General features: G+C 72.5%; 56 protein-coding genes, 2 tRNA genes and 1 pseudogene (1 of these 59 only partly in view). 28 read left to right on the plus strand and 31 right to left on the minus strand.

The window, feature by feature from the left end; translation table 11 throughout:
- Positions 1-517: 517 nt before the first annotated feature.
- Positions 518-1,345 carry an SURF1 family protein gene (locus WEB03_RS10875; protein WP_368071038.1) on the plus strand — a complete coding sequence of 276 codons (828 nt, stop codon included), beginning with the start codon at positions 518-520 and terminating at the stop codon, positions 1,343-1,345.
- Between the two features lie 26 nt (positions 1,346-1,371).
- Here the strand turns inward: WEB03_RS10875 and WEB03_RS10880 are convergent, their stop codons facing one another.
- Genes WEB03_RS10880 through WEB03_RS10895 form a run of 4 tightly spaced genes read right to left on the minus strand, consistent with a single transcriptional unit; the run spans position 1,372 to position 5,925 of the window.
- Positions 1,372-2,421 carry a cyclopropane-fatty-acyl-phospholipid synthase family protein gene (locus WEB03_RS10880; RefSeq protein ID WP_368071039.1) on the minus strand — a complete coding sequence of 350 codons (1,050 nt, stop codon included), beginning with the start codon at positions 2,419-2,421 and terminating at the stop codon, positions 1,372-1,374.
- Positions 2,422-2,426: 5 nt separating this feature from the next.
- Positions 2,427-3,764 carry a class I SAM-dependent methyltransferase gene (locus WEB03_RS10885; protein ID WP_368070973.1) on the minus strand — a complete coding sequence of 446 codons (1,338 nt, stop codon included), beginning with the start codon at positions 3,762-3,764 and terminating at the stop codon, positions 2,427-2,429.
- Positions 3,761-4,642, minus strand: a complete 882-nt coding sequence (locus tag WEB03_RS10890) for a DUF1365 domain-containing protein (RefSeq protein ID WP_368070974.1) — start codon at positions 4,640-4,642, stop codon at positions 3,761-3,763. Before WEB03_RS10890 ends, WEB03_RS10885 begins: the two co-directional genes overlap by 4 nt.
- Positions 4,639-5,925 carry an NAD(P)/FAD-dependent oxidoreductase gene (locus tag WEB03_RS10895; RefSeq protein ID WP_368070975.1) on the minus strand — a complete coding sequence of 429 codons (1,287 nt, stop codon included), beginning with the start codon at positions 5,923-5,925 and terminating at the stop codon, positions 4,639-4,641. Before WEB03_RS10895 ends, WEB03_RS10890 begins: the two co-directional genes overlap by 4 nt.
- Positions 5,926-6,319: 394 nt before the next feature.
- Between WEB03_RS10895 and WEB03_RS10900 the strand changes: the two genes are divergently transcribed.
- Positions 6,320-7,009: a response regulator gene (locus WEB03_RS10900; RefSeq protein ID WP_368070976.1), complete on the plus strand. Its 690-nt coding sequence runs from the start codon at positions 6,320-6,322 to the stop codon at positions 7,007-7,009.
- A gap of 51 nt (positions 7,010-7,060) precedes the next feature.
- Here the strand turns inward: WEB03_RS10900 and WEB03_RS10905 are convergent.
- The 3 genes and pseudogenes from WEB03_RS10905 to WEB03_RS10915 all read right to left on the minus strand — a co-directional run.
- Positions 7,061-7,855, minus strand: a pseudogene (locus WEB03_RS10905) (histidine kinase); the annotation flags it as partial.
- A gap of 845 nt (positions 7,856-8,700) precedes the next feature.
- Positions 8,701-9,924: an extracellular solute-binding protein gene (locus WEB03_RS10910; RefSeq protein ID WP_368070977.1), complete on the minus strand. Its 1,224-nt coding sequence runs from the start codon at positions 9,922-9,924 to the stop codon at positions 8,701-8,703.
- Between the two features lie 26 nt (positions 9,925-9,950).
- On the minus strand, positions 9,951-10,259 hold the full coding sequence (locus WEB03_RS10915; protein ID WP_368070978.1) for a hypothetical protein: 309 nt from the start codon (positions 10,257-10,259) through the stop codon (positions 9,951-9,953).
- 187 nt (positions 10,260-10,446) lie between these two features.
- Here WEB03_RS10915 and WEB03_RS10920 point away from each other — a divergent pair, with 187 nt between their 5' ends.
- Both WEB03_RS10920 and WEB03_RS10925 read left to right on the plus strand, forming a co-directional pair.
- Positions 10,447-11,238: a GNAT family N-acetyltransferase gene (locus WEB03_RS10920; RefSeq protein ID WP_368070979.1), complete on the plus strand. Its 792-nt coding sequence runs from the start codon at positions 10,447-10,449 to the stop codon at positions 11,236-11,238.
- The gene (locus WEB03_RS10925; protein WP_368070980.1) at positions 11,235-11,837 is read left to right on the plus strand and encodes a YitT family protein; all 603 of its coding nucleotides are present in this window, start codon (positions 11,235-11,237) and stop codon (positions 11,835-11,837) included. The genes WEB03_RS10920 and WEB03_RS10925 overlap by 4 nt, the downstream gene beginning before the upstream one ends.
- A 15-nt stretch (positions 11,838-11,852) precedes the next feature.
- Here WEB03_RS10925 and WEB03_RS10930 read toward each other — a convergent pair whose 3' ends face one another.
- The gene (locus WEB03_RS10930; RefSeq protein WP_368070981.1) at positions 11,853-13,166 is read right to left on the minus strand and encodes a murein hydrolase activator EnvC; all 1,314 of its coding nucleotides are present in this window, start codon (positions 13,164-13,166) and stop codon (positions 11,853-11,855) included.
- Positions 13,167-13,452: 286 nt separating this feature from the next.
- Positions 13,453-13,626, minus strand: a complete 174-nt coding sequence (locus tag WEB03_RS10935; protein WP_368070982.1) for an SDR family oxidoreductase — start codon at positions 13,624-13,626, stop codon at positions 13,453-13,455.
- Between the two features lie 209 nt (positions 13,627-13,835).
- On the opposite strand from WEB03_RS10935, the gene WEB03_RS10940 reads away from it, so the two are divergent.
- Entirely contained in the window at positions 13,836-15,614 is a 1,779-nt protein-coding gene (locus WEB03_RS10940) for an acyclic terpene utilization AtuA family protein (RefSeq protein ID WP_368070983.1), read from the plus strand.
- A gap of 352 nt (positions 15,615-15,966) precedes the next feature.
- Here the strand turns inward: WEB03_RS10940 and WEB03_RS10945 are convergent, their stop codons facing one another.
- A complete protein-coding gene (locus WEB03_RS10945) occupies positions 15,967-16,944 on the minus strand; it encodes a hypothetical protein (RefSeq protein WP_368070984.1) in 978 nt (325 codons plus the stop codon).
- Positions 16,941-20,015 (minus strand): DEAD/DEAH box helicase, encoded by a 3,075-nt coding sequence (locus WEB03_RS10950; protein ID WP_368070985.1) that lies wholly within the window; start codon positions 20,013-20,015, stop codon positions 16,941-16,943. Before WEB03_RS10950 ends, WEB03_RS10945 begins: the two co-directional genes overlap by 4 nt.
- A 225-nt stretch (positions 20,016-20,240) precedes the next feature.
- Between WEB03_RS10950 and WEB03_RS10955 the strand changes: the two genes are divergently transcribed.
- Genes WEB03_RS10955 through WEB03_RS10965 form a run of 3 tightly spaced genes read left to right on the plus strand, consistent with a single transcriptional unit; the run spans position 20,241 to position 21,893 of the window.
- Positions 20,241-20,501 carry a hypothetical protein gene (locus tag WEB03_RS10955; protein WP_368070986.1) on the plus strand — a complete coding sequence of 87 codons (261 nt, stop codon included), beginning with the start codon at positions 20,241-20,243 and terminating at the stop codon, positions 20,499-20,501.
- A gap of 52 nt (positions 20,502-20,553) precedes the next feature.
- The gene (locus tag WEB03_RS10960; RefSeq protein ID WP_368070987.1) at positions 20,554-21,714 is read left to right on the plus strand and encodes a MarP family serine protease; all 1,161 of its coding nucleotides are present in this window, start codon (positions 20,554-20,556) and stop codon (positions 21,712-21,714) included.
- 29 nt (positions 21,715-21,743) lie between these two features.
- Entirely contained in the window at positions 21,744-21,893 is a 150-nt protein-coding gene (locus WEB03_RS10965; protein WP_368071042.1) for a hypothetical protein, read from the plus strand.
- Here WEB03_RS10965 and WEB03_RS10970 read toward each other — a convergent pair.
- The 4 genes from WEB03_RS10970 to WEB03_RS10985 all read right to left on the minus strand — a co-directional run bounded on the left by WEB03_RS10970 (position 21,886) and on the right by WEB03_RS10985 (position 26,212).
- Entirely contained in the window at positions 21,886-22,608 is a 723-nt protein-coding gene (locus WEB03_RS10970) for a hemolysin III family protein (RefSeq protein WP_368070988.1), read from the minus strand. The two genes, WEB03_RS10965 and WEB03_RS10970, sit on opposite strands and share 8 nt — an antisense overlap.
- 24 nt (positions 22,609-22,632) lie before the next feature.
- Positions 22,633-24,168: an AMP-binding protein gene (locus tag WEB03_RS10975; RefSeq protein WP_368070989.1), complete on the minus strand. Its 1,536-nt coding sequence runs from the start codon at positions 24,166-24,168 to the stop codon at positions 22,633-22,635.
- 102 nt (positions 24,169-24,270) lie between these two features.
- A complete protein-coding gene (locus tag WEB03_RS10980; RefSeq protein ID WP_368070990.1) occupies positions 24,271-25,929 on the minus strand; it encodes a sodium:solute symporter family protein in 1,659 nt (552 codons plus the stop codon).
- A 1-nt stretch (position 25,930) separates the two neighbouring features.
- Positions 25,931-26,212, minus strand: a complete 282-nt coding sequence (locus WEB03_RS10985) for a DUF4212 domain-containing protein (RefSeq protein WP_368070991.1) — start codon at positions 26,210-26,212, stop codon at positions 25,931-25,933.
- 275 nt (positions 26,213-26,487) lie between these two features.
- On the opposite strand from WEB03_RS10985, the gene WEB03_RS10990 reads away from it, so the two are divergent.
- The 11 genes from WEB03_RS10990 (at position 26,488) to WEB03_RS11040 (ending at position 37,279) form a co-directional block, all read left to right on the plus strand.
- Positions 26,488-26,928 (plus strand): hypothetical protein, encoded by a 441-nt coding sequence (locus WEB03_RS10990; RefSeq protein WP_368070992.1) that lies wholly within the window; start codon positions 26,488-26,490, stop codon positions 26,926-26,928.
- Between the two features lie 31 nt (positions 26,929-26,959).
- On the plus strand, positions 26,960-27,322 hold the full coding sequence (locus WEB03_RS10995; protein WP_368070993.1) for a hypothetical protein: 363 nt from the start codon (positions 26,960-26,962) through the stop codon (positions 27,320-27,322).
- Positions 27,319-29,025: a cation acetate symporter gene (locus WEB03_RS11000; protein WP_368070994.1), complete on the plus strand. Its 1,707-nt coding sequence runs from the start codon at positions 27,319-27,321 to the stop codon at positions 29,023-29,025. The genes WEB03_RS10995 and WEB03_RS11000 overlap by 4 nt, the downstream gene beginning before the upstream one ends.
- Positions 29,022-30,272: a histidine kinase gene (locus WEB03_RS11005; protein ID WP_368070995.1), complete on the plus strand. Its 1,251-nt coding sequence runs from the start codon at positions 29,022-29,024 to the stop codon at positions 30,270-30,272. The genes WEB03_RS11000 and WEB03_RS11005 overlap by 4 nt, the downstream gene beginning before the upstream one ends.
- 40 nt (positions 30,273-30,312) lie before the next feature.
- Positions 30,313-31,152 (plus strand): LytR/AlgR family response regulator transcription factor, encoded by an 840-nt coding sequence (locus WEB03_RS11010; RefSeq protein ID WP_368070996.1) that lies wholly within the window; start codon positions 30,313-30,315, stop codon positions 31,150-31,152.
- 361 nt (positions 31,153-31,513) lie between these two features.
- Complete coding sequence (locus WEB03_RS11015; RefSeq protein ID WP_368070997.1) at positions 31,514-32,827, plus strand: MFS transporter; 1,314 nt, start codon at positions 31,514-31,516, stop codon at positions 32,825-32,827.
- Between the two features lie 85 nt (positions 32,828-32,912).
- Positions 32,913-33,626 carry a response regulator transcription factor gene (locus WEB03_RS11020; protein ID WP_368070998.1) on the plus strand — a complete coding sequence of 238 codons (714 nt, stop codon included), beginning with the start codon at positions 32,913-32,915 and terminating at the stop codon, positions 33,624-33,626.
- Entirely contained in the window at positions 33,623-34,660 is a 1,038-nt protein-coding gene (locus WEB03_RS11025; protein ID WP_368070999.1) for an ATP-binding protein, read from the plus strand. The genes WEB03_RS11020 and WEB03_RS11025 overlap by 4 nt, the downstream gene beginning before the upstream one ends.
- Positions 34,650-36,176: a DUF4153 domain-containing protein gene (locus tag WEB03_RS11030; RefSeq protein WP_368071000.1), complete on the plus strand. Its 1,527-nt coding sequence runs from the start codon at positions 34,650-34,652 to the stop codon at positions 36,174-36,176. The genes WEB03_RS11025 and WEB03_RS11030 overlap by 11 nt, the downstream gene beginning before the upstream one ends.
- A 441-nt stretch (positions 36,177-36,617) precedes the next feature.
- On the plus strand, positions 36,618-36,872 hold the full coding sequence (locus WEB03_RS11035; protein WP_368071001.1) for an AbrB/MazE/SpoVT family DNA-binding domain-containing protein: 255 nt from the start codon (positions 36,618-36,620) through the stop codon (positions 36,870-36,872).
- Positions 36,869-37,279, plus strand: a complete 411-nt coding sequence (locus WEB03_RS11040) for a PIN domain-containing protein (RefSeq protein ID WP_368071002.1) — start codon at positions 36,869-36,871, stop codon at positions 37,277-37,279. The genes WEB03_RS11035 and WEB03_RS11040 overlap by 4 nt, the downstream gene beginning before the upstream one ends.
- A gap of 242 nt (positions 37,280-37,521) precedes the next feature.
- Here the strand turns inward: WEB03_RS11040 and WEB03_RS11045 are convergent, their stop codons facing one another.
- The gene (locus tag WEB03_RS11045) at positions 37,522-38,484 is read right to left on the minus strand and encodes a TIGR03560 family F420-dependent LLM class oxidoreductase (RefSeq protein WP_368071003.1); all 963 of its coding nucleotides are present in this window, start codon (positions 38,482-38,484) and stop codon (positions 37,522-37,524) included.
- A 201-nt stretch (positions 38,485-38,685) separates the two neighbouring features.
- On the opposite strand from WEB03_RS11045, the gene typA reads away from it, so the two are divergent.
- Together typA and WEB03_RS11055 are read left to right on the plus strand one after the other, a co-directional pair.
- The gene (typA, locus tag WEB03_RS11050; protein WP_368071040.1) at positions 38,686-40,554 is read left to right on the plus strand and encodes a translational GTPase TypA; all 1,869 of its coding nucleotides are present in this window, start codon (positions 38,686-38,688) and stop codon (positions 40,552-40,554) included.
- Positions 40,555-40,603: 49 nt separating this feature from the next.
- Positions 40,604-41,089 carry an SRPBCC family protein gene (locus WEB03_RS11055; RefSeq protein WP_368071004.1) on the plus strand — a complete coding sequence of 162 codons (486 nt, stop codon included), beginning with the start codon at positions 40,604-40,606 and terminating at the stop codon, positions 41,087-41,089.
- 22 nt (positions 41,090-41,111) lie between these two features.
- Here WEB03_RS11055 and WEB03_RS11060 read toward each other — a convergent pair whose 3' ends face one another.
- The 9 genes from WEB03_RS11060 to WEB03_RS11100 all read right to left on the minus strand — a co-directional run bounded on the left by WEB03_RS11060 (position 41,112) and on the right by WEB03_RS11100 (position 47,709).
- Complete coding sequence (locus tag WEB03_RS11060) at positions 41,112-41,972, minus strand: molybdopterin-dependent oxidoreductase (RefSeq protein ID WP_368071005.1); 861 nt, start codon at positions 41,970-41,972, stop codon at positions 41,112-41,114.
- 25 nt (positions 41,973-41,997) lie between these two features.
- Positions 41,998-42,675, minus strand: a complete 678-nt coding sequence (locus WEB03_RS11065; protein WP_368071006.1) for an S-layer homology domain-containing protein — start codon at positions 42,673-42,675, stop codon at positions 41,998-42,000.
- A gap of 68 nt (positions 42,676-42,743) precedes the next feature.
- A complete protein-coding gene (locus tag WEB03_RS11070; RefSeq protein ID WP_368071007.1) occupies positions 42,744-44,411 on the minus strand; it encodes an LGFP repeat-containing protein in 1,668 nt (555 codons plus the stop codon).
- Positions 44,408-44,890 carry a hypothetical protein gene (locus WEB03_RS11075; RefSeq protein ID WP_368071008.1) on the minus strand — a complete coding sequence of 161 codons (483 nt, stop codon included), beginning with the start codon at positions 44,888-44,890 and terminating at the stop codon, positions 44,408-44,410. Before WEB03_RS11075 ends, WEB03_RS11070 begins: the two co-directional genes overlap by 4 nt.
- Positions 44,891-44,912: 22 nt before the next feature.
- Positions 44,913-45,524, minus strand: coding sequence for a hypothetical protein (locus WEB03_RS11080; protein ID WP_368071009.1), 612 nt, complete (start codon positions 45,522-45,524; stop codon positions 44,913-44,915).
- Positions 45,525-45,595: 71 nt separating this feature from the next.
- Positions 45,596-46,369: a hypothetical protein gene (locus tag WEB03_RS11085; RefSeq protein ID WP_368071010.1), complete on the minus strand. Its 774-nt coding sequence runs from the start codon at positions 46,367-46,369 to the stop codon at positions 45,596-45,598.
- Entirely contained in the window at positions 46,366-46,917 is a 552-nt protein-coding gene (locus WEB03_RS11090) for a MauE/DoxX family redox-associated membrane protein (protein WP_368071011.1), read from the minus strand. Before WEB03_RS11090 ends, WEB03_RS11085 begins: the two co-directional genes overlap by 4 nt.
- A 192-nt stretch (positions 46,918-47,109) precedes the next feature.
- A tRNA-Ile gene (locus tag WEB03_RS11095) sits at positions 47,110-47,183 on the minus strand.
- Positions 47,184-47,244: 61 nt separating this feature from the next.
- Entirely contained in the window at positions 47,245-47,709 is a 465-nt protein-coding gene (locus WEB03_RS11100) for a YkvA family protein (RefSeq protein ID WP_368071012.1), read from the minus strand.
- Between the two features lie 127 nt (positions 47,710-47,836).
- Between WEB03_RS11100 and WEB03_RS11105 the strand changes: the two genes are divergently transcribed.
- Complete coding sequence (locus tag WEB03_RS11105; protein ID WP_368071013.1) at positions 47,837-48,664, plus strand: EamA family transporter; 828 nt, start codon at positions 47,837-47,839, stop codon at positions 48,662-48,664.
- 32 nt (positions 48,665-48,696) lie between these two features.
- On the opposite strand, the gene WEB03_RS11110 is transcribed toward WEB03_RS11105, so the two are convergent.
- The 3 genes from WEB03_RS11110 to WEB03_RS11120 all read right to left on the minus strand — a co-directional run bounded on the left by WEB03_RS11110 (position 48,697) and on the right by WEB03_RS11120 (position 50,919).
- Positions 48,697-49,902 carry an acyl-CoA dehydrogenase family protein gene (locus WEB03_RS11110; RefSeq protein ID WP_368071041.1) on the minus strand — a complete coding sequence of 402 codons (1,206 nt, stop codon included), beginning with the start codon at positions 49,900-49,902 and terminating at the stop codon, positions 48,697-48,699.
- 103 nt (positions 49,903-50,005) lie between these two features.
- Positions 50,006-50,248 carry a hypothetical protein gene (locus WEB03_RS11115; protein WP_368071014.1) on the minus strand — a complete coding sequence of 81 codons (243 nt, stop codon included), beginning with the start codon at positions 50,246-50,248 and terminating at the stop codon, positions 50,006-50,008.
- A 101-nt stretch (positions 50,249-50,349) separates the two neighbouring features.
- The gene (locus tag WEB03_RS11120; protein ID WP_368071015.1) at positions 50,350-50,919 is read right to left on the minus strand and encodes a transglycosylase family protein; all 570 of its coding nucleotides are present in this window, start codon (positions 50,917-50,919) and stop codon (positions 50,350-50,352) included.
- 396 nt (positions 50,920-51,315) lie between these two features.
- On the opposite strand from WEB03_RS11120, the gene WEB03_RS11125 reads away from it, so the two are divergent.
- Positions 51,316-52,323 carry a DMT family transporter gene (locus WEB03_RS11125; RefSeq protein ID WP_368071016.1) on the plus strand — a complete coding sequence of 336 codons (1,008 nt, stop codon included), beginning with the start codon at positions 51,316-51,318 and terminating at the stop codon, positions 52,321-52,323.
- Here the strand turns inward: WEB03_RS11125 and WEB03_RS11130 are convergent.
- Positions 52,303-52,650: an MTH1187 family thiamine-binding protein gene (locus WEB03_RS11130; protein WP_368071017.1), complete on the minus strand. Its 348-nt coding sequence runs from the start codon at positions 52,648-52,650 to the stop codon at positions 52,303-52,305. The two genes, WEB03_RS11125 and WEB03_RS11130, sit on opposite strands and share 21 nt — an antisense overlap.
- Before the next feature lie 185 nt (positions 52,651-52,835).
- Between WEB03_RS11130 and WEB03_RS11135 the strand changes: the two genes are divergently transcribed.
- The 4 genes from WEB03_RS11135 (at position 52,836) to WEB03_RS11150 (ending at position 56,214) form a co-directional block, all read left to right on the plus strand.
- A complete protein-coding gene (locus tag WEB03_RS11135; protein ID WP_368071018.1) occupies positions 52,836-54,173 on the plus strand; it encodes a nodulation protein NfeD in 1,338 nt (445 codons plus the stop codon).
- Positions 54,174-54,182: 9 nt separating this feature from the next.
- Positions 54,183-55,022, plus strand: a complete 840-nt coding sequence (locus tag WEB03_RS11140; protein ID WP_368071019.1) for a slipin family protein — start codon at positions 54,183-54,185, stop codon at positions 55,020-55,022.
- 64 nt (positions 55,023-55,086) lie between these two features.
- Positions 55,087-55,497 carry a hypothetical protein gene (locus WEB03_RS11145; protein ID WP_368071020.1) on the plus strand — a complete coding sequence of 137 codons (411 nt, stop codon included), beginning with the start codon at positions 55,087-55,089 and terminating at the stop codon, positions 55,495-55,497.
- Positions 55,498-55,605: 108 nt separating this feature from the next.
- Positions 55,606-56,214, plus strand: coding sequence for a DsbA family protein (locus WEB03_RS11150; protein ID WP_368071021.1), 609 nt, complete (start codon positions 55,606-55,608; stop codon positions 56,212-56,214).
- A 24-nt stretch (positions 56,215-56,238) separates the two neighbouring features.
- Here WEB03_RS11150 and WEB03_RS11155 read toward each other — a convergent pair whose 3' ends face one another.
- Entirely contained in the window at positions 56,239-56,616 is a 378-nt protein-coding gene (locus tag WEB03_RS11155; protein ID WP_368071022.1) for an ACT domain-containing protein, read from the minus strand.
- A 128-nt stretch (positions 56,617-56,744) separates the two neighbouring features.
- Between WEB03_RS11155 and WEB03_RS11160 the strand changes: the two genes are divergently transcribed.
- Positions 56,745-56,817, plus strand: a tRNA-Asn gene (locus WEB03_RS11160).
- 1 nt (position 56,818) lies between these two features.
- On the opposite strand, the gene WEB03_RS11165 is transcribed toward WEB03_RS11160, so the two are convergent.
- Positions 56,819-57,465, minus strand: the 3' portion of a protein-coding gene (locus tag WEB03_RS11165) for a helix-turn-helix domain-containing protein (RefSeq protein WP_368071023.1). Its footprint extends 55 nt past the window's final position; the window shows 647 of its 702 coding nt (coding positions 56-702); its start codon lies off the right edge, out of view — the gene reads right to left on this strand; the stop codon is at positions 56,819-56,821.

Below are 57,465 nucleotides of genomic sequence, written 5' to 3' on the forward strand. Positions count from 1 at the left end.
GCCGCGGCTGGCACCAACAGCTCGACCCCCACGGGACCTACCGGCTCCGCCGCCGCGGCCGGACCTGGACCACCCAGCCCCGCCACGACCAGCAGCTCCCACCCCCGGGCGACCCCGCCACCGCCACCTCCGCCCGCGCTGGGCCCGCCGCTACACGCGCCGGACCGGGAGCGGCACGTGCAGGACCAGACCGCCCAGGCGCTGACCGGCCGGAAGGTCATCGAGCGCCACCGGGACGGATCAGCTCACCGGAACCCTCCCTCCCGTTCTGACCCCACCCGCCAGCCACCCCGTCCGGACCAACTCGTTGGGACCATCCGACCCGCCTCACCCGCCGATCACTCGGTCGCGCGGGCTCGAGGCGCGTGCCGAGCGAACGCCACCGTGCACACCGTTCTCGACCCTCACGTCGCTCGCCAGGCCGGCGCGAGCTCGGCAGCCGTTGGACGAGAGCCGTAGCCGCAGAGCCTCGAGGCCCGTCCGAGCATCCGAGGGCCACAGGTACCCTCCGGCGGTGATGCGCTCCCTCCTGCGTCCCGCTGCCCTCCTCTCCCACGTCCTCGTCCTGGCCGTGGTCGGTGTGCTCGTCACCCTCGGTCAGTGGCAGCTGCAGCGGCTCGAGGAACGTCGGGCGCAGAACGAGCTGCTCGAGGAGCGGCTGGCCGCGGCCCCGCTGGACGTCGCTGACCTGGCCGCCGACAGCTCGATCGACGACGTCGCGCTCGAGTACCGGCGTGTCTCGGTGACGGGGATCTACCTGCCGGACGAGGAGCTGCTCCTCGAGGGCCGCTCGTACCAGGGGCAGAGCGGCCGTGACTCGTTCGTCCCGCTCGAGCTCGACGACGGCACCCTCGTGCTGGTCCGGCGCGGTTGGGTCCCCCGCGAGCTCGGCCCGCCGCCGCTCGCGGACGCGGCGCCACCCTCGGGCCCGGTGACCGTCCGGGGCTACCTCGAACGCAGCGTCCCCGAGCCCGGGTTCGGACCGAAGAACCCGCCCGACGGTGAGCTGGCCGTCATCCAGGTCCCCGACATCGACCGCATCGCCGAGCAGCTGCCGGGCCCGACCTTCCCGATGATCGTGCGTCTGGTCGACCAGGATCCTCCTCCCGTCCGTGCGGAGGCGCTCGCTGAGCGCGGACTCGACGCCCTGCCGGCGGTGTACGAGCAGGTCCCGTTCGACGAGGGCAGCCACCTGTCCTACACCCTGCAGTGGCACAGCTTCGCTTTGCTCGCACTCATCGCGTACGTGGCGTACTGGGTGAAGCGGCTGCGCGAGGCCGACGGCGCGACCGCGGACGGGGTCGCGCCCCCGTCCGAGCCAGCACGCAGCCCGACCGGGGTCTGAACCCGCCACCGCTGGTCGGTGTCGCGTCACGCCGCTCGTGTGAACCGGTGGTGGCTCACGTGCCACTCGTCGCCGCCGTCGAACGCGAACAGCTCCTCGCAGGCGACGTCGAACACCCGCCACCGGTGGAACCAGGCGGTCGCCGCGTCCGTCCCGTAGGTGTCCGCCAGTATCCGTACGGCCCGGTCCCGGTCGGCGTCGAGCCGGTCGAGCCACGCCCGCAGCGTGCGCGCGTAGTGCGTGCCCGACACCACCCAGTGGTCGTCGACGTCGAGTCCGCGGACCGAGTGCAGCAGCAGGTCGTCCGAAGGCATCAGCCCGCCGGTGAAGAAGTGGCGCGCCATCCAGTCCCCGTTGCCTCCCTGGTCGAAGGGGTAGGGGTCGGAGCGGTGCGCGAAGACGTGGACGAAGAGCTTGCCACCGGGACGCAGCCACGTCGCGATCCGCTCGGTGAGCCGGTGGTGGTTGCGCACGTGCTCGAACATCTCGACCGACACGACGCGGTCGAACGCCTCGCTCGGTAGCTCGAGGAGGTTCACGTCCTCCGTCAGGACCCGCACGTTGTCGAGGCCGCGGAGCGCCGCCTGCCTCTCGATGTGTTCGCGCTGGGTGTCGGAGTTCGAGACCGCGGTGATCCGGGAGGCCGGGTGGTTGGCTGCCATCCACAGGGTCAGTGACCCCCACCCGCACCCGAGCTCGAGCACGTCCTGACCGTCGACGAGCTGCGCACGATCGCAGGTGAGCCGCAGCATCGCCTCCTCGGCGCCAGCGAGGTCCTGCACCCCGGGGCCCCACCACCCGCTCGAGTACTTCAGGTGCGGTCCGAGCATCAGCTCGAACAGCTCGGTGGGGACCTCGTAGTGCTGCTCGTTGGCCTCGTCGGTCGCGATCGCCACCGGGGAACGCGACAGCTCGTCGAGCAGCGCGCGCTTACGTTCGGAGCGTGCCTCGGCTCCGCCGCGGGTGATCTCGGCGCGCCGCCGACGGAGCATGCGCCGGATGGCGGCGCGCAGCAGCGGATCGGGGAGGACGCCGCGGTCGATGACGGTGTCGATGACCCGCGCGCCGATCGGCATCCGGCTCACGCCACGCCCTCGTCGGACGCGACGCCCCGGAGCCTGCGTGGCGGCAGGTCGGCTTCGCGCACCGGCACCAGCTGTCGCCCGTAGGGACCGACGCCGAGCGTGCCGTTCATCGGACGGGTGAGCACGAGCTGCAGGTCGTTGATGTACCGCGCGAGGAAGGCTCCCTCGCAGTACGCGAGGTAGAACTCCCACATCCGCACGAACCGGTCGTCGAACCCGAGCGCGTGGACCTCGTCGACGTTGGCCAGGAACCGCTCGCGCCAGCGGCGCAGCGTCTCGGCGTAGTGGTGGCCGATGTTCTCGACGTGCTCGACGTAGAGCTCACCGTTGTCGCCCATCGAGCCGGCCATGGCCTCGAGGGAGGGCAGGTGTCCGCCGGGGAAGATGTAGCGCTGGATGAAGTCGGGGCGCCGCCGGTAGTTGTCGTACCGCTGCTCGGGGATGGTGATGACCTGGATCGCGGCCAGACCGTCGGGCGCGAGCAGCCGATCGATGGTCTCGAAGTAGGTGCCGAGGTAGCGGTGGCCGACCGCCTCCAGCATCTCGATCGACACGATCCGGTCGAACTGGCCACGGACCTCGCGGTAGTCGACGATCCGGATGTCGACGAGGTGATCGAGCCCCTCACGCATCATCCGGTCGCGGGCGTACGCGGCCTGTTCCTCGGACAGCGTGATCCCGGTGACCCGACAGCCGTAGGTACGTGCGACGTGGGAGGCGAACCCGCCCCAGCCGCAGCCGATCTCGAGCACGTGCGAGTCGGCGTCGATCCGCACCTTCTGCGCGAGCCGGGCGTACTTGGCCTCCTGCGCCTCCTCGAGGGTCACGGTGGGGTCGGGGAAGTACGCCGCCGAGTAGGTCATCGTGTCGTCGAGGAACAGCGCGTACAGCTCGTTCGACAGGTCGTAGTGGGCTTCGACGTTCCGCTTGCTCTGCCCGAGCCGGTTGGCACGGACGCCGTGGATGAGCTTGTCACCGGCGATGTTGATGACCGCGGCCGGCGTGATGCGCCGGAGGGCGCGCCGGTTGGCGATCACGATCCGGATGAGGGACACCAGGTCCGATGAGCTCCACGAGCCGTCCATGTACGACTCGCCGACGCCGACCGACGCGCCACGGATCAACGAAATGAAGAAGCGCCAGTCGTGGACCTCGATCGTCGACCGCAGCTCGCTCGCGGTGTCGCCGAAGGTCCGCGTCCGCCCGTCGGGCAGCGTGAGCTCGAGCGCGCCGACCTGGAGCTGGGTCAACATGCCGGACACGGTGGCGAGCGCGCGGCGTTCCGATGCGGCCGGCGGCCGGGCGGTGGCGGTCACGAGGGTCGGTGCGGTCACGAGGCCAGCTCCTTCGAGGTCCGCTCCGGTTCGGTGACGGGAGCCGTCGGGATGGCCGGGGAGACGGCCGTCCGATCGTGCACGAGCGGTAGCGAGGCGTCCACCGGTGGTTCGGGCTTGCGGAAGAACGGCGTCCGGAGCCGCCACAGGGTGACCGCCTGCCGGTGGATCAGGAACACGGTGCGCAGCGTCACCAGCGGGTAGCGCAGGAGCGTGCGGGCCAGGTTCGCGCCGGTCAGCTCGACCCGGTCACCCGTCTGGGTGGCGTCGAGGATCCGGCCGGACGCATCCGTCACGTCGATGTGCGCGAGGACCCGGTCCCCCGGAGGGGCGAAGACGAAGTCGTAGGTGTGACCGTCGACCGGCAGGAACGGGGAGACGTGGAAGACCTTCGGTGCGCTCGCGCGGAGCGTCCCGTCGCCGCGGTGCTCGACGTGTTCGAGCAGGTAGCGGTGGGACTCGTCGAAGGTGTTGCGGACCTCGGCGACCACCAGCACCACGCGACCGTCCGCGTCGGAACAGAACCACCAGCTCACCGGGTTGAACACGTGGCCGAGCACGCGCAGGCTGGTCAGGACCTGGACGCGTCCGGCTGGCAACGTGACACCACGGTCGGCGAGCCAGCGCGCGAGCTTGGCCCGGACCGGGACGTCGGCCGGACCGAGGTGATCGGTGTCGCGGAAGCTGGTCACCGCGCGCCGGCCGTACCCGAACCCGCGGACCTCACGGTCGAGGGCGGCCAGCTCGTCGACGTCGATGAGCGTCCAGTAGGAGCCGTAGCGGAAGGCGTTGCCTCGCGGCCGGTGTCGACGGTGACGCACGTCGCCCACGTACAGCGCGGAGCGCCGCTCGCTGGCTCCGCCGGTCCGCCGCGTCACGCCGGCCACCTGACGCCGAGGTGGCTGACGGCTCGCACCGCCGACCACAACCCGTCCTCGTGGAAGCCGTACCGCTGGTAGGCGCCCACGTGGAAGGTCCGGCCGCGCCCGTTGAGCTCGTCCAAGCGGTCCTGGGTAGCCACCGCATCGGGGGAGAACGTGGGGTGGGTGTAGTCGAGGCGCCGCAGCACCGACCCCTCCCGCGGGGCGGTCGAGGGGTTCAGGGTCACGACGTACTCGCGCGGCTCGTCGAGGGTCTGCAGCCGGTTCATGTGGTAGCTCAGCGACACGCGCTGGGACGGGGTGCGACAGTCGTCGAGCAGGTAGTTCCACGAGGCCCACGCCGCCCGCGACCGCGGCAGCAGGTCGGTGTCGGTGTGGAGGTAGGTGGCGTTGTCGCTGTAGCCCCAGGGGCCGAGCAGCTCCTTCTCGAGGCGGCTCGGGTCGGCCAGCATCCCGAGGGCCTCGTCGGCGTGGGTGGCGAGGACCACCGCATCGAACCGGGCCGTGGTGCCCGAGGCCGTACGGATCGTGACCCCGTCGGTGTCGCGCGCCACCGTCGCCACCCCATCACCGGTGTGGAGTCGGTCCGCGAAGGGCGCGGTCAGCGGGGCGATGTAGGAGGAGGTCCCGGCGACGACGGTCCGCCACGGGTGGTGGGTCCGCACGCCGAGGAGGCCGTGGTTGGTGAAGAAGCGCAGCAGGGTGCCGAGCGGGAAGGTCTCGATGTCCTGCGTTCCGGACGACCAGATGGCTGCGGCCATGGGCTGGAGGTAGTGGTGGCGGAAGCCGTGACCGAAGCCCGCGGTCCTGAGGAAGTGCCCGAGGGAGACCGAGGCGGCTCGGGGATCGTCCACGAGCCGCGACCCGAGTCGGTTGAACCGCGCGATGTCGGCGAGCATCCGCAGGTAGGAGGGCGAGGCGAGGTTGCGCGGCTGCGCCACGATCCCCCGGGCGCTGCCGGCGTACTCGAGGTCGCAGCGCTCGCACCGCAGCGACCACGACATGTCCGATGGTTGCGTCGCGACCCCGAGCTCGTCGAACAGGGCCACGAGGAGCGGGTAGGTCGTCTCGTTGTAGACGATGAAGCCGGTGTCGACCGGTAGTTCACCCTCGGTCCGTGAACGCGGGTCGGCAGGCGCGCCGGAGCGCGGCACCCGGACGGTGTGGGTGTGACCGCCGAGCCGCGGCTCACGTTCGAAGACGTGGACCTCGTGGTGGCGCGACAGCAGGTAGGCGCTGGCGAGCCCGGAGATCCCGGTCCCGATGACGGCGATCCGCACGACGACGAACTCCCGGTGCGCGAGCCTCGGGCTCTCCGGGGCGTCCGGGCGGTTCGGGGCACGGGGGCTGGCCGGTTGGGCCACGCATCGGACGCGTGCGCACAGGAGCGAGTTCGGGAACGCGGCCGGGAACGCGGCCGGGAACGCGGCCGGAGCGCTCCGACCGGCCGGACCCCACCGGCCGGTACGGAGCGCTCACCGTGCCTCGCGTGCACACAGTGGACCGCGCCGGACGGCGCGAGGGAACCGTGGGACCACCGATCCAGCGGTGGTGGTGCTACCACCACCATCCGGCGTCACGCTCAGCCAGCGGCCGACCGGCCGCGTGGGAGAGCCCACCCACCAGCGTCCGCCGCCTCTAGGGTCCCGATCGGCCGGATGGGAGGGCCCCGTGGTGACCACCTTGCTGATCGCGGAGGACGACTACCTCGTGCGCGAAGGTGCACGCGCGGTCCTCGACGCGGTCGAGGGGCTCGAGGTGCGCGGGACGGCTGAGGGACCCGAGCAGCTGCTCGAGCTGCTGGCGCGCGACGCGGTCGACGTGGTCATCCTCGACATCCGGATGCCGCCCACCTACACCACCGAGGGGATCGAGCTCGCGCGTCTCATCCGCCGCGACCACCCGGGCACGGGGATCGTGGTGCTCTCGCAGCACGCGGATCCGGAGTACGCCCTCGAGCTGCTCGAGGACGGGTCGAGCGGCGTCGCCTACCTGCTCAAGGAACGCCTCGGGGATGCTGACCGGCTGCTGCAGGCCATCGACGAGGTTCGCGCGGGCGGCTCGATGCTCGACCCGAAGATCGTGTCGGCCCTGCTCGAAGCGCAACGCCGACGCACCGCATCGCGTCTGGCCGGCCTGACCCCGCGCGAGCTCGAGGTCCTACGGCTGATGGCGTCGGGGAAGGGGAACGCCGCCATCGCCCGGGAGCTGACCATCGGCGACCGTTCCGTCGAGAAGCACTCCAACGCGATCTTCCGCAAGCTCGGGCTCTCCGAGGAGCTCGACCTCAACCGGCGTGTCGCTGCGGTCCTGTTCTACCTCCAACGAGGCGAGCTCGGGGACGCTCGGGGGGCCGACAGGTAGGAGGGCGGTCACGCGCGTGCCCTCCCCCGGCGCTGCGACGATGCGCAGGCTCCCCCCGAGGGCGTTGACGCGGTCGCGCAGGTTCTGCAGACCCCCGGTGCGCTCGAGCGCGGCCGGATCGAACCCGCGACCCGCATCCGCGACCTCGATCCGGAGCGAGTCGGCCTCGAGGGTGACCTGCACGTCGATGCGGTCGGCGTCTGCGTGCTTGAGGGCGTTGGTCACGGCCTCGGAGGCGAGGAAGTACGCCCCGGCCTCGACCACCTCGTCGAGGCGTGGGAGCGGATCGGGGTGCAGCCGCACCACCACCTCGACCTCGGTCCGGGCGGCGAGGCTCCGGATCGCGCCACCGAGACCCCGGTCGCGCAGGATCGAGGGGTAGAGCGCCCGGGCGGTCGCCCGGAGCTCGTCGAGGACCTCGTCGATCGCGGCGGCGAGCTCGCGGGTCACGGCGTCGACCGCATCCGGATCGCGCTCGATACGCCCCCGGCAGGCCCCGACCTGCATCCGCAGGACGACCAGACGTTGCTGGATGCCGTCGTGCAGGTCGAGCGCGAGGCGCTGACGCTCCCGGTCGCCGGAGCCGACGACCCGACGTGCCGCCTCCTGGAGCGCCTCGGCCTGCTGGCCGATGACCAGCAGCTGTGCCCGGAGCGCCCGACGCATGCGTTCGAGCGCCTCGCTCAGCTGCCCGATCTCATCCTGGCCGGTGACCTGGAACGGTTCGTCGAGCTGACCGCCGGCGATGGCTCGGGCCGTGCGCGTCAGGCGGACCAGCGGCCGGGTCAGCGCGGTCGCGAAGGCCAGCGCGAGCACCCCACCGATCAGCAGGAACAGCACCACCATCAGCGATCGGTACCGGGCGAGACGCGCGTCGAGCGGCGCCAGGGGGTCGTCGAGCAGCAGCCCGACGTGGGCCGGTGATCCCCACGCGTCCGCGGTGGCGATCGGCAGGTACTGCACCAGGCGGTCACCGTCGGCCGACTCGTGCACGCCCGGCTCGGTCACGTCACCCGATGGCGTCCTCACGTCCGGCGCATCGTCCTCGACGGTCGAGGCGACCACGGCGCCGCCGACGATCAGCTCGACGTCGGCCACGCCCACGAGGTCGCGGACCCCGCGTGCGTACTCACGGTCGAGCTCGCTGCCCACCACGAGCACGGAGAAGTGGCCGCCGTCGGTGAAGGGCAGCGAGTAGACCACCCCCCAGCCGGCGGCCCGTCCCTGGACGTCCTCGAGGGGGACCACGCGTCGCTGCCCGCGTCGCGAGGCCAGGTCCGCGACCAGGGCGCCATCATCGACCGGTGGCACCGACACGCGGGACCGTCGCGGCGGCTCGAGCTGGGGGGCGCCGGAGTCGAGGTCGAACGCCTCCGCCAGGGTGAAGCGTCCCGCGAGGCGGGCCACGCTGGTGGCGTTGAGCAACGCCCGGGCACTGTCGCCCTGGATCTGCGCCTGCTGGACGAACGCCGTCAGGCTCCGGACCGTGCCGGTCTCCTCGCCGCGGAGCTGGTTGCGGTAGGCGGCCGTCTGCTCCGCGGTGAGCTCGCGCGCTCGGGACTCGAGCTCGGAGCGGGTCAGGTTCGACGAGACCAGCAGCGTGGCGAGGCTCGCGAGGGCCAGGACGGCGACGAACGCGCCGAACAACTTCGGCGCCAGGGAGCGCACGAGCCACGAACCCCCGGCGGATGTCACCGGGTGGTCCGTTCCGCCAACTCCTGCAGCTCGGCGAGGGCGCCAGCGGCGTCCTGCTGCCCCTTGAGCACCCGTTCGAGCGTGGCCGAGAACGCCGCGGCGAGCTCGGGGTAGGCGATCAGGGGCATCACGTCAGCGTCGGGGAGCTGCGCGACGAACGCCGCGAGGTCGGGCTGGTCACGGAAGAGGGGATCGTCGTAGACCTCGACGCGCGCCGGCAGACGGCCCTCCTCCTCGGCGAGGGTCCGAGCGACCGTCGCATCGGTCAACGCCAGCGCGAAGGCGAAGGCCAGGTCCGGCTGCTCGGCATCCCTCGGGACGAACAGGCTGCTGCCTCCGAGCACCGTGCCCGTGTCCCCCTCCCCCCGTGGGAGCGGGAGGACCAGCAGGTCGTCGCCGACCGTGGAGTCGCGGGCACGGCGCGTCACCGGCAGATCCCAGGAACCGGTGGCGTGCAGAGCGACCGACCCCGTCGTCAGCGACTGGATCGCGTCGAGCGAGAGGTCGGGCGCGAACGGGGGCGTGCCGATGCCCTCGGTCGCCAGCGCACCGAGCAGCTCGACGGCCGCGATCGTGCGGGGATCGTCGAAGGTGAAGCTCACCCCACCTGCGGGATCGCGGACGAGCACGTCCCCACCGAAGGCGCGGATCCACCCGTAGGCCGTCCAGCTCGAGGCCGAGACCGTGATGGCGTGCTCCACCCCGTCAGCGTCGCGGAGGGTGCGTGCGACCTCGAGGAACCGCTCGGCGTCCGCCAGATCCCCGGGCGCGAGCCCCGACGACCGGAGCGCATCCGCGCTGGCCAGCAGCACCAGCGCGTTGACGTCGAGCGGGACCCCGTACCGGACCCCCTCCCAGGTGACGTCGTCGACCGCCCCGGGGAGGTAGTCCGCTGCTCGGAGACCCGCGACACGCCACCGCTCGTCGAGGGGTTCCGCGAGACCGTCGGCGGCCGCGGCGAACGCGTGCCAGTGGGCCAGATCGAACGGGTCGCCGAGGTCGCTGGCGTTGCGGACCAGGTCCGGGATCTGCGAGAACGGTGCGGCCTGGACCTGGACACGCACCTCGTGGTCGCGCTCGAAGTCCCGGACGACCTGCCGGACGGTCGGCGCGGTCTCCCAGTCGTCGGCCAACACCACGCTGAGCGCCGGCCGGGGGGCCGCTGCCGTCCCCGACGCGCAACCGGTCAGGAGCGCGAACGCGGAGGTCAGTGCCACCATCCGCCGCACGAAGCCTCCGGTCCCGATCAGGCGCCCTCGGACCCCTGGTCCTCCTGCGCCACGTCCCCGGTGTCCTCGCCACCTGGGTCGGCCTCGTTGCCTCCCTCGGAGTCGCCGCCGCCGGGCGCGGTGTCGGCCGCGTCCTCGGTGGCCGAGTCCTCGCTGGTCGAGCCCTCGGCCTCGGCTTCGGCCTGGGCCTCCTGCTCCGCGGCCGCGCGCTCGGCCACGGTGGGCTCGAAGGTGTCGGGCGGGAGGATGAAGGCCAGCAACCCGGCCACGACGACCACGGAGGCGAGGAACATCCCGGCGAGGATGGGGAGCAGCTTGTTCGGCACCGGCGGTCCTCCAACAGGTGGGCGAGGGACGGCTACGTCGGACACGGTCGTGCAGCGGGAGCAGCTGCGACGTCGGCACAGGCTAGTGGACCGGGCCGGCCGCTCCCACCCCGGACACCCCCCGGCGGTCGCCCCCGGCAGCACCGGTAGCCTGGTGGACCGGACCGGACCGACGAGGCAGGCAGGCGTGGACGAGGCTCGGGACGATCGGTTCGCGGTCCTCCCCGGAGGCTGGTCGCGCGAGATCCACCTGCGCGACGGCTCCCCCGCCCTGCTGCGTCAGATCCGACCGGCGGACCGCGACGACCTCGCCGAAGGCATCCGCCGGCTGTCTCCCGCGTCGCGCTACCTGCGCTTCCAGCGCGTCGTCGAGGAGCTGAGCGACGAGCAGCTGCGGTACCTGACCGACGTCGACCACCACGACCACGAAGCCATCGTGGCGCTCGACCGATGTCGCCCGGATCGGCCCGGCATCGGGGTGGCTCGCTACATCCGCGAGCCGTTCGAGCCGACCGTCGCCGAGGCAGCCATCACGGTCGCTGACGAGTACCACGGGCAGGGTGCCGGCACGCTGCTCCTCGGCGCCCTCGCGGCGCGTGCACGGGCCGCAGGCATCGAGATCTTCCGCAGCTACGTGCTCGCCGGCAACACCGCGATGCTCGAGGTCTTCGACCACCTCGGGGCCGTCCGCGAGCTCGAGACCGACGGCCTGTGGCGGGTCGACCTGTCGGTACCGGAGGAGGACGGATCGCGGCCGCGCTCGGGCGCCGAGCGGGCCTTCCACGAGGCCGCCCGCGACCAGCAACGGCTGATCAGCTACCTGCCGCCGATCTGGTCGCGCCGCCGCCGGGAACGCACCGCATCGGACCTCGGCGAGGAGACGGCCCGCGCCGGCACGTTCGAGGACGACGACACCGACGAACTGCTCCAGCTGCGTGCCGAGCTGGAGGGGTGGCTCGGCGACCGGGACGGCCGGTGACGTTCCGGATCGCCCGCCTCCTCGGCGGGCTCACGCTGTGCGGGTGGGGCATCGCCAGCATGGTCGCCGCCGACCTCGGTCTCGGCCCGTGGGACGTGCTGCACGAGGGGGTGGCGACGCGGACCGGCATCGGCATCGGCGCCGTCAGCATCGGCGTGGGCGCGCTGGTCCTGCTCGCGTGGTTCCCGCTGCGCGAACGCCCGGGCCCCGGCACGATCGCCAACGTGATCGTGATCGGCGTGGTCATCGACCTGACCCTGCTGGTGTTGGACACCCCGTCGTCGCTGGCGGCGCGTCTCGCGCTCTGCGCGGCAGGGCCGATCCTCTTCGGCGTGGGATCGGGCTTCTACCTCGGATCGCACTTCGGCTCGGGGCCGCGCGACGGGCTGATGACCGGGCTCGCACGTCGCGGGATCAGCGTGGCCGTCGCCCGGACGGGCATCGAGGTGACCGCGCTGGCGATCGGGTGGATGCTCGGCGGGACCGTCGGGCTCGGCACCGTGCTGTTCGCCGTCAGCATCGGGCCGTTGGTGCAGCTGAGCCTACGCTGGCTGACGGTGCCGGTCGACGAGGTCGAGGGCGTGCGTTCCGCCCGGTGATCCGCCCGCTGGCCCTCAGCTGCAGAGCGGACTGATGGTCGGCCACGGGTTGACCCACGATCCGCCGTAGCGTCGACCGATGTGGTCGTGCGGCGGCGTCCCGCGGGCGTTGCCGGACGTCCCGACCGTGCCCACCTCCTCACCGCGACGGACCGCGGTCCCCGGGCCGATCCCCGCCGCGACGGACTCGAGGTGGGCGTTGTACCACTCGCTGCCGTCGGCGGTCCGGTACGACACCGTGAGCCCCCCGAGCCCCGAGTCGGTCCGGTTGACCTGGGTCACGACCGCGGCATCGATCGCCACGATGGGCGTCCCGCGGTCGGCGAAGATGTCGTTGCCCTGGTGGCTGCGGCTGCCGGAGCGGGGATCGCCCCAGTCGTTGGAGAAGTCCCGGCCCGCGACCGCCCCGACCACCGGGCAGACCCCGGACACGGCCGGCCCCCCGGCGCTGCCGGCGTTCCCGTTGCCCGATCCTGCGCTGCTCGACGCGCGGTCGCGCTCGGCGGCGGCTGCGGCCTCGGCGGCGATGCGCCTGGTGGCCAGCTCGCTTGCGAGCTCGCTCTCGCGCGCGGCCACGCGGGACAGCGCCTGCTCGGTCTCGGCCGTCTCGGTCCGCAGCTGGCTCACCAACTGCGCTTGACGGCCCTCCTCCGCGGCGACCTCGCGGGCCAGGCCTCCGGCATCCTCGCGCAGCTGCGCGGTGAAGCGGACCTGGGCCGCTGCGTCGGCGGCGGCCTGGGCCGACCGGGCTCGAGCGCGGGCCGCCTCGTCGGTGAGTCGCCGCTGGTCGTCACGCAGCTCGGCGACCTCGGCGACCAGGTCACCCTGGGCGTCGATGACCACCGCGATCTGGCGCATGCCGACGGCCAGCTCGTTCGGGTCCTGCGCGCGGCGGACCACCTCGAAGGCCATCGACCCGGCGCGGGCCCCCGCGGAACCGAACTTGTAGGCGGCAGCAGCCTGCCCAGCGAGGTTGCCCTCCTGGACCTCGAGCTCGGCCTGGGTGCGGGCCAGCTCAGCTTCGGTGCGCTCGTGGGCCCGCTCCGCACGCCGACGTTCGGCATCGGCCTCGGTCTCGGCGGCCTCGGCCAGCGCCAGCTGCCCCTCGGCAGCACGCAAGCGTCCGCGGGCGTCGATGACCCGGGCGCCGACGGCGGCCAGCTCCTCCTCGGCGGCGACGAGCTGTCCGCGGCGCTCACCGAGCTCCGAGCCGAGCTCAGCAGCCTCGTCCCGGGTGCGGTCGAGCTCGCGTTGCAGGTCGCCGGAGGACTGCGCGGTGGCCACCGACGGGACGAGCAGCCCCACCGCGAGCACGCCGGCGGCGACCATCCGAGCCATCGAGACGGGACGCAGCGGGGATCCTCAGGTCGGGAAGCGGGGACACGCGGTCGGCCCCGGTCGGCCCGGGATCGTCCACGTCCGTCCAGCGGCCGGTCTTTGGTGCCGGCGATAGAGCGCGGGCGATCTCGGGCGACGGTCGCCGAGGATAGTGCCACAGATCGAGGTCCGTAGCCACGGTGGTCGACACCAGTGCACTCCTGCAACACCCGGTCCAGTACACCGCCCGACGGGAACTCGGGTGCTTCGCCGAGCCGTCGCGGAGCGGATCGGTGCGTCACCGCAGCGTGGCGACCCCACCGTCGACGGGCACGATCGCGCCCGTGGTGTAGGCCCCGGCGCGGGACGCGAGGTAGATGAGGGTGCCGGCGAGGTCCTCGACCTCACCGAGCCGTCCCCGCGGGATGGCCGCGCCGATCTGATCGGCGTGCTCCATCAGGCGAGCGGTCATCTTGGAGGGGTACAGGCCCGGCGCGATCGCGTTGACGGTGATGTGGCGCGGGGCGAGCCGATGTTGGCCATCCGCGCCGGGTCGGCCGGGGAGGCGGCGGCCTCGAGCTGCGGCAGGAGCGCCTGGGTACGGAACGGATGCACGCCTCGCGTTCCGTTCCGACCGGGCCGCGGGCTAGCGTCGGCCGTCGCTCGAGCGGAGGAGCCGAGGTGTCGCAGGACGTCCTACGCATCGCCAACGCGTCCGGGTTCTACGGCGACCGGTTCGCCGCAGCTCGCGAGATGGTGCAGGGCGGCGACATCGACGTCCTGACCGGTGACTACCTCGCCGAGCTCACGATGCTGATCCTGTGGCGAGGCCGCCAGAAGGCGCCCGAGACGGGATACGCCCGGACCTTCCTGAAGCAGGCCCGCGAGGTGCTGGAACCCTGCATCGACCGCGGGATCCGGATCGTGGTCAACGCCGGCGGGCTGAACCCCGCCGGGATGGCCGCCGCGCTCCGCGAGCTCGCGGCGGAGCTCGGTGTCGACGCTGCCGTCGCCCACGTCGAAGGCGACGACCTGCTGCCGCGCCTCGACGACCTGCAGCAGCGCGGCCACGGGCTCGCCCACCTCGACACCGGCGAGCCGCTCAGCGGTCTGCGGATCCCGCCCCTCACCGCCAACGCCTACCTCGGTGGGTGGGGCATCGCCGCTGCGCTCGAGGCCGGCGCGGACGTGGTGGTGACCGGGCGCGTCACGGACGCGTCGCTCGTGGTCGGGCCGGGTGCGTGGCGGTTCGGCTGGGGTCGCGACGACTGGGACGCCCTGGCTGGCGCCGTCGTCGCCGGCCACGCGATCGAGTGCGGCGCCCACGTCACGGGCGGCAACTACAGCTTCTTCGCCGAGGTGCCCGGCCTCGAGCACGTCGGCTTCCCGATCGCCGAGCTGCACCCCGACGGCAGCTCGGTCATCACCAAGCACGACGGCTCGGGCGGCCTGGTCGACACGGGCACGGTCACCGCGCAGCTGCTCTACGAGATCGGCGACCCGCGGTACCTGAACCCGGACGTGGTGACGAGGTTCGACACGATCGAACTCACGGGCGACGGTCCCGACCGGGTCCGCATCAGCGGCGTCCGAGGCGAGCCCCCGACCGCCGATCTGAAGGTCGCGCTGAACACCCTCGGCGGGTTCCGCAACCGGGTCACGTTCGTGCTTACCGGGCTCGACATCGATGCCAAGGCCGACCTCGTACGTCGTCAGCTCGGCGCCCGCATCGACCTCGACGCCCTCGACCGTGTCGACTGGCGGCTCGTGCGCTCGGACCACCCCGACGCCGCGACGAACGCCGAAGCGACCGCGACGCTCACCCTGACCGTCCAGCACCACGACGCGACGCCCATCGGGCGCAAGGGCTTCGCCGACGCCTGCGTCGAGATCGGGCTCGCGTCCTACCCCGGTTTCACCCTGACCGCTCCCCCAGCGGACGCCGAGCCCTTCGGTCGGTACTGGCCCGCCCTCGTCCCGGCGTCGGAGGTCACCGAGGTGGTGGTCCACGCGGACGGGACCCGCGAGGAGGTCCGCCCCACGGGCGTGGACCACGGGATCGGCCTCCGCGAGCGGGAGGCGATCGACCATCCCTTCACGACGCTGCAGGCGACGGGGTTCCCGCGGAGCCGCGCGCCGCTCGGCGCCGTGGCCGGTGCGAGGAGCGGCGACAAGGGAGGGGACGCGAACGTGGGCCTGTGGGTCCGCGATCCGGCCCGGTACCGCTGGCTCTGCGAGGTCGCCGGGAGCCCCGCGGCCATCCGTCGCCTGCTGCCCGAAGCCGACGGGCTCCCGATCGACGTGTTCCCCCTCCCGAACCTGCTGGCGGTCAACGTCGTCGTCCACGGGCTGCTCGACGAGGGTGTCGCTTCCGCCGTGCGCCCCGACCCCCAGGCCAAGGGGCTCGGCGAGTACCTGCGCAGCCGCCACGTCGACGTCCCGACGGCCTGGCTGCCCTGACCCCTGAGTTCGGCAGCGAGCGTCGTCGAGATGCGGACAGCCGGGCGTTGCCTACTGGCTCGGCCCGCCCGGTCCTCGGCTCGCGGGGTGCTGACGTGGCGCTGGCGCCACACCAGCGCCCCGGTAGGCCGGCGCGCACGATCGGTCGGGCTCGCGGGGTCCTGACGTGGCGTTGGCGCCACACGAGCACCCCGGTGGGTCGGGCGGACCGATCGGATGGGCTCCGGACGTCCGAGGGGTCGACCAGGCGGGAACCGCCGTTGTCCGTAGCCAGCAACACCCGCCCGAGCTCACTCGCCATGACCCGGTCGTCGGCGAGCGACGTCCCTGGGGTGGAGCGGGAGCCAGGAGCTCAGGGGGCCCGGTAACGCGCCCCGTCGCCGGTCCCCGTGCGCATCACCGCGCCAGCCTCGAAGAGGGCGTCGAGCTCACGTCGGACCTCGTCCTCGTCACGGCCGAGCGCCCTCGCCAGGGAGCCGACCGCCCCCACGCGCTGGGCCCGCAGCTCGGCGAGCAGCAGCTCCTGGTCCGCAGCCTCGGCACCGTCACCTGCCGCCAGCCGCCACGCCGTCGCCGCCGCCTGCTCGATGAGCCGGACGAGCGGCCGCGGGTCATCGACCCCGGGAGGATCACCCAACTGACGCAGCAACGCCGCTGGATCCTGGACGGGGTGGGGGGCGAGCACCACCGCGTCGATGTCCCCGCGTGAGGCGTAGAGGCCGGCGGTGAGATCGAGGTCCGCCCCCGGATCCGGAGCGGCATCACCACGCACGGCGCGGAGCGCTCCGAGCAGCCGGTCCCGCGTGCGACCCCGCAGCAGGAGCAGCAGGAAGGGATCGCGCGCGAAGGCCGACCCCGCCGCGGCGTGCACCGCGGCGACGTGACGACACCAGCTGGTGCGCTCGGTGCAGGTGCACGACCGGCCAAGGTCGGCGGCGGTCGGGACCAGCGGGACACCGACGTCCGCCAGGACGTCGGCGGCTTCCTCGGGGAGCTGGCCGTCGAGCAGCGCCGCCGTGGATCGGACCTCCGACGCGAGCGCCGAGACCGCGGCGGCCCAGGCGTCGTCGTCGGGGACCGGCCAGGTCAGCTCGACGCGGTACGGGCTGACACGATCCTCGCGGACGCGGCCGGTGATCGTGCCGGGCCGGATCTCGAGGTCGTGGACGCCTCCCCGACGGGCCGTGGCCTGCCCGCGCTGGACCCGCCGGGCGTTCCCGGCGCCGACGCTGGCGAGGAGGTCGAGCCAGCGGTCGGCGGCCCAGGTCGTCGACCGGGGAGGCGCGGCGACGGGCGGCTCCGGTGCGGGTGGTCGCGTCGGATCGGTCACGCTCGACCGCCCGGGATCGCGGTCAGCGTGGGCCGTCCGAGGGGTGGCATCGGCGTGGGCTCATCCTCGTCGTCGTCGTCAGCGAGGTCGGTGGAGGACAGCTCGACCAGCTCGCGCAGTTGGGTGTCGTCGAGCTCGGTGAGCCAGGTCTCGCCAGCCTCGACGACGGCGTCCGCGAGCGCACGCTTGCGGTCGAGCAGGTCGGCGATCCGGTCCTCGATGGTCCCCCCCGTGACGAGGGTGTGCACGGTCACGGTGCGGGTCTGACCGATCCGGTGCGCCCGGTCGGTCGCCTGGTCCTCGACGGCCGGGTTCCACCAGCGGTCGAAGTGCACGACGTGGCTGGCGCGGGTCAGGTTCAGGCCGGTCCCACCGGCACGGAGGGACACCAGCAGGATCGGCGGCGCGTCCTCGTCCTCCTGGAACCGAGCCACCATCGTGTCACGGGCGGCGAGCGGCACGCCGCCGTGGAGGAACGGCACCTCGGGCAGGCCGAGCGTCGTCGCCAGGTGCCGGGCCAGCAGGAGCCCCATCTCGCGGAACTGCGTGAACACCAGCGCCCGCTCGCCACCGTCGACGACCTCGCCGAGCACCTCGGTGACGCGCGCGAGCTTGCCGGAGCGTCCCTCGAGCCGGTCGGCACCGGTGCGCGGGTCGGTGCCGTCCCGCAGGTACTGGGCCGGGTGGTTGCAGATCTGTTTCAGGGCGGTCAGGAGGGCGAGGATGCGGCCACGGCGCTCGAACGCGGTGGCGCCGAGCCCGGCACCCCCGAAGGCGTTGTCGATCGCCGCCTGGTAGAGCGCAGCCTGCTCGCGGGTGAGCGAGCACGCCACGGTCAGCTCCTGCTTCGGCGGGAGGTCGACCGCGACCTCCGGGTCGGACTTGAGCCGCCGGAGCACGAACGGCGCCACGAGCTGGCGCAGCCGGGAGGCCGCGTGCTCGTCGTGCCAGCGCTCGACCGGCACGGCGAACCGTTCGTTGAAGGCCCGCTGCGAACCGAGCAGCCCCGGGTTGGTGACGTCGACGATCGCCCACAGCTCGGACAACCGGTTCTCGATGGGTGTCCCCGTCATCGCGATCCGGGTCCGGGCCTCGAGGGACCGGGCCGCCCTGGCGCCCTTCGACGACGGGTTCTTGATCTGCTGTGCCTCGTCGAGGACGACGACGTCCCAGTCGACGCTCTCGAGCAGGCCGATGTCCCGGCGCAGCAGCGCGTACGAGGTCACCACGACGGTGCCGGGTCGGAACGAGCGCCGGGTGACGGCACGTTCGGGGCCGTGGTGACGCACGACGTCGACGTCCGGCGCGAACCGGGCGAACTCGCGCTCCCAGTTGCCGACCACCGACGTCGGGCAGACCACCAGGTGGGGGCGATCCTGCGTGCGCGCCGCCAGCAGCGCGATCGCCATGATGGTCTTGCCGAGGCCCATCTGGTCGGCGAGCACCCCACCGAGCCCGAGCTCGGACAACCGCTGCATCCAGGCGATCCCGCGCTCCTGGTAGGGCCGCAGTTCACCCTGGAAGTCGACGATGTGCGCGTCACCGGGAGCGTCCGCGGTCCGGAGCTGTTCGAGCAACCGGCCGAGGTCGCCGTCCGCCACGGTCTCGACCCAACCGAGATCGTCGACGTAGGTCTGGCCGGACAGCGCTGCCGCGAGCGCTTCGGTGAGCTCGAGGGAAGCCGACGAACCCGCGAGCTCGGCCAGCCGATCGGTCTCGTCGTGGTCGACGCGGACCCAGGTCCCCCGCCACCGGACCAACGGCTGTTTGAGCGCCACGATGTCCGCGAACTCCTCGGCGGACAGGGTGTCGTCGCCGAGCGCCACCTCGTAGGCCAGGTCGGTCAGCGACGTGAGCCCGAGCGGCGCGGCCCCCTCGACCCGCGGGGCGGTCGGTGTCGCCCGACCGATCCGCACCCGCAGACGCAGCCGCTGCTCCCCGGCCTGACGGAGCTCGGCGGGGACCTGGACGCCGATGCCACCGGCCGCCAGGGCGTCGGTCCCGCCGGCGAGCAGATCCGCGACCTCCCCGCCGGCGAGGTCGAGACCGACGGGTCGGACCTCGGACAGGCTGCGATCGATCGGGGCGAACAGGCGAGCGGCGACCGCAAGCCCTCGGACGAGCACCGCCTCGGCATCGTCCACGCGACGTCCTGCGAGGTCGAGCCCGCGGCCCGCGCCGTCCCAGACCTCCTCCGCCGCGGCGGTGACGTCGGGGTCGTCGGTCGACTGCAGCAGGTAGCTGAGGCGCCACGGCTCGTCGGTCGCGCCGAGCCGGTCCGCGCTCCCGTCGGAGGTGTCCGCGATCGGCGGTGGCCGCAGCCGCACCGCCAACCGTGCCGGAGCCCCGTGGTCCCGGCCGAGCAAGGGCGCCGACCAGTCCTCGACCTCCTCGGCGAGGTCGTCGACACCGATGCGGAGGTGGGCGACGGTCGGATCGGCGGCGGTCAGGGCGTCGGCCCACATCTCGGGCCACGGCCGCCGCGGGCCGCGGCGACGGGGATCGAGCAACGGGCGTCGTCCCTCGCGGGCGCACGCGTCGGCGACCGCGTCGACGAAGGCGAGCAGCAGCTCCTCGGCGCCCCAGAGCCGTCCGTCGGGACGCCGCAGGGCGTGGGCGGCGACCGGGAGGGCCGCCGCGAGCTGGGCGAGCCTGGCATCGCCGTCCGCAGCGACCCGCCAGTACCCACGACCCGTCCCGGGCGCCGTCGCGGACCGGAACGTCGGCAGGATGCGGCCCGCTGCGACGAGCTCGAGCGCCAGCTTCGCCGCCGCCGACCACCCGAGCACCGCGGCTGAGGGCCGCCGCCACGCCGGCCAGTCCGCTCCGGGCGGCAACGTCGCGAGCCGCCGTACGGCGGGCAGGACGGGGATCAGCTGCGCCGGCTGGTCCACGGGCCCGAGGCCGCCGTCGACCGGCTGCACGGTGGCGAGCGACCCGGACTCACCCGCAGGCAGGCCGAGGTCGTGCACAGCGGTGGCCAGGTCGTCCCCATCCGGGCACCACACGGCGAAGCTGCCACCGGCCGGGACGAGGTCGGAGGGGACGAAGGTGAGCTGCGGACGGGTCACCCGGTCTCCTCGGTCGGCCGTGCACGGTGCCGGGAGGCGTCCCGGCGCTCCCGTCACCGCACGGGAGCCGTCCATCGTACGTGTTCGGCGCTCGGCCCCCGACGGCCGGGGCCGGTCCACTCGGCCGTGCCCCGAACCCCGTACGTTCGTTGCTCCGAACGACGGGTGGACACCGACGACGGCGTCCGGATCACCACCGTCGACCACCGAGCGCAGGAGGGCACCGTGAACGACACCGACACCACCGTCCTGACGCGCCGCCCCGAGACCGATCACCCCAGCATCACCTGGCTCGAGGACGAGTTCCCGGGGTGGGAGGTCAGCATCGGTGCCACCTCCGGGTGGGGCCGCGAGGAGCTGCGGACGCTGTGGGTCGCTCGCCAGCCGGGCCACCACCCGCAGGCCGAGCTGTCCGCCGCGAAGCTGCACACCCGGCTGACCGACTACCTCGCCCGTGAAGCGCGCCGCAGGGGGCTGGCGTCCTGAGCGGCTGCTGCGCGGCACCGGGTCCCGCGCTCCGTCGCCTACCGTTCCGCGGGTGAACCTCCTCGACGCGCTCCTCCTGGTCGCCATCACGATCGCGGTGGCGACCGGTCTACGCCTCGGTTTCGTGGCGCGCGCCGCCTCGTTCCTCGGCCTCGCGGCCGGGTTGGGGCTGGCGACCCTGACCGTTCCGTACGCGATGTCGATCACCGGCGACCGCCAGGCCCCGGTGCGGTTGTTCGTCGGCTTGCTCGTGCTCGCGGTCACCGTCACCGTGGTCGCGACCCTCTTCCAGGCCGTGGGCATCCGCGTGCGGCGCACCGTGGCCGCTTCGCAGCTGTCGTCGCTGGACCGCGGCGCCGGGGCCCTGGCCGGCGTCGCGATCGTCCTCCTCTTCGTCTGGCTGGCGATCCCCGCTGCATCGGTCGTGCCCGGCTCGATCGCGACGCAGGTGCGCAGCAGCGCCGTCGTCGAGGCGGTGACCAACCTCACGCCCCCGCCACCGGACACCGTCCAGGCGCTGCGCAACATCGTGACGACCAGCCGGTTCCCCGAGGTCTTCGCCGACCTGCAACCGGCCCCGATCACCGGGCCTCCCCCGTCGGAGGTCCCGATCGATGCGGCGGTCGTCGAACGGGCCACGGCGTCCACCGTCAACGTCGAAGCCGACGGGTGCGGCCGTCGGTTCGAGGGCAGCGGGTTCACGGTGGCACCCGGCGTCGTGGTCACCAACGCCCACGTCGTGGCCGGGGCGGACGTCGTCGAGGTCCGGACACCGGACGGTCCGCTCCTGGCGGCACGGGTCGTGGTCTTCGACCCCGACCGCGACCTCGCGGTCCTCACCGTGGGTGAGCTCGGCCAGGAACCGCTCGAGCTCGGGACGATCGAGGTCGGCTCGGCCGGGGTCGTGATCGGCTACCCCGGCGGGCAGGACACCCCACGCGTCGCACCGGTCGAGATCCGCGACCGGCGCACCGCCATCGGTCGTGACATCTACGGCCGCGAGCGCACCGAGCGTGAGGTCCTCTTCCTCGCGGCCGAACTGCAGCAGGGCGACTCGGGGTCGCCGGTGATCGACGCCTCGGGACAGGTCGTCGGGGTGACCTTCGCGATCAGCCCGGACCGCTCCACCGCGGCCTTCGCCCTCGACCGTCCCGAGCTCGACGCGGTGCTCGCCGCCGAGCAGCGGCCCGGGTTCACCGGACCCTGCATCTGAACGGCGACGGCATCATCAAGGTGGCGCTCGTGGTGGTCTCGTTCCGGCAGCGCGTGACCCCCGACCGGCTCCTCGGGCGGGTCGACGCCGGGTTCCGTCTGCTCGCGTGGGGGACGATGCCGCTCGGGGCCGACCTCGACGCGGCCGACGTCGTGGAAGCGCCGAATCCCCTCAGCTGACCCGCCGCGCGAGGTCGGCGATCATCACCGCGTGGGTCGCGACGGCGAGGATCACGAGCAGGTGGAACAGCTCGTGGTACCCGAAGTGGCCGGGGACCGGGTCGGGGCGTCGCAGCCCCACGATGATCGCGCCGGCCGTGTAGAGGGCGCCACCGAGCAGGAGGAGGGCCACGCTGGCCCACCCCGCGCTGCCGACCAGCCACGGCAGGACCGCCACGGGTGTCCACCCGAGGGTGAGGTAGATGGCGTTGCTGAACCCGCGCGGTGGCGCGAACGGCAACCACTCGAGGACGATGCCGAGACCGGCACCGACGACCGCGATGGTGACGAGCGCGACCCGCGGGTGCCCCTCGAGACCGAGGAGGCCGAGGGCGACGCCGGTGCCGCCGATCGCCAGGAAGATCCCGGTGTGATCGAGGCGGACGAGCCGTTCGGTCGCCTGGTGCGACCACCGCCGGAGGTGCAGCACCCCGCTGGCCGTGAACATGAGGGCGACGCCCCAGGCGAAGGCCGCGACCGCGATCCGTTCGCGGCCGGCGGGCGTGATGGCCGTCCAGATCGCGGCAGTCGGCAACGTGGCCAGCGCGGCGGCCAGGTGCGACCGCCCCCGGGCGGTGGGGCGAGGCGCGTCGACGAAGCGCGCCGTCGAGGCGGAGCGCGCCAGGACCGCGCGCCGTGCGGCGTCGGGCGGATCGGTAGCGCGTCGGGCGTCCACGCGCCGGACGCTACCCCGTCCCGCTCACCCCTTGATCTGGCTGTCCTCGCCCTCCCAGAACGGGGCTCGGAGCTTGAACTTCTGGAGCTTGCCGGTCGCGGTCCGGTCGAGTGCGTCGCGGAACTCGATCGCGGTCGGGCACTTGTAGTGGGCCAGCCGCTCCCGGCAGTGGTCGATCAGCTCCCGCTCGCTGACCTCCTGCCCCTCCGCACGTACGACCAGCGCGACCACGGTCTCGCCCCACCGTTCGTGCGGGACACCGATCACGGCCACCTCGGCGACGCCCGGGTGGGCGTGCAGGGTGTCCTCCACCTCGATCGAGGACACGTTCTCCCCACCGGAGATGATCACGTCCTTCTTGCGGTCGACGATCGACAGGTACCCCTCGTCATCGATGGCACCGCCGTCGCCGGTGTGGAACCAACCGTCGCGCAGGGCTTCGACGGACGCGTCGGGCTGCTCCCAGTACCCGGCGAGGATGTGGTTGCCGCGGGCGAGGATCTCCCCCTCGTCATCCACGGCGATGTCGATCCCCACGGCGGGGACCCCGGCTCGGACCAGCTTGGCCGCACGGTCCGCGGGCGACAGCTCGTCCCACTCCACCCGGGTGCGGTTGATGGTCAGCAGCGGTGCGGTCTCGGTGAGGCCGTAGAGCTGGACGAACTCCCAGCCGAGCTCGGTCTCGACCCGTTCGATGGTGCGCGTCGGTGGTGGCGCACCTGCCACCACGATCCGGACGCGGCCGCGCCCCGGCACCTCGTCGAGGTCCGCGGCGGCGTCGAGCACCATGGCCACCACGGCCGGGGCACCGCACAGCAGGGTCACGCCGTGCTCGGCGACGCGGCGCAGGATCTCGTACCCATCGACCTCGCGGAGCACGATCTGCGGGACCCCCATCGCCGTGACCGCGAACGGCATCCCCCAGCCGTTGGCGTGGAACATCGGCAGCGTGTGCAGGTAGACGTCGCGGTCGCTGACCCCCACGTGCCAGCCGAAGGTGGCCGCGTTGAGCCAGAGGTTGCGGTGCGTCATCTGCACGCCCTTCGGGCGCGCCGTGGTCCCCGAGGTGTAGTTGATCGTCGCCGTCGCGTCCTCGTCGGGTTCCGCCCACGGCCGCGGTTCGACACCTCGCCGGAAGATGCGGTCGTCGTCACGCCCGAGCACGAAGCGGTGCTCGACATCGAGATCGGCGCAGACGTCCTCGAGATCGGGGTCGACGAGCAGGACGCGGGCCCCGCTGTGCTCGAGGATGTAACCGACCTCCTCGGGGTTCAGCCGGAAGTTCACCGGCACGAGCACGCGACCGGACGCGCAGACGCCGAAGAAGCTGGTCAGCAACCGCCCCGCGTTGTGGCTGACCACCGCGACCCGATCACCGACCTCGATGCCGAGCGCGTCGAGCCCCGCAGCTTGCGCACGCGCCAGCTCACCGAGCTCGCGGTAGCTCAGGCTGCCGAGGGAGGGCGCCGGTTGCTCCGGTTCGTCCACGACGCCGATCCGGTCGGGGTAGACCCGCTCGGCGCGAGCGAGGTGGTCGGCGACGGTCAACGGTGTGCGCACGGTGGGCTCCCAGCGCCGGGGGGGGGCCGGTCGCCACGGGCACGGGGCGCGCGGCGACCGGACGGAGGCCAGAACCTACGACCGGTTCGCGGCTCGTGTCGGTCAGATCTGCTCGTCCTCGCGGACGGGCATGTCGCCCGGGTAGCGGATGGCCTCGATCAGCTCCTGCATCCGCGCGCTCGGCGGCGGAGCGCTCAGGGCGACCGGGATGGCCACCGCGAGGTTGAGCAGGGCACCGATGAAGCCGATGCCTTCGGCGCTGATGCCGAACCAGGTCTCCATCCCCGCGTACTGGGTCGCGATGATGTAGAAGGCGGTGAAGCTGATCCCGACCGTCAGCCCGGCCACGGCACCTCGGGCGTTGAACCGTTTCCAGAAGATCCCGAGGACGATCGCCGGGAAGAAGCTGGACGCAGCAAGACCGAACGCCCAGGCCACGACCTGCGCCACGAAACCCGGTGGCGAGATACCGAAGTACCCGGCGATCAGGATGCCGCCGGCCATCGCCCAGCGACCGACCTTGAGCTGCTGCTTCTCGGTCGCGTGCGGGCGGAAGCGCTTGTAGTAGACGTCGTGCGCGACCGACGACGATATGACGATGAGCAGTCCCGCCGCGGTGGACAGCGCGGCGGCCAGACCACCGGCGGCGACGAGTCCGACCACCCACGCCGGCAGGCCAGCGATCTCGGGGTTGGCCAGGACGATGATGTCGTTGCTGACCGTGAGCTCGTTGGTCGCCTCGTCCGGTGTGTAGTCGACGATGCCGTCGCCATCGAGGTCGTCGATGGTGATCAGCCCGATCTCCTGCCAGTTCTGGACCCACTGCTCCTGTTGATCGACCGGGGTCTGCGACACGTCGTTGATGAGGTTGGTCTTGGCGAACACGCCGATGGCCGGCGCGGTCGTGTAGAGCAGCGCGATGAAGAGCAGCGCCCAGAACGCCGAGAACCGGGCTGCCCGCACGCTCTTGGCGGTGTAGAAGCGGACGATCACGTGGGGCAGACCGGCGGTCCCGATCATCAGCGAGGCGGTCGCGAGCATGATGTCGAGCTGGCTGCGTTCAACGAACGGGGCCGAGTACGCCGCGAACCCGAGCTCCTCCTGCAGCACATCGAGCTCCGCCAGGACCGCACCGAACGACAGGTGCGGGACGGGGTTGCCGCCGAGCTGCTGGGCGATGGCGAACGCCGGGATGAGGTAGGCGACGATCAGGACGGTGTACTGCGCGACCTGCACCCAGGTGATCCCTTTCATGCCGCCGAGCACGGCGTAGAAGAGCACCACGGCCATGCCGATGACGACGCCGACGCCGACGTTCACCTGGAGGAAGCGTCCGAAGACGATCCCGACGCCCTGCATCTGACCGACCACGTAGGTGAACGACACGAAGATGGCCGCGAGCGCCGCGACCAGGCGCGCGGTGGCCGAGTAGCGATCACCGAAGAAGTCCGGGACCGTGAACTTGCCGAACTTGCGCAGGTAGGGCGCGAGCAGCACCGCGAGGAGCACGTACCCGCCCGTCCAACCCATCAGGTAGAAGGACGCGTCGTAGCCGCCGAAGGCGACGATGCCGGCCATCGAGATGAAGGATGCGGCCGACATCCAGTCCGCCGCGATCGCGGCGCCGTTCGCCGGCGCGGGGATGCCCTTGCCGGCGACGTAGAAGCCCTCCGTGGTGTTGACCCGGCTCCGCCACGCGATGAAGAAGTAGAGGCCGAAGGTGAGGACGACGAAGAAGATGGTCCAACCGAGGATGCCCACGTCAGTGCCTCCGCCCGTGCTCGTCGCGTTCGGACACGCCGAACTCGTCGTCGAGGCGGTCCATCCGCAGCACGTAGATGCCGATCAGCACCACGAAGGTGATGATCGACCCCTGCTGGGCGAACCAGAACCCGAGCGGCACGTCGAAGAGGGTGCCGAGCTCGTTCATCGGCTCCACGAACAGGATGCCGGCGCCGAACGAGACGGCGAACCACACCGCGAGCAGGCCCGCGATCAACCGCACGTTCTTGCGCCAGTACGTCTTGCGTTGCCCGTCGTCCACGGTGCTCCCTCTCCCAAGGTGTCGTGCGGGACACGCCACCGCGGGCTCACGCACGGGGTGGCGCCGGGATCCACGCTGTCGCCCTCGACGCCTCCGAGCAACGGCCACCTCCCGAACGGTCGCCGCGCCACCCCGGGCGGCGCGAGCGGGACGGAGGTGACGTCCGGCGGCGGTGGCCGACCGTTCGTCCCGGCTGCCGGTCCGGTGGCAGGGTGCTGGCGACCGCTGGTCACCCCGCCCACGGCCCGGCGCTCAGCGGTCCGTAGGGTCGGGCTGTGAACACCTCATCCCCGTCCGCGTCCCGGACCGCCGCGACACCGCCCGCCTCGCCTCGTGGCGCGGCACCACACCGTGCGGATCGGCGGCTCATCATCGCGGCGATCATCGTGCTCGTCGGTGCCGTCACCCCCTGGATCGACACGGTGGGCGGCAACGTCCTCGGGGTGCAGGGAGGTGGCCTCTACACCCTGTCCGCCGGTGGGATCGGGCTCGCCGGCGCCTTCATCCGGCGCCGCGGTCTCGCGCTGGCTCACGCCCTCGTGCTCGCGATCACGCCGCTCGCGATCGGCGGCTGGCAGGTCGCGCGGCTCGTGGCGATCGGGTGCGACTTCCGCGTGTGCGCGCCCTCGTTCGGGCTCGTGCTGACCCTGATCGGCGGCTTCCTGGCTGCGCTCGCGACCCGGCAGCTGCTCGCCCGTGCGGACCCCGCATCCTGAGCGGGCACGACGGGGGCTACGGTCCCTCGTCGTGGGAGCCTGGACGGGAGACCGACGCGACACCGGTACCGACGCGGCGGATGACGCGACGGCCGGTTTCTCCTCGTCGACCGATACGCCGGCCGAGGTCGACGCGGCCGCGCAGACCCAGCTGCGCACCGCCCTGGGCTACGGACTGGTCTTCCTGCTCGTGACGGGCACGGTCCCCGCGCTCACGCTCCTGCTGCCGTGGTGGAGCGAGTCACGTCTGGCGGGCGGCCTGTCCCCGAACTTCCTCGTGGCAGCGGTGGGCCTGTACGTGTTCTTCCTCGTGCTCGGCATCGCGGCCGCCACGCTCGCGAGCTCCATCGAGGACCGGATGCTCGGCGGCCCCGACCCGGACGGCGGCCCGTGAGGTCGCTCGACCTCGCGACCCTGATGCTCTTCGGGTTCGTGGTGGTGGCCACCTCCGCGCTCGCCTGGCACCGCACACGGACCACGACCCTGGACTTCTTCCTCGCCGGGCGACGCACGGGGACCGCGACCAACGCCTGCGCGATCTGCGGCGACTACCTGTCGGCGGCCTCGTTCCTCGGAGTCGCCGCGGCCGTGTACGCCTCCGGGCTCGACGGCGTCTGGTACGCGACCGGGTTCGCCGCGGGCTTCGTCCCGGTGCTGCTCTTCGTCGCGGCGCCGCTGCGGCGGCTCGGCGCCGTGTCCCTGCCCGACTTCCTGGCGACCAGGTTCGCCCCACCGACGGTCGGCCGCGACGCCGCCGCCGCGCACGCGACCGACCGGGTCCGGCTCGTGGCCGTCGTGGCGGTCGAGCTGGTGATCCTGTCCTACCTCGTGCCGCAGGCGGTGGGCAGCGGCATGACCTGGGAGCTGCTCGTCGGCACGGGGATGCTCGGCCTCAGCCCGTACGCCACGGGGGTCATCGTGTCCGCGACCGCCGTCAGCGCCGTCGTCGTGGTGGGCGGCATGCGCGGCACCACCTGGAACCAGGCGCTCCAGTTCGGCTTCCTCCTGGCCGTGCTGGTGTGGCTGGTGGCGATCGTGACCGCAGGCGGGTTCCGCTACGACGTCGCTGTCGAGGAAGCCAGCACCGGTCCGCTGACCGCCGTCGTCGGCGACGAGCTCCAGACCGTGCCCGACCGGATCCACGGTGGGGACGCGAGCTTCGCTCGGCCCGGGGCGCGGTACGGCGCCACCGGTCAGGCGGCCCTCCTGGTCACGCTCGTTCTCGGCACCGCAGGTCTCCCCCACGTGATGAACCGCTACTTCACCTCCCCGACCGGACGCGCAGCGCGGACCACGACCGTGTGGGTCCTCGGTCTGGCGGGGATCTTCTACGCACTCGCGGTGCTGCTGGGCACGGCCGCGCGCGTCCTGATCCCCCGCGCAGCGGACGAACCGTGGCTCGCAGCACTCACCGTCGACGGCGTGCTGCGTGTCCCCGAACACGCACTGCTCGTCCTCGGACGGATCGTCGCCGGGACGACCGGGATCGGTCTCGTCGCCACGGCCGCCTTCGCCGCGATGGTGTCGACGATCGGTGGCCTGCTCCTGGCCGCGGCGGCCTCGTGGGGGCACGACGTGGTCACCCAGGTGCTCCGACCGGACGCCGGTCCCGGCGAAGCGGTCGCCGCGGGACGTGTCGCGATCGTCGTGGTGTCCGCGCTGGCCGCGCTCGTCGCGTTGGCGGTGGAGCCGTCCCGGTTGCTCGGCATCTTCCCCTCCGTCATCGCCACGATGGTGACCTGGGCGTTCGCGCTCGCGGGCAGCGCGATCACCCCGACCCTGCTCACCAGCATCTGGTGGCGGGGCACCACCGCACGGGGCGCCGTCGCCGGCATCGTGGTGGGCGGGGTGACCGCGGTGACCGCCCTGGTGGTCGGGCTCTGGAGCGGCGCCGACCCGAGCGTGGGGATCGGCGCCATCCTGCTCGCGCCGACGCTCGTCGCGGCCCCGCTGTCGACGCTCGCGGTCGCCGTCGTCTCACGGCGCGACCCGGACCCTGGCGATGCGACGGAGGCGTGGGTCCGCATGCACGGGACGGCGGCGGACCGGCAGGTGGAGCGCATGACCGCGCTCACCCTGCGGGGAGGCCGGCGGTGACCGTCGCCCCCCTCGTCGTGGTCGTCACCCTGGTGTGGGTGGTGGTCGCCGTGGTGAGCCAGCAGCTCGCCGACCCGCCGCTGTCGGCGGGTCTGACGATCACCGCGGGCGTGATCCTCACCGACGTGCTGATCGTCGGGTACGCCTCGACGCTGCGCGGTCCACGTGCGCGCCGTCGGCGGATCGCGATCCCCGTCCCGACCACGGGGGCCATGGAGGACGGGCTCAGCCGCAGCTCGGCCCGCCGCACCGTCGAACTGCTCCGGCCGCTGCTCGGCGGGGATGCCGTCGCGATCACCGACCGGGAACGGATGCTCGCGTTCGTCGGACCCGGCCACGACCACCACGCCGAGGGGTCCGCGCTGTGGACCCCAGCACGCGAACGGACCTTCAGCACCGGTGAGACGGTGGTCGTCACCGGCGGGCTCGGGTGCCCGGAGCCGGGCTGCCCCCTCCGCACCGCGACCATCGCTCCCCTCGTGGTCCGCGACACCATCGTCGGGTCGGTGACCGTCTACCGGACGGCGGAACCTCCGCCGGACTCCGAGCTGGTCGCGTCCGTGGCCGGGATCCTGTCGCTGACACTCGACCTCGCCGACCTCCAGGCGGAGGCGCGCAGGAGCTCGGATGCGCGGCTCGAGGCCCTCCGGTCCCAGATCAACCCGCATTTCCTGTTCAACACCCTGAACACGATCGCGGCGCGCGTCCGCACCGACCCGGAGGCGGCCCGCCAGCTGCTGATCCGGCTCGCGGACTTCTTCCGCTACGCGGTCCGCCAGCACGGCCAGTTCGCGGAGTTCGCGCAGGAGTACGCCTTCGTGCGGACCTACGTCACCCTCGAGCAGGCCCGTTTCGGCGACGAGCTCGAGGTCGACCTCGACGTCGACCCTCAGGTGCTCGGTGTCGCGGTCCCGGTGCTCGTGATCCAGCCGCTGATCGAGAACGCCATCAAGCACGGGGTGGCGGCCAAGGTCGGCCGGGGACGCGTGACGCTGCGAGCCCGGGTCGATCCGCTGGCACAGGTGGTCGAGGTGGTGGTCCGCGACGACGGCGTCGGGATGGACCCGGCGCAGCTCGAGCAGGTCCTGCGGGGCGCTCCCGCCGGTGACGGGCACGGCGTCGGGCTGGCGAACATCGCCGAGCGGCTGCAGCTCCTCTACGGCGACCGCCACGAGGTGGACGTACGGTCCACCCTCGGCGAGGGGACCACCGTCCGCCTCCGGCTACCGATGCGACCGCCCCGGTGATCAGCGCGCGTCCGAGGACGACCAGAGACAGGGATCGACGGTGACAGCCCGCTGCCTGATCGTCGACGACGAGGCTCCCGCTCGCGACGAGTTGCGTCACCTGCTGGCACGCTTCGACGACGTCGAGGTGGTCGGCGAAGCGACGACCGCGGAGGAGGCCAAGGTCCTGCTGGACGCGGTCGACTACGACGTGCTCCTGCTCGACGTCCGCATGCCCGGCGTCGGTGGTCTCGCGCTGGCCCGCGAGCTGCAGGTCGGTCGCGCGACCGCGGACGGGGAGACGAGCCGGGCTCCGGCGATCATCTTCACGACCGCCTACGCCGACCACGCCGTCGAGGCGTTCGACCTCGCTGCGACCGACTACCTGATCAAGCCCTTCGACGCCGAACGGCTGCGCCGCGCGCTCGACCGCGCGCTCGGACGCGCCCCGGACCGCCGGGAGGACGACGGGGACGCGGCGTCGGACGCCCGCGAGACCGCGGTGACCGACGGGTCCGCGCCGCAGAGCACGCCGCGGCAAGGAATCCGGCTGCCCGTCCACCGGGGTGACCGGATCATCCTCGTCGACGAGGTGCGGGTCGCCTTCGCCGAGGCCGCGCGCGGGTACGCCGAGCTCAAGCTCGTCGCACCGGGCGGCGCGCCGACCCCGCTCGTCGAGGACAAGCTACTCACCAGCTACACCCTCGCTGACCTCGAGACGCGCTTCTCCGACGGCTTCGTCCGAACGCACCGCTCCTACCTGGTCAACCTCCGCCACGTCCGCGAGGTGATCCCGCAGGTCGGCGGGACCCTGCAGTTGGTCATGGCCGATCACGACCGAGCCGTGGTCCCCGTGGCCCGACGGCAGGCCGCGGCGGTCCGCGCGCGGCTAGGGGTCTGACCGGACGCCCGCGGCCGACGCACGTCTGCCTCGGCGCGGCGACGTTCCCGCGTCGCCGAGCGACACCCCACCGGGCGGGCCACCGGCCCGAGGCTCGGGGACAGACGTGAGTGGCGCAGCGTGGCGAGGCTCGCCGGGTGGTGACCCCGGTGAGGTGTCGACGTTCTGCGAGCGTGAGCACCGGTGCTCGTCGGCCTCCTCGCCCTCTACGTGGGAGACCGGACGGTCGCCGAGGAGCTCGCCCAGGACACCCTGGTCCGCGTGTGCGAGTGCACGAGATCCGCACATACCTTCGACCGCACCGCCACACGCGCATCGTAGGGTCCGGGCGGCACACCTCCGACCGACGGGTGCACGACTCGTGAGTTCCTTCAGCGACCGCTTCCACGCGACCTTCGTCGCGTCGGAAGCCAGCGATCCCTCGGAGCTCGCTCCCGAGGTGGCCGCCGCGGTGCCGAGCAACGCCACGCGCCTGGTGTCCGCTCACACCCTCCAGAACGTCGGTGACCTCGTCGTGGACGCCAAGACGGTGCTCACCTGGCTGGTCGCCGCGACCGGTGCACCCGCGGCGATCGTGGGGCTGCTGGTGCCGATCCGCGACGCCGGATCGATGGTGCCGCAGGTGTTCCTCGCACCCCGGGTACGGCGGCTCGCGGTCCGCAAGTGGGTCTGGGTCGGGGGCGGTCTCCTCCAGGCGGTCGCGGTCGTCGCGATGGCGCTCGTCACGGCGACCCTGACCGGCACGGCGGCGGGGGTCGGCCTGCTCGGCACGCTGGCGGTCTTCTCGCTGGCTCGTGCCGCGTCCTCGTTCGCCTCCAAGGACGTGCTCGGGCGCACGCTGCCGAAGGGGCAGCGTGGCCAGATCAGCGGGCTGAGCACGGTCGGGGCGGGGCTCGCGGCGATCAGCGTGGGCTCGCTGATGCGGTTCGTCGGCGGGCAGGACACACCGACCTCGACCTACGCCTGGCTCCTCGTCGCCGCGGCCGCCGTCTGGGTCGCCGCGGCCGCCGTCTACTCGCGCGTTCGCGAGGCACCGGGTGAGCGTGACGACGGTCCCGCCGAGTCCCCGATCGCGCACGCCGTCGAGCTGCTCCGCGACGACGCACCCTTCCGCCGGTTCGTCACGACCCGCTCGCTGCTGCTCGTGTCCGCGCTGAGCCCGCCGTTCGTGGTCGCGCTGGCGACCGAGCGAGGCGGTGCCGGGCTGCAGGGCCTCGGAGCGTTCGTCATCTCCAGCGGCATCGCGGCGCTCATCACGGGCCGGTTCTGGGGGCGCGCGTCCGACCGCTCGAGCCGGGCGACCATGCAGTGGGCCGCCGGGCTCTCCGCGACGGTCATCGTGCTGTTCGTGGCTGCCGTCCAGGTCGATGCCATCGCCGAACTGCAGCTCGTGTACCCCGGCGCCTACCTGCTGCTCGCCGTCGCACACACGGGGTCACGGATCGGGCGCAAGACCTACGTGGTCGACCTCGCCGAGGGCAACGAGCGGACCGACTACATCGCGGTGTCGAACACGGCGATGGGGTTGATCCTGCTCATCGCCGGGGGCCTGAGCGCCGCAGCTGCGACCATCGGCGCCGAGGTCGCGCTGCTGTTCCTCGCGGCGCTCGGCGTGCTCGGCGTGGTGGTCGCCGCCTCGCTCCCCGAGGTCAGCGCCGGCGCCGAGCACCCCTGAGCCGGGACAGCGCTCCCCCGGGTCTGCACAGGATCCGCACATCACCGCCACAGGTCACCGACACCGGCGTCGTAGTGTCCAGTCCATGGACACCCGAGCCACCATCGCCGTCATCGAGGACGAAGCCATCATCGCCTCGTCGGTCGCGAAGCGTCTGCAGGCGGAGGGGTACCGGGTCGAGCTCGCTGGCGACGGCCCCACGGGCATCGCGCTCGTCGAGCGTCTCCGTCCGGACCTCGTGATCCTCGACCTCGGACTGCCGGGGATGGACGGCATCGAGGTGTGCCGGCGGATCCAACGGGACCGCCACGTGCCGGTGCTCATGCTCACCGCCCGCGACGACGAGACCGATCTGATCGTCGGGCTCGGCGTCGGCGCGGACGACTACGTGACCAAGCCCTTCAGCCCGCGCGAACTCGTCGCCCGCATCGCTGCCCTCCTCCGCCGCGCTGACCACGCCTCGGGAACGCTGGGGACCGACGAACGGCTCATCATCGGCGAGCTCGCCATCGACACCGGGCGGCGCCAGGTGACGCGCGCTGGTTCATCGGTCCACCTGACCGCGACCGAGTTCGACCTGCTGCTGCGACTCGCGCACCGACCGGGCGTGGTCTGCACACGCGACCAGCTGCTCCACGATGTGTGGGGGTTCCGTGACGGCGCCTCCACGCGGACCGTCGACTCGCACGTCGCCTCCCTGCGCCGCAAGCTCGGTGCCGAGCTCATCCGTACCGCACACGGGGTCGGGTACGCGCTCGAGGAGACGACCCGTCGGGGACCCAACGGGCCGACCTCGTGAGGCCGCTCGACCGGCTCGGCTCCATCAAGCTCAAGCTCGGGGTCGTCATCGTCGTCGCCGTCATCGCCACCGTCGCGGTGATCGAGCTCGGCGACCGTGCCGGTTGGCCGCCGGTCCCGGTCGCCGCCGGGGCGGTGATCGTGGCGCTCGTGGTCGTGCAGGTGCTCGCGCACGGGATGACCTCACCGCTGCGCGAGATGGCCCGCGCCGCCACGAAGCTCGCCGCGGGTGAGGGACACGAACCCGTCACCGCGACGTCACGCGACGAGGTCGGCGACCTCGGCCGGGCGTTCAACGCGATGGCCGAGGAGCTCGCCGCGACCGATCGGTTGCGACGTGAGCTGGTCGCGAACGCCGCCCACGAGCTGCGCACCCCCATCGCCGCCTTGCGGGCCGTCGCCGAGAACCTCGTCGACGGGGTCGAGGATGCCGATCCCGCGACGCTCGCCGACGTGCTCGCCCAGACCGAACGCCTCCAGGTGCTCGTCGAGCAACTGCTCGACCTGTCACGGCTCGAGGCTGGCGTCGTCACCCTCGAACGCCGCGAGATCGATCTGCACGCCACGGCCGAGCGCGCGGCGACGACCGTCGCGACCGCCGATGGCGGGCCGCCCGTGCGCGTCACCATCCCGGCCGGTTCGCTGCTGGCCGAGGTGGACGAGGGTCGGATCCAGCAGGTGCTCGTCAACCTGCTCACCAACGCTCGGCGGCACGCACCGCCCGGTAGCGACGTCGAGATCTCCGGGCATCGGCTCCTCGGCGGGGGTGTGGAACTCGCCGTGGTCGACGAGGGCCCCGGTATCGACCCGCGGGAGCTCGAGCGCGTCTTCGCCCGCTTCCACCGCACCGACGCCGAGCCGGGCACCGGACGGGGCGGCACCGGGCTGGGCCTGTCGATCTCGCGCGAGATCATCGAACGCCACGGGGGGCAGCTGCGCGTCGACCCGACGCACCGGCCCGGGTGCCGCATCGTCCTGACCCTCCCGCCGGCGCCTCCCACCGACCAGCACCAGGAGCCATCCCGTGTCCGCTGACACCCCCTCGACGTCGACCCAGCCGCCTCCGCCGCCGGGGCCACCGACGGGCGCTCCACCACCGCTGGAGCGTCCGGAGCTGACGCCGTCGCAGCTCGCGCTCGCCCTCACGGCGGGGCTGATCGCGGCGCTACTGCTCCCCTACCGCGAGGTCGGCATCGCGCTGGTGCTGTCCGGGTTCGCGGTCGCCGCTGCCGTCGTCGCCAGCCGTCGCGGGGACGACGCCGGCGCCTTCGGTGGCGACCCCTGGCGCTGGACGTTCGCAGCGAACGCCCTCGCGCTCTCGGTCCTCCCGACCGTCACCGACGCGGCCTGGGTCCTGGCGCTGACGGCCCCGGCTTCGGCCGGACTCGGCCTGCTCGCCGTCGGCGGTGGCCGCACCTGGCTCGGCACGGTGGCTCCGGTCCTCCGCACCGTGCTGGTGACCTTCACCGGGCTCGGGGCCGCGAGCCGGGCGATCCAGCGGGCGGTGCCGTCGGGCGCGAGGTGGGGACGGCACGTCCGCACGGGGCTCGTCACCACCGCGCTGCTGCTCGTCTTCGGTGGGCTGTTCCGGTCCGCCGACGCGGCCTTCGCCGGCCTCCTCGACGCGGTGATCCCCGAGCTGTCGCTCGATTCCCTGCTCCTGCGGGTGGTCATCGGCGGCATCTTCGCCAGCGGCAGCCTGACCCTGCTCCTCAGCCGATCTCGCCCCGACGACGACCTGACCCGCGTCCCGACGTCGAGCCTGGCGGGCTCCGAGTGGATCGTGCCGCTCGCGACGCTGGTGGGGTTGTTCGCCGCCTTCGTCCTGGTCCAGGCTGGGACCCTGTTCGGCGGCGACGCGCTCGTGCAGCGGACCTCGGGGCTGACCTACGCCGCGTACGCCCGGGAGGGGTTCGGACAGCTGCTCACCGTCGCGATCCTGACCCTCGGTGTCGTCGCGGTCGCCTCGCGGTACGCGGCACCTCGGGACGAACGTGACGCGCGGCTGCGTCGCGGACTGCTCGCCGCGCTGTGCGGCCTGACGCTCGTCGTGCTCGTGTCCGCGTTCCAACGGTTGTCGCTGTACGAGGCCGCGTTCGGCTTCACCCGGGACCGGGTGACCGCGCACGCGACGATCGTCTGGATCGGCGTGCTGTTCGTGCTCGTGGTCGTCCTCGGTGCCTGGCGACGATCCGAGCACCTGCCACGCGCCGCCGTCGCGTGGACCGGGCTCGCGCTCCTGATCTTCGGGATGGTCCAGCCGGACGCCATCGTCGCGCGTCTGAACGTCGAGCGGTTCGAGGCGACCGGGGAGCTCGACGTCTGGCTCCTGTCGACCCTGTCGGCCGACGCCGCACCGGCGATCGCGGAGCTGCCCGCTGAGGTCCGGGCCTGCGTCTCGCACCGCGGGTGGTCGTACGGCGGGTCGCCTGAGCGCCTCGCGCTCCCCGACGACCCGCTCGAGTGGAACCGGTCCCGCGCGGTGGCCAGGCAGCTACCCGCCGCACCGGACGTCCCCTGCCAAGAGCCCGCGGGTGGCAGCTCCCCCTGAAGCGGACGCCCGACGTGCGACAGCGATCGCCTGTGGACGGCCGCCGTGTCACACGGGTCGGGGCGCACGTCGATACCGGCTGCCGGGATCAGCCGGCGACAAGTTCGGCAGCGGGTGTTGCTGAGATACGGACAACGGGCGTTGCCTACTGGCTCGGCTCGGAACCGGGTCGCTGGCGATCGTCGGGTGGCTCACGTTCGCCGGGTGGCTGACGACGCGCTGGTGCGTCACCAGCCACCCACCGACCGTCAGCCACCCACATCCTCGACCCAGGTCACCGGCGACGAGTGTGTCCGCGGACCGGTGTAGAACCGCCGTAGAGACCTGATGGATCCGGGCGCATCCGAGTGGCTCGCGCATCTTACGTTTTGAGACACGAAGGAACGTTGCCACGCCGATGGAACCGTGACACCATCACGGTGGTAGCAGAGGAGGCTTTCCATGACCGTCACCGTCAAGGTGGACGCACAGGGCCGCGTCGTCATCCCACAGGCCGAACGTGAACGACTGGGCCTGCCCGATGGTGGTGCCCTCGAGCTCGTCTCCACGCCTGAAGGTGTGCTGCTCGAGCGACGCCGTCAGGCCACCGTCACCTCCGGCGAAGACGGACTTCCGGTCGTCACCCTCGATGACGTCGGCACGGTGAGCAACGCCGAAACCACCGAGGCCATTCACCTGCAACGCGATGACCGGTGATCGACACCTCCGTCTTGGTGGCGGGCCTGATCACCAACCACGAGTTCCACGCCATCGCGCGTCCCCACGTCGCCGCTGCCGCGCGCGGCCAGGTGCCGGGGATCGTCCTCGCCGAGACCTGGGCGGCCCTGCGGCGTGCGCCGTGGAACCTCGACGCGCGGACCGTCGAGACGACCCTGGCTCCCTGGAGCGAGGAAGGCCGCATCGTGGCGACACCCGCGTCGGCTTACGCGGAGGTGTTGCGCACGGGCCGGTCCCTGAACCTCGGCGGGAACGTCCACGACCTCCTCATCGCCCTGACGTGTCGCGATCACGGCCTTCCACTGTTCACGCTCGACCGACGCCAGTCGACCCTGGCAACGGGACTCGCCGGCCTCGACTCAACGCTTCTGCTGCCCAACGGGTAGCCAGGCGTGGCCAGGTTGCGACGGGTAGCGACGGGTAGCGATACCCGGGTTGCCTACCGGTGGTTCCGCCGCCGAGGGCCCACAACGGGTGGCTGGCGACCGTTGGGTGGCTGGTGACGCACAGGGCGATCGTCAGCCACCCACCGATCGTCAGCAACCCATCTCATGCGCGCACGTCCTCCGCGGAAGAAGGATCGGGAACGGTTCCCAGCCCAGGCGGGAACCGCCGTTGTTCGTACCCATCAACACCGCTGCCGAACTGAGCCGGCGACGAGTCGGGCGACCTCGCCGATCAGGGCGACCACCTCGAGGTCGTCGTGGAGCTGGTTCTGGAGGAAGACCCGGGACAGGCCGGCATCGGCGTAGTCCGCGAGCCGATCGGCGGCCTGCTCCGGGGTGCCGATGATCCACTCGTCCCGCAGACCGTCGAGCCAGTGACCCGCGTCACCGTCGCGGCCGGAGAGCGCCATCAGCCGTCGGGCTCGGTCCTCGACCTCGTCATCGTTCGCGCCGAGGATGCACCCGGTCATCATCGAGAACACCAGCGGATCGCGGCCGGCCTCCTCGCAGGCTCGATCGATGTTGGCCTTGCGTTCGCGGACCGCGTCGGGTGACGGGAAGGTCGTGTTGTACTCGTCGGCCCACCGGGCGGCCAGGCGCGCCGCGCGGGGTCCGGCGCGACCACCGAGGATGATCGGCACGCGCGGTGACTGGACCGGCTTCGGTCGCGCCTCGCAGCCCTCCAGGCGATAGTGCTCACCGCGGAAGTCGAACCGGTCCTCGGTCATCTGCCGGACGATGATCTCGAGCTGCTCCTCGAACACCTCGTAGCGGTGACCGAGCTCCTCGAACGGGAAGCCGTAGGTGGTGTGCTCGAGCTCGTGCCAGCCAGCACCCAGCCCAAGCTCCACCCGACCACCCGACACGTGATCGGCCGTCACCACGTCCTTGCACAGCACCGAGGGGTGGCGGAAGGAGGTGGGCGTCACCATCGTGCCGAGCCGGATGGTCGATGTGGCGTGCCCGAGCGCAGCCAACGTCGACCAGGCGTCGAGCGATGAGCGCTCCGTGCGGCTCTGGACCGACTGGTAGTGGTCGGAGCGGAACAGACCTTCGAGCCCCGCATCCTCGACGGCTGCGGCGATGTCCAGCCACTGCTGCCAGGTGACCGACTCCTGTCCCTCGATGTTCAGGTTCACCCGCACGCCGCACGCTCCTGGTCGATGGTCGACTGCGTCCCGGTAGCCTGTCACCTCGACCCCGGTCCTGTGGCCGGGGTCGACCGCTCCCCTCGAACCGCCGGGTGAGCCCTCATCTCGACACACATCGGACCACCCGTGCCTGCCTCGAACGATCCGCGTCCCGAGCGCGGGACGACCAACGCGCGCCTCGACCGTGGGGACGCCCTGCGCGACGACCTGCGCAACGTCGCCATCATCGCCCACGTCGACCACGGCAAGACCACGCTGGTCGACGCGATGCTGTGGCAGTCCGGGGCGTTCCGTGTCAACCAGGACGTCGACGAGCGCGTCATGGACTCCAACGACCTCGAACGCGAGCGCGGCATCACGATCCTGGCCAAGAACACCGCCGTCGAGGTCCCGCTCCCGGAGGGGCAGACCACCGCGACCGGCCGCAAGACGGTCACCGTGAACGTCGTGGACACCCCGGGCCACGCCGACTTCGGTGGCGAGGTGGAACGCGCCCTCACGATGGTCGACGCGGCCCTGCTGCTGGTCGACGCGTCCGAGGGTCCGCTCCCCCAGACCCGGTTCGTGCTGCGCAAGGCGCTCGAGCAGAAGATGCCGGTGCTCATCGTGGTCAACAAGATCGACCGGCCCGACGCCCGCATCGCCGAGGTCGTCGACGAGGTCTACGACCTGCTGATCGACCTCGGTGCCGGCGACGACCAGGTCGACCTGCCGGTGCTCTACACCGTCGCGGTCGACGGCAAGGCCACCCTCGACCCGGACGTGCCCGGCACCGACCTACGCCCGCTGTTCGACACGTTGCTGACCCACGTGCCGCCGCCGCGACACGACCCGGAGCACCCGTTCCAGGCGCTCGTGACCAACCTCGACGCCTCGCCGTACCTCGGGCGGCTCGCGCTCTGCCGCATCCAGCAGGGCACCGTCCGTCGCGGGCAGACCGTCGCGTGGTGCAAGCACGACGGGACCATCGAGAAGGTGAAGCTCGGCGAGCTGTACCTCACCGAGGCGCTCGACCGCGTCCCGGCCGAGTCGGCCGGCCCCGGTGACCTCATCGCCGTCGCCGGCATCGCCGACGTGACCATCGGTGAGACGCTCGCCGATGCCGACGACCCGCGCCCGCTGCCGGTCATCACCGTCGACGAGCCGTCGCTCGGCATGACCCTCGGGGTCAACACCTCCCCCCTCGCGGGTCGGGACGGGAACAAGCTCACGGCGCGTCAGATCGAGGCCCGGCTCGAAGCCGAACTCGTCGGCAACGTGTCGCTCAAGGTGCTGCCGACCGAACGGCCCGACACCTGGGAGGTCCAGGGTCGCGGTGAGCTCCAGCTCGCGATCCTCGTCGAGACCATGCGCCGCGAGGGCTTCGAGCTGACCGTCGGCAAGCCCCGCGTGGTCACCCGCGAGATCGACGGCGTCGTCCACGAACCGTTCGAGCGCATGTCCATCGACGTGCCCGAGGACTACGTCGGTGTGGTCACCCAGCTGCTCGGCCTCCGCAAGGGCCGCATGGAGCAGATGGTCAACCACGGCACCGGGTGGGTCCGGCTCGACTACCGCGTCCCGGCGCGTGGCCTGATCGGGTTCCGCACCGAGTTCCTCACCGAGACCCGCGGCACCGGGATCATCCACCACGTGTTCGACGGGTTCGAGCCGTGGGTCGGTGAGCTGCGCACCCGTGCCAACGGTTCGCTCGTGGCTGACCGCCAGGGCGTCACGACCCAGTTCGCGCTGATGAACCTCCAGGAGCGCGGCGCGCTGTTCGTCGCCCCCGGCGTCGACGTCTACGAGGGCATGATCGTGGGCGAGAACGCCCGGTCCGAGGACATGGACATCAACCCCGCCAAGGAGAAGAAGCTCTCCAACGTGCGGTCGTCCACCAGCGACGAGCTGGTCCGCCTGGCGCCCCCACGGGCGATGAGCCTCGACCAGGCGCTCGAGTTCATCCGCGAGGACGAGGCCGTCGAGGTGACACCCAACGCGGTGCGTCTGCGCAAGGTCGAACTGCAGGCGACGCTGCGCGGTCGTCAGGCCAAGCGCGCCAAGCAGGGCGCCGCCCCGGCCTGACCCTCCGTCTCGACGCCACCGACCACGACCGCCCGATCCGGAGCTCCTCGTGACCAGCTGCCGCCCAGAGACCGTCGCCTTCACCGCCACCGCACCGCTGCGGGTCACCGCCACGCGCGAGATCATCGCGGGTCCCGACCGCATCTTCGCGGCGCTCGCCGACGCGTCGTCGTGGCCGCGGTGGTTCCCGGGCCTGGACCAGGCCCGCTGGACCTCACCCGAGCCGCACGGGATGGGTTCCACCCGTGAGGTGAAGGTCGGGCCGCTGCGGGTGGTCGAGGAGTTCATCGCCTGGGAGCCCGGTGTCCGGTTCGGGTTCACCTTCGAGTCGACCAACCTGCCCGGCACGCGTGCGGGCGTCGAGCTGGTCGAACTGCTGCCCGTGACCGCTCATCGGACGCGGGTGTCGTACACGATGGCGCTCGAACCCGTCGGTCTGCCCGCCCGTCTGGCACCGCCGCTGAAGCCGGTCATGCGCGCGGCGATCGGTCGGGGCTTGGCAGGTCTCGACCGCTACCTCGCACAGGGCGCCTGAGGGGCCGGTCGCAGGTCGGGGGCTAGAGGTCCTGCAACCGCTGCTCGCGCCACGGGTCACCGACGTCGTGGTAGCCGCGTTCCTCCCAGTAGCCGGGCACGTCCCGTTCGGTGAGCTTCAGCTCGGTGACCCACTTGACGCTCTTCCAGCCGTACCGGGCCGGCACGACCAGCCGCAGCGGACCGCCGTGGGCGACGGCCAGCGGCACCCCGTCGTGCCCCCACGCGAGCAGCACGTCGTCGGCGGTCGCCGCCACGAGGTCGAGGCTCGCGCTGTAGGCGGGGTGGCCGGAGGCGACGAGGTGGGTGGCCTCGTCCCGCGCGCCGGCGAGCGCGATCACGTCAGCGACACGCACGCCCTCCCAGAGGTTGTCGAGGCGTGACCAGGTCGTGACGCAGTGGAGGTCGCTGGTCGACCGCACGATCGGCAGCTCAGCACGCAGGTCGGCCAGCGTGAGGACGTGACGCTGCTGCACCCGTCCGGTGACCGTCAGCCGCCAACGGTCCGGGCTCGGGTCGACCGGTGCGGCGCCGACGTGCAGGACCGGCCAGCCGGGCGTCAGGTGCTGCCCCGGAGGCACCCGGGCGGGGTCGACGCCGCCGTCACCAGCGGTCTCCGCGATCCTCGTCGGTGCGTGGCGCACCCCGGGGCTCGGTTCGAGCGCGTCCCCGATCGCGGCGATGTCGAGGTCCGCGTGCCGTCGCGCGATCCGCGTGGCCAGCTCAGCCCGTTCGCCGGGGTCGTCGACGTCGTCGAGCAGGTCCCGAGCATCCTCGAGCCACCTGGCGATCCGTTCGTACGCGACCTCGGGTTCGGGCAGGTTCGGCGCGCTCTTCCACGCGTCATCGGCGCGGCGGAGCAGCCGCAGGATCTCTGCGGTCACCGTCGTGGTCCGCGCCACCTGCGGTTCATGGGGTCACGGGGTCCGGGACGGAACCGAAGGGCACCGTGACGGCGGTGAGGGCAGCGTCCGCCTGCAGGCTGGTCACGGCCGTGCGGTCGACGAACACCGCGAGGTCGTAGCGCTCGGACCCGGCCGAGCTCTGTGGCACCGCCCAGGTGACCGGCAGGGAGACCGATGCGTCCCCGGAGGACGCCGTCTGGCCGGGCAGGATCGCCCAGGACGACAGGCTCTTGGCGTCGTCGCTGGCGCGGTACAGGAAGGCCTCGACCTCGCAGGGGCAGCCGTCGATGGCACCGGTCCCGTAGACGGTCACCGATCCCTGGAGCACCACGTTCTGCTCACCACCCGAACCGGGGCCAGGGACCTCGACGGTGACCGGTACGCCGCTGGCCGCTCCCCCGGCGACGGCGAGGACGGTGGTGCTGTCGGCCGCGTACGCGCTGCCGCCGGTGCGGGTCAGGAACGTCGCCATCTGCTCGCGGGTGACCGGGCTGCCCGGGCAGTACCGGCCCGCTGCGCAGCCCGTGGTGATCCCGGCGTCGGCGACCTCCGAGATCGCCGCGTGGTGGGAGTTCGTGGCGGGTACGTCGGTGAAGACGTGGTTCGCCGCCGCTGGCACACCGATAGCGAGCAGCACCACGACAGCGCTGAGGATCACCTTGCGTCGGGTGTTCAGGACCACGGCGGTTCTCCTCGGGGCGTCGACCGGTGTGCGGTCGTGGTTCGGGTGCTCGGGTGTGGTGTCGTCGTTCATCGGGCGACGTCTCCGGGGGTGCGACCGCGACGTCGGGCGCCGCCGGTCGGGGTGGAGGTGGCCAGGTCATCGGGGGTCGCACCGGAACGCGTCGTCAGGACCTGCACGCCGCCGTCGGTGCCGATGACGATCGCGCCGCGTTCGAACGAGGCCCGCTGCTGGCCCCCGCGGACGGTCACCGACGAGCTGGTCGGGAGGCCGAGCCGGCCGTCCGGGCCGCCCTCGGCCTCGTAGGCGTCGAGGACCTCGCCGGTCAGCAGACGGGTGCCGGTGCGACCCGCGACGAGCATCCCTCGCTCGAGGTGGAGCACCCGGGCACGCCCGCCGGCGACGAACGTGGCCCGCCGCAGCGGTGCACCACCCGTCCCGGCGGCACCGCCGAGCTCGAGGTACGGGTCGGCGAGGTCGCTGCCGATCCCGAAGGCGGTACCACCCGCGGTCCGGGTGACGATGCCCCGCTCGAAGCGCTGGACCTGCTGGCCGCCGACGGTGATGACGTCGGCGATCGGCCAGCCGACGTGGTCCGGGTCGCTCGTCGGGTACCGCGAGCCGGCCTCGAGGAAGGTGAGCGTGACCGCGGCGACGGGTCCACCGGCGACCTGGACGAGCGCGCCGCCGGTGAAGCGCACCAGCTGCGATCCGTCCGATCGTGCGGTCCGGGAGGTCGGGTACCCGAGCGAGCCGGAGGGGCCGCCGCGGCTGCGGTACTCGGTGTCGACCGCTCCGGTCACCGCCACGGGGGTGACGGAACTCGAGGCTCGGTAGATGGTGCCGCGGTCGTAGCGCACCTGGAGGCCCCCGCTCACGCCGGTCCCCTGCGGCTCGGAGGTCGGGTAGCCGAGGGCCCCGTTGATGCCGTCCATCCGCTCGCGGTAGTGCTGGTCGATCGAGCCGTGGACGGCGAGAGCGCCGGTCGAGGAGCGGTAGTAGATGGTGCCGTTCTCGTACCGCCGGTAGCGGCCCGGGCCGGAAGCGCGTTCGGAGCCGACCGGCGCACCGAGGATCGAGCCGCGCATCCCCATGTCCTGGTACTTGATGTCGATACGGGTCGCATCACGACCCGGCAGGCACGACGCGTTGTGCGACCGGGTGCGGTTATCGACCCGGACGGTGGTGCTGCAGGCGCGGTCCCAGACCCACGGGGCCGTGCACGTGACCACGCGGCAGACGACCTCGGTGACGCCTCGGATCTGGGTGTTGCACTGGCCGTACCGGAAGTTGTTGCAGCACACCCGACGCTTGTCGCACGCGCCGTCGGCGCAGCGGCAGGAGCAGGTGGCGTTCGGGGACCGGTTGCAGTCGATGACGTAGCGCGCGGCTCCGAAACAGAACGGTGAGTCGTCGATACGCCACCACCCGGCGACGTACGACCCCGGCGGGCAGGTGTTGGCGCCGGCGTTGACCGTGCAGCAGAACGCGGTCCAGCCGCTGGTGCACGAGGCGCCGTCACCGCACACCTGCGCGTAGGCCGAGCCGGGTTTGATCGCGTACCGGATCGGATCGACCACGACGGCCGCTCCGACCACGGCGACGCGTGACAGGAACCGCCGCCGGGTCAGGCCGGAGCCCGCGAGCGCGCGGCCGAGCCGGTCCACGAGCCGCACCGACATCGGCGCGTCGGTCTCGGTCGGGGCGGTGGGCTGCGGGTTGGTGGCGGTGCTCACGTGGTCGGCTCGATGACGATGGAGGCGAGCATCTGCTCGACCCGACGGACCTGGACGAGCTTGTCCTCCTCGGCGCCGAGGACGACGTAGAGGCAGAACGCGCGGCCCGCCTCGGTGAAGAACGCCTGGTACCCCGCCTGGCCGGGGATCACCCGTTGCAGCGAGCTGCCCGAGAACCGGCGTGGGTCGAGGCGACGCGGCAGCCCCTGAGCTTCGAACAGCGGGGTGTCGGCCTCCTGCGGCCCGTACTCGAGCAGGGCGACGAAGGTGTCACCCTCCCGCATGGTCTCGACCGCACCCGACCCGAAGTCGCCGCGGTCCACCGGAAGGGGGAAGGTCCCGGCGTGGAGCACCGGGTGCGTCTCCACCGACAGCGTTCGGGCCTCCCCCGGCGCGGGAGGTTCGGGCGCAGCGGTGCGCAACGCCCCCTCCCAACCGCGCGGGAGGTCGGCGCGGATGCCGAAGCCTCGTACCTGCATGTGGTGTCTCCGAGGTGGTGGGTCAGCCGGCGACGGCGACGGCGGCGGTGGTCAGAGCCGCCGCGGCGAGCGCCACGACGGTGGTGGTGACGCGTCCCGCCACGGGGGCGGCCGCGTCCATGCGCTGGTGGAAGGCGTTGAGGCTCGCGGGGTCGCGGTGCCGCCCGGCGAGCAGCAGCGGCAGCGCCCGGACCGTGCCGAAGCACAGGCCGATGAGCACCCCCGCGGTGATCGACCCGGTGGCGACCGCGGCGAGCAGCACGAGGTGGAAGGCTGCCGAGGGGATCCGCGTCAGGACGCCTGCGCCGAGCTGGAAGCCGAAGCCGGCGCCGTAGGCCCACCCGCGGTAGCTGGTCAGCCAGCGCTCGTCGACCTGACGTTGCCAGCTCGGAAGCTGCACGCGCAAGGCGCCGCGGTCGACCAGGACCGCGACGATCGACGCGACGACCAGCACCGCGACGAGGGCCCCGACCGGCGGCGTACCGACGAGCGCGAACAGCCCCCAACCGAGCAGACCCGCGAGCGCACCGACGCTCGCGCCGCCGAGGGCGGACGCCACGAGGTAGGCCGTGGCCGTGATGGGCCACCGCTGTCCTCGTGCGGCCTCCCCGACCGGGGAGATGCTGGCGAGCATCGACACCCCTCAGGGGCTCCAGCTGCTGCGGAGCGCGGCCGCGGCAGCGATGGTCAGTCCGAAGGCGAGGATCACGACGCGGCCCCGTCCACGGGCACGACGGTCCCGTCGGCGCGCTGGTAGAGCGACGGGTCACCGGGGCTGATCCCCGCGGCCAGAAGGTGGCGGTCGGCGTCCCGCTCGCGTCGGGCGTCCGCCGCCGCCTTGGCGCGGACCGACCGGTCCGATGCCGCGCCACGCAGCAGGAGGTTGCGCACGGCCGGCCACGAGGCGGCGGTCCCCTCACCGCGGACCCGGCCGGAGCGGCCCTCGACGTGCACCACGTACGGGCTCCCCGGGACCTCGAGGTCGTCGTACACCGTGGAGCTCATCACGACGGGGATGCCCGACGGCGCGAGGTCGGCGATCGCCGCGGCGTCCTCGTCGGGTTCCTCCCGCGTCACCACGACCACCCGGGTCCCGTCGGGGACGCCGAGGTCGTCCTCGAGCTCGCGCCAGTACGGGGCGCAGCCGGCGCAGGTCGAGGACAGGAACACCAGGACGGTGTCGTGGTCCACGTCGACGGTGCGCAGGCCGAGGACGTCACCGGTGGGGCTGGTGCCGCTGACGTCGACCGCGCGCCGGCCCTCGGCAGGGGCGACCGGTCCGAGCTGGGTGGCGATCGGCTGGGGCGTCGGCATCCCCGATGGCGAGGTCACCGGGCTGCCAGCGGTGGCCGACGGGTCCACACCTGCGCCGAACGCGTGCAGCTGCTTGAGGATCTCGGCGTGGCTGCGGAGCAGTCCGACGAGCAGGACCAGCTGGGCAGCGACGACGACGGTCAGGACGACGACGAGTGCGGTCACGAGGCACCTCCAGCGGCGCGACGGGCGGTGGCCAGGTCCGGAAGGGCGGTGATGACCACCTGGACGGCCGCGACGGCGACGAGACCGGCGACGAGCGTCGGGACGCCCGCCAGAGGACCGCCGGCGATGAGGGTCACGGCCGACGGCACCCCGACGAGCACGGCGGCGCCGGCCGCAGCGGCGGCCGCAGCGTCCACGATGACGTGGTGCCACCCGGTCGGGGTGTCGCTGGCACCGAAGCACCCGCAGCTCTCGCCACGCGACCGCTGCCGGAGCGCCACCCCGGTGAAGGCGAGGTAGGTGACGGCCAGGAGCGCCACGGCGGGTCCTGCACCCGTGGTGAGGACCACGGCGGCGAGCGCCAGCTCGCCCGCACCGAGCAGCCGCACGAGTCTTTCCGCGCCGATGGGCAGCCCGAGCGCCTCCCTGGCGACGGCGGGCGCCCGCAGCTTGGCGATCCCGGCGGGGACGAGCAGCCCGCTCGCCACGGCCACCATCACGCCCAACGTCAGCGCGACAGCACCGCTGTCCCCCCCGAGCTCGAGCAACCTTCACTCCCGACGCGGCGGCTCCGGCGGCCACCGTCCAGTCCGCGCGAACCTACGTCGTGGCCCCGCGGTCGCCAACGAGGGTGCCGGTTCGAGGCGTCAGCGCACGCGTTCTCCCCGGGTGACCGCCCGGAGCGCAGCAGGAACGCACGGTCCGGGCTCGGGGCGCACGCCGGGAGCCGGCGTGGCCGGTGGGCGCGGCGGGGCTCGAACCCGCGACCGACGGATTATGAGTCCGCTGCTCTGACCAGCTGAGCTACGCGCCCGCGCGGCGGAGCCTACGCAGTGGGACGCGGCCGCTCCGCGCGGAGACGGAGGCGGAGGGCGTCAGCCCTGGGCGTCGCCGGCGGTCGCGTCGACCTCGATGCCCTCGGCGGGGCCCTGCCGCTCCTCCCAGGCGCGGAAACGACCGATCACGTCCGGGAGCGAGCGCAGCACGAAGCCGAGGACCGCCACGTCGTCGAGCAGTCCGACGCCGGCCACGACGTCCGGGATGAGATCGAGCGGCGACACGAGGTAGACGAACCCGGAGAGGATCAGGAGCAGATCCTCGATGGCCACGTCGCGGTAGCGCCCCGCGGCGTACGCGCGCAGCAGCCGGACCAGCGTGCGCGTGTCGGCGAGCGCATCGCCGACGATCGGTGCCGACTCGACGCGGGCGTTGACCCGCCGCAGCAGCGCACCGAGGTCCCGACCGCCGTCCAGGTACTCCTGAGCCCGTGCGGTCGCGCGCTTCCACGGCCGTGAGCGCAGCACCTGGTCAGCCAGCCGCTTGCGTGCCGCTTCCGCCACCGTCCGCTCCCGAGGTCGTTCGGGCGCAGGCTAGGGCTTCCGCGACCCACCCGTGGGGCCGGTCGCACGCACGCACCTACGCTGCGGCGCTCGCTCCCATCCCCTCCCGTACGCTCCCGAGGTGCACGTGGCCGCCCTCCTCGCGCTCGCGTCCGCCCTGTCGTTCGGGATCTCCGACGTCACGGGCGGTCTGGCCGCCCGGCGCGCCTCCGCGATCACCGTGACGCTGGTCGCCCAACTCGTCGGGCTCGTGGTCCTGCTGCCCGCCCTGGTGTTCCTGCCAGGTGAGCCGAGCGTGGCGGCGCTCGGGATCGGCGCGGTGGCCGGCGTCGGGGGCTCCGGTGGCCTCATCCTCTACCTGCGCGGGCTGGCCATCGGCCCGATGGGGGTGGTGTCGCCTCTGGCGGCCCTCGTCGGCGCTGCCGTCCCGGTCGGGTGGGGGGTGCTCCTCGCCGGTGAACGGGTCACCACCCTCGATGTGTTCGGCATCGTGGCGGGTCTGGTTGCGGTCGTCCTCGTCGCGGTGCGCCCACGGCAGCTCGCCGAGGTCCACACCGCGAGCACCGTCCTCTCGCTCCTCGCCGGGGCATCGTTCGGCGGCTTCTTCGTCGCGCTCGACGCGACACCGCCGACCTCCGGCCTGTGGCCGTTGCTCGGCGCCAGGCTCGGCGGTGCGGTGTTGCTGGCCGTCGTGCTGCTGGTGGCTCGGCGCCGCCTGCCGGACCGGGCGACGGCGCCGCTCGTGATCGCGTCGGGGATGACCGACATGGCGGCCAACGTGCTGTTCCTGCTCGCGACGCGGACCGGCGCCCTGTCGCTGACGGCGCTGCTCACCTCGCTCTACCCGGTCGCGGTGGTGCTGCTCGCACGGCGGCTGACCGACGAGCGGCTGTCCCGGCTGCAGATCAGCGGGGTCGTCCTCGCGCTCGTCGCATCGGCCCTCGTCGCGCTCTAGCCCGCTGCTCGCGGCGTGGCTCTGCTCGTCGCTCAGTCGCGGTAGCGCTTGAGCTCGCGGCGTGCCAGCGCCATCTCGTGGACCTCGTCCGGGCCATCGGCCATGCGCAGGGTCCGTGCGTGGGCCCACATCAGCGCCAGTGGGAAGTCGTCCGAGAAGCCGCCAGCCCCGTGGGTCTGGATCGCCTTGTCGAGCACCCACTCGGCCATCGACGGGGCGACGATCTTGATGGCCGAGATCTCCAGCCGCGCCCCCTTGTTGCCGACGGTGTCCATCAAGCGGGCGGCCTTCAGGGTCAGCAGGCGAGCCTGTTCGATCCGCACCCGGGCTTGGGCGAGCCAGTGGTGGAAGACGCCCTGGTCGGCGATCGGCCGGCCGAAGGGCTCACGTGCGAGGGCCCGTTCGCACATCAGGTCCACGGCGCGTTCAGCCATGCCGATGAGACGCATGCAGTGGTGGATGCGGCCGGGACCGAGCCGCGCCTGGGCGATGGCGAACCCGTCGCCTTCCGCGCCGATGAGGTTGCTCGCCGGCACGCGGACGTCGACGAACTCCACCTCCGGGTGCCCGCCGTGACCGTCGTAGTGCCCGAAGACCGGCAGCTCGCGGACGACCCGGACGCCCGGGGTGTCCATGGGCACCAGGATCTGCGACTGCTGGCGGTAGGGGGACTCGTTCGGGTCGGTGACCCCCATGAAGATCCCGATCCTGCAGCGATCGGAGGCAGCGCCCGACGACCACCACTTGCGGCCGTTGATGACGTACTCGTCGCCGTCGCGCTCGATGCGTGACGCGATGTTGCGGGCGTCCGACGACGCGACGTCCGGCTCGGTCATGAAGAAGGCCGACCGGATCTCCCCCTCGAGCAGCGGGTGGAGCCACTCCTCCTGCTGCTGCGGGGTGCCGAACATGTGCAGCACCTCCATGTTGCCCGTGTCCGGCGCCGCACAGTTGAGCGCTTCGGGCGCGATGAGCACCGACCGGCCCGTGAGCTCCGCGAGGTAGGCGTAGTCGAGGTTGGTCAGACCCGCGCCGTGCTCCTCGTCGGGCAGGAACAGGTTCCACAGCCCACGCTGGCGGGCCTCGGACTTCAGCTCCTCGAGGATCGCCGGGTGGTGGTGGCGGTCACCGGAAGCCGCGATCTGTTCCGCGTACACCGCCTCGTTCGGGAGGATGCGCGTGTCGAGGAAGTCCTGCAGCTCGTCGCGCAGCTCGGCACCGCGCGGGCTCAGGGACAGGTCGAGGTCGGTCACGGAGGGCTCCCGGGTCGTCCAGCACAGGGAGCCGCAACGCTAGGGCGCGTACCGGGGGCCCGCCGGCAGCCCGCCGGATCACGACGCGTCAGCGAGCCTCGCCCGCGACACCGCGTGCCTCCACGTACCCCGCGACGGCCGCCGTCGCGACCTCCTCGGCACGTTCCGCTGCTCGCACGGCAACTCGGACCGCACCACGGCGAGCCTCACGCAACGCGCTGCGTCGAGCCTCACGACGGCGCTCCGGGCCGTGATCGGGGTCGAGCAGGTACATGACGCCGGCGCCGAGCGCCGCACCGGTACCGAGCGTGACGAGCGAGCGGACGCGCACGAGGCCTCCCGAGCGGTGGGGACGTTCGCGGGGGTCGACAGCCTACGACAAGCGTCGAGGGAGCCCGGTGGGTTCCCTCGACGTGGTGGAACGGGCGCGGATCAGATGAGGCCGAGCTGACGGGCGCAGGACGGCCAGGCGTTCCACCCCTGGATCCGCTGGAGGCGCTCACCCATCTCGATCTGGGTCGCCTTCGACGCCTCGTGCGGGTACCCGGTACCACCGACGGCTTCCCAGCTCGACAGCGCGAACTGGAGGCCGCCGTAGTAGCCGTTCCCGGTGTTGATCGACCAGTTCCCTCCCGACTCGCACTGGGCGAGGCGGTCCCAGACCCCAGCGTTGCTGGTGCTGGAGGGCGCGGGAGCGGGAGCGGGCTCCGGTTCGGGTTCCGGCGGCGGGGGTGGCGGCGGCGCCTGCGCATCGAGCTCGGCGCGGGCGTCGATCGCGGCGAACATCGCGGTCGTCAACCGGTCGGTGTCGGCGCTGACCGGCTCGATGCGGTCGGCCGGCGTGACCGAGATGATCCGTTCGACCTGCTCGTCGTCCACCGGCGCCTCGGACGCGGTGGCGGCGACGGTCGAGACCGTCCCGAGCGCGACGAGCGCGCCAGCGGTCAACAGTCTGGTCGCGGTGCGGGGGCTACGCGCGGCCGTGCGGGCACGACGGGACACACGGTCTCCTGGATCGGGGTCAGGGGGAGCGGGCGTCCCGGCGCCTCTGCGGCGCACGGTGGGAACGGGAGCTGGACGGCCCGGGGGTTCCTGTCGAGACGCGGACTGTGGGGGGTGCCGCGGGATCGGCCAGCAGCGGCGCCTGTCCTTCCGGTCAGGGGTCGGAGCCGGAACCCACCACGTGTGGGGCCCTAGACCCGCCTCCGAGCCGATCCGGCTCGAGCCGTCGACCGGAGTGCTTGCTGCGGTGAGCGCCCGTCTGCGGCGCGCGCAACGCGCGGATCCGGGGGTGGGCGTCCACGCGGCGGTCGCCCGAGGGCGGCGCAGCACCGGACGCCGGGTTCGGTAAGCTGGACGGTCCGTCCGGTGCACCGGACGCCAGCCGACGGGACGTGCGTGCCGCCCCCAGCCCAACGACCCCCCCTCCACCCGCCGACCACCCCTGAGGGTCAACGCGGGCGCGGGCGCCTGCTCGCGATCGGTGACGGCTCCTCCCACGGCGCGTTCGGCTCGGCCGAGTGGGGGCTGCTCGCCGCGGTCGCGGTCATCTGGGGGTCGTCCTTCCTGCTGATCGACATCGGCCTGCGCGACTTCACGCCGGGCCTGGTCGCCCTGATGCGCGTGGCGTTCGGCGCGCTCGCTCTCGCCGTCGTCCCCCGCGCACGGGCGTCGGTCGACCGACAGGACCTGCCACGTATCGCGCTGCTCGGCGTCACCTGGATGGGCGTGCCCCTGATCCTGTTCCCCGTCGCCCAGCAGTGGATCGATTCCTCGGTGGCCGGGATGCTCAACGCGGCGGTCCCGCTCACCACGGCGGTGTGGGCCGCAGCGCTGCTGCGACGCTGGCCGAACCGCCGCCAGGCCACCGGTCTGCTGCTCGGCTTCGCAGGCATCGTGCTGATCTCCCTCCCCGAGCTGCCGACCGACGCCATCGCGACGCAGGGCTCCGGCGCTGCGGTGCTCGGCGTCCTGCTGGTCCTGCTCGCGGTCGTGCTCTACGGGCTGTCGGCCAACCTCGCCGTACCGCTCCAACAGCGCTACGGGGCCCTGCCCGTGCTGTTGCGGGCGCAGTTGGCAGCGATGGTCGTCGTGGTGCCCTTCGGACTCGCCACGGCGTCGGGATCGACCTGGTCCTGGACCTCAGCGGCGGCGATGGTCCCGCTCGGGATGCTCGGCACCGGTCTGGCCTTCGTGCTGATGACCACGCTCGTCGGCCGCGTCGGCGGGCCCCGTGGATCCATCGCCATCTACTTCACGCCGATCGTCGCCATCGCCCTCGGCGTGAGCCTGGCGGGCGAGGAGCTGCACCCGTTGGCCGCACTCGGCTCCGTGCTCGTCATCGGCGGCGCGTGGATCACCTCACGGCGCCAGGACCTGCCCGTCTCACCCGCCGGCCGCGCCTGACCTGGTCGGCGACGAGGGCCTTTCGGTCGCGTCGCGTTCGAGCGCGGCCTCGACGCTGACGAGCTTCGATCGCAGACCGTCCTCGTGACCCGGCCGCACGTCGAGCTTGATCGTGGCGGCGACCCGCGGCGCACCCCGCTCGAGCAGCAGCTCGATGCACCGCTGCATCAGGTCGAACACCTCCGGTACCGGCCCCTCGACCAGCGTGAACATGGCGTTGGTCTCGTTGGGCAGACCCGACGCGCGGACGAGCCGGACCACCTCGGCGACCTCAGCGCTGACCGAGTCCGACGGGCCCATCGGACTCATCGAGAAGGCTGCGATCACCGGACGACCTCCGCACGCGTTCACACCGCTCCCCCGGGGCCGGAGGAGGTCCGCACGCTAGCCTCCAGGTCCGTACCGAGCTCGTGGAAGGGCGACACGCTGTGGCCGTGTTCGGGGCCGTGATGGGAAGCCCGGCCGGATGCCGCTCCGGACGCCACCAGCGACGGACGCAGGTGCGGGTCGCGGTGGTGTTCGCAGCGCTGGTCGCCGGCCTCACCGCGTCCCTCGGGGTGGCCGTCGCCGGACCCGTGGACGCCCGACTCGCGGTCGATGGCGAGGCAGCGCGCGTCGGGGTCACCGACGTGACCGGCACCATCACACCCGTGACGGCCGACCACCTCGGCGACACCATCGACCGTGCCGCCGCGGCCGGTCACCGCGCGCTGCTCGTGCGCCTCGATACGCCCGGCGGGCTCGTCGACTCGACCCGCCGGATCGTCCAGCGCTTCCTCGACGCGCCGCTCCCCGTCATCGTGCACGTGGCCCCCGCCGGAGCCGACGCGGGCTCGGCCGGCACGTTCATCACGTACGCGGCCCACGTGGCGGCCATGTCGCCCGCGACCACCATCGGGGCCGCGACCCCGATCGGTGGACAGGGCGAGGACCTCGACGCCAAGATCACCGAGAACATCGCCGCCTTCGCCGAGGCGATCGCGGGGGCGCGCGACCGGGACGTCGACCTCGCCGTGGATGCCGTCCGCGACGGACGGTCGGTCACCGCCGAGGTCGCGCTCGAGGAGGGCGGCATCGACCTGATCGCCGGGTCCACCGAGGAGCTCCTCCAGCTCATCGACGGCACCGAGGTCACCGTCCGCGACGAGACCGTCACCCTCGCAACCGCCGGCGCCGAACTCGTGGACCTGCCCGTCGGGACCGCCCGTCGGATCCTCGGCTTCCTCGCCGACCCGAACCTCGCGTTCGTGTTCCTGTCGCTCGGCACGCTGGCCATCGTCTACGAGATCGCCAACCCCGGCGTCGGCCTCGGCGGTGTGGTCGGGGTGACGTCCATCATCCTGGCGATGTTCGCCTTCGCCGTCCTGCCCGTGAACGTGGCCGGCATCGCGCTGCTGGTGCTGGCCGCCGCGATGTTCATCGTCGAGCTGTTCGCCCCCGGGATCGGCGCGGGCGCCGGCGGTGGGACCGCGGCCCTGGTGCTCGGTGGGCTGTTCCTGTTCCCCTCCGACACCGGGCTCGGCGTCGACCTCGCGGTCCTGCTGCCCACGGCGGCCATCGTCGCGGGCCTGACCATCCTGCTCGGACGGGCCGCCACCCGGACCCGGCACGCGCCGACCGTCAGCTACGCCGACCACCTCGAGGGCCGCACCGTCGAGGTGACCGGCGCCAGCCAGGGGCGACCACGCGCCCGACTCGACGGCACCTGGTGGCGGCTGCGGCCCGCCGACCCGGCCGACGCGCTCCGCGACGCCGACCGCGTCACGGTCGTCGGCCGTGACAACCTCGATCTCCTCGTCGTCCCGGCTGACCGGTACAACGAGATCCCGCACGACCACCCCACCACCTAGGAGTACCCCGTGGACCCCCTGCTCGTCGGCCTCGGCCTCGCGTTCGTGGTGCTGTTCGGCATCGTCGTGTCCTCGGTCCGGATCGTCGACGAGTACGAACGCGGGGTCATCTTCCGCCTCGGACGCGTCATCGGCGCCAAGGGACCGGGCCTGTTCTTCCTGATCCCCATCATCGACAAGATGGTCAAGGTCAACCTGCAGACGGTCACGATGGACATCCCACCGCAGGACGTGATCACCCGGGACAACATCACGATCCGGGTCAACGCCGTGACCTACTTCAACGTCGTCGAGCCGGTCGCGGCGGTCGTCAACATCCAGAACTACCTCTTCGCCACCTCGCAGGTCGCCCAGACCACGCTGCGATCGATCCTCGGTCAGGTCGAGCTCGACGAGCTGCTGGTCAACCGCGACGAGATCAACGACCGGCTCGCGTCGATCATCGACGACCTCACCAACCCGTGGGGGATCAAGGTGACTCTCGTCGAGGTCAAGGACGTCGAGCTGCCGGAGTCGATGCGGCGCGCCATGGCCCGGCAGGCAGAAGCTGAGCGTGATCGCCGCGCCAAGGTGATCCACGCCGAGGGTGAGTTCGAGGCCGCGAAGCGCCTGTCGGAAGCCGCCGCGGTCATGGCGACCGAACCCGGCGCGATGCAGCTGCGGCTGCTGTCGACGCTGTCGGATGTCACCGAGGACAAGAGCTCCACGCTGGTGTTCCCGGTGCCGATCGAGCTGCTGCGGTTCGTCGATCGTGCCGCCGGTGGACGTGCCGAGGGCGACGATGTGACCCCGCAGGCGTGGCGCGGCGACGCAGCCCGGGCCACCGACGTTCCAAGCGACGGCGCCTGACCGCGGACGGCTTACCCTCACCGCCACCGTCCCGGCACGATCCCGACGTGCGAGCGCTCCCGACGTGACCACCTTCCACCGCGTGCTCGGCACGATCATCGTCGTGCTGTTCGTCGTGATCGTGCTGAGCGGTCTCGTCCTCCGCCTGATGGGTCGCCGTGAGACCCCGACGGCGCTGTGGGCCGTGCAGCACTGGACCGAGAACCTGCTGATCGTGCAGACCGTGTTCGGCATCGTGCTGCTGGTCATGGGGCGCCGCGTCGTCGGCGACAGCGTGCCGTGGTTCCACTACCTCTACGGCTCGTTGTTCCCGCTCATCGCGATCGTGGCGGGCCGGCTCGCCGGCCTGCGTCGTGGCGAACGCGAGTACGTCGGGCTGGCGCTCGGAGCGTTCGTGGCCTTCGGGTTGACCCTCCGTGCCGTCCAGACCGGGTGCGGCGAGGCGGTGCCGATCCTGCGCTGCTTCGGCCTCTGACCGACCTGTCCGACCGGCGCTCACCCGGGGAAGTTCGGCTCATCCTCACACGTTCCCCCCGACGAACCTCCCCCGGTCCCACCCCCGCCACCCACGCCTGGAGCTCCCGTGACCCGCCGCTTCGCCCTGACCTTCGACTACCTGTGCCCGTTCGCTCGCAACGCCAACGAGCACATCGTCGCGGCGCTCGAGGCCGGCGCCGACTGGGACGTGACCTTCACCCCCTACAGCCTGGCGCAGGGGCACGTCCCGGAGGGTGACGCCGACGTCTGGGTCCGTGACGAGCCGTTCGCCGAGTCGGGCATCCTCGCCCTGGCTGCGGGTCTCGTGGTGCGGGACCAGCAGCCCGATCGCTTCCTCGCGGCGCACCGGGCGCTGTTCGCCGCACGGCACGACGAGGGCGCCGACATCAAGGACGAGGCGGTGCTCGCACGGGTCCTCACCGACGTCGGCCTCGACGGGCCGGCCGTGCTCGACGAGGCTCGCAACCCCGCCGTCCTCAAGCAGCTCCAGCAGGAGCACGACGCAGGCGTCGAGGACCACGAGGTGTGGGGCGTCCCGACCTTCATCGCCGGGGAACGCGCCGTGTTCGTCCGCCTGATGGACCGCCCCGACGGCGACGCGGCCCACGCCACGCGCAGCATCGAACGGGTGTTGGACCTCGTCGAGGGGTTCCCGACGCTCCACGAGTTCAAGCAGACCGACCTGCCGATGTGACGACCGGTCGGCGTCCGCGACCGATCACTCGATACCGAGCAGCTCCTTGGCGCGATCGACCTCGTCGCACACGATCACGAGCTTGCTGCCGGCGGCGATGTAGGCCTGCTCGATGTTGATGCCCGCATCGGCCAGCGTCCGGGTCGCCCGCCCGAGGTGCCCCGGCTCGTCGGGGAGGGGCGCGACGACGACGCGTCGTGCTGCGCGGACGTCGAACCCGGCGTCGCGCAGCACCTGCACCGCTTCGTCGGCCCGGTCCACGAGCAGGTGCACGATCCCCTTGCCCTGGCCGGTGAAGGCGCTGATGCCCTCGATGTTGATGCCGGCTTCGCCGAGTCGTTCACCGAGCTCGGCGACGACCCCGGGGCGGTCCTCCGGGATGATCACCAGGTCCTTGCGCACCAGCGTGCTCCCTCGTCGTGGAACCCGAGCCTAGAGCCGCGCCGGCTCCCTGCGCGCCGAGTGTGCTCCGTTCGGCGCCACCGTGGGTCGTAGCTACACTCCCCGCCGTCCCGCTCGTGCGGGCACCTTCCGGGGTAGCTCAGTTGGCAGAGCGCTTGACTGTTAATCAGGATGTCGCCGGTTCGAGCCCGGCCCCCGGAGCTCAGGAGCGATCGCCCGACGGCGGTCGCTCCTCGTCGTTCCAGGGCTCGAGCCCGTAGCCGTACAGGGCACGGATCAGCCCCATGATCTGTCGGTGAACCGCCGACGATGCGTAGCTCACGTGTGCACAGCCGTGCCGGTGCTTGTTGTGCCGGATGGTCGCGTCCGGCACAGCGCGGTAAGCCTTGGTGAACCTGGTCTTGTCGATCCCCGTTCGGTCGCTCCAGAACCGTTGTGCGACCGCTAGATCGAGTCCCTCGTGCAGGTACAGACGGACCCGGAGCCGATCCTCGTCGACCGTGAAGCAGGTCCGCAGCCACCTGCAGAAGAACTCGATGAGGCTGGCGTCACTGTTCGCGAACCGGACCTCCCCATCGCGCTTCGACCCGTCACCGGCGTACAGACCCAGCCCCGCGATGAGCAGTTCGCGGTCGGTCAGTTCGGCCAGGTCGCGGCGGCCAGCCGCGTCGTAGTGGGCGATCTCGGCGAGCTTGCGGCGGCGCATGGGGTGGTCGCTACCTCGCGGCCGCCGATCGGTCCTCGCGGAGCGGCGAGCCGACGGGTCGAACGGGACGTCCCGGGTCCAGAGCGACACCGAGCTCCGCGACACGCCGAGGTGCTCGGCGATCTCGGGCATGGTCCACGCCT

Origin of the sequence: Nitriliruptor sp., from assembly GCF_040882075.1 — a bacterium.
GTDB lineage: Bacteria > Actinomycetota > Nitriliruptoria > Nitriliruptorales > Nitriliruptoraceae > Nitriliruptor.

What these genes read in the sequence shown, in the direction of transcription:
- WEB03_RS10875 (WP_368071038.1), top strand. Translation starts at nt 518, where the DNA reads ATGCGCTCCCTCCTGCGTCCCGCTGCCCTCCTCTCCCACGTCCTCGTC.
- WEB03_RS10880 (WP_368071039.1), bottom strand. Translation starts at nt 2,421, where the DNA reads ATGCCGATCGGCGCGCGGGTCATCGACACCGTCATCGACCGCGGCGTC.
- WEB03_RS10910 (WP_368070977.1), bottom strand. Translation starts at nt 9,924, where the DNA reads ATGGTGGCACTGACCTCCGCGTTCGCGCTCCTGACCGGTTGCGCGTCG.
- WEB03_RS10930 (WP_368070981.1), bottom strand. Translation starts at nt 13,166, where the DNA reads ATGGTCGCCGCCGGCGTGCTCGCGGTGGGGCTGCTCGTCCCGTCGGTG.
- WEB03_RS10935 (WP_368070982.1), bottom strand. Translation starts at nt 13,626, where the DNA reads ATGACCGCTCGCCTGATGGAGCACGCCGATCAGATCGGCGCGGCCATC.
- WEB03_RS11020 (WP_368070998.1), top strand. Translation starts at nt 32,913, where the DNA reads ATGGACACCCGAGCCACCATCGCCGTCATCGAGGACGAAGCCATCATC.
- WEB03_RS11035 (WP_368071001.1), top strand. Translation starts at nt 36,618, where the DNA reads ATGACCGTCACCGTCAAGGTGGACGCACAGGGCCGCGTCGTCATCCCA.
- WEB03_RS11075 (WP_368071008.1), bottom strand. Translation starts at nt 44,890, where the DNA reads ATGCAGGTACGAGGCTTCGGCATCCGCGCCGACCTCCCGCGCGGTTGG.
- WEB03_RS11080 (WP_368071009.1), bottom strand. Translation starts at nt 45,524, where the DNA reads ATGCTCGCCAGCATCTCCCCGGTCGGGGAGGCCGCACGAGGACAGCGG.